This window comes from Oribacterium sinus (assembly GCF_963553175.1).
Classification (GTDB): domain Bacteria; phylum Bacillota; class Clostridia; order Lachnospirales; family Lachnospiraceae; genus Oribacterium; species Oribacterium sinus_B.
Window position 1 is genome coordinate 57,672 of record NZ_CAUVME010000004.1, and the last position, 51,736, is coordinate 109,407.

Sequence of the window (51,736 nt, forward strand, 5' to 3'; positions counted from 1 at the left end):
CTGATGAGAGGGGCGGATATTATCATCTTGGATGAGCCTACTGCTGTTTTGACTCCTCAAGAAACCAAAAAGCTTTTTGAGATATTAAATAATTTAAAGAAAGAGCAAAAATCTCTGGTGTTCATTTCTCATAAGCTAAACGAAGTTATGGAAATTTCGGACCGTATTTCTGTTATGCGACAGGGGTTGCATATGGGAATTGTGTCTAAAGAAGAAACTTCTCCTCTGGATTTAACCAAGAAAATGATTGGCCGAGAAGTGTTCCTACATATTGATAAGACATATGAAAAAGCAGGAAAGAGAATTTTGGATGTACAAGATGTCTGGATTCCCAGTCAAAAGGAAAGTTCCAAAATTCGAGGCCTGTCTTTACATGTGAATGAGGGAGAAATTGTGGGCATTGCCGGCATAGATGGAAACGGCCAGTCAGAGCTGATTGAGGCAATCACCGGTCTACGTCCTGTGGAGAAGGGGCATATCTTCCTGGACGGAAAGGAAATCACCAACCTATCTCCGAAAAAAGTACGAGAAGTGGGATTGGCACATATTCCGGAGGATAGAAATACCCGGGGACTGAATAGAACCATGAGTATTGAAGAAAATCTAGTTGCGGTGGAAGTGGACAAAGCACCCTTCAGCAGGGGGATGGTCATGAATACAGCTGCTATGGACCGGCATTCTGAAGAAATGGTGAAGCGCTTTGATATTCGCCCCACAGACTATAAGCTACCCACATCCTCTCTTTCCGGAGGAAATGCACAGAAGGTAGTAGTAGCAAGAGAAGTTTCCATGAATAAGAAGCTACTGGTGGCGGCTCAGCCTACCAGAGGAGTGGATATCGGTGCCATAGAGTCTATTCAAAAGACTTTGGAGGAGGCGAAGAAGAACGGTGCAGGAGTATTGCTGGTTTCTACGGAGTTGGAAGAAATCACATCCCTTTCCGATCGCATCATTGTTATTCACGAAGGAACGATTACCGGAGAGCTTAGTGCCGGAGAAGCCAATGAAAACAACCTGGGACTTCTGATGATGGGAGGTACGGTGGACCATCAGGTAAAAGAAGATATGACAAAGCAACAGCCTAAAGTTGATGTAGAAGACCATCAGGCAAAAGAAGGCGTGACGGAACATCAGTTACAGGAAGGAGGAAAGGGAGATGAATAAGTCTTTGAACAGCTTTTTGAAAATATTGTTTACCTTTTTCCTGGCGATTTTGGTGGGCGCCATTTTTATTCTTGCCATTGGGGAAAATCCTATTGATGCTTATCTGGCATTGTTAAAAGGCGCCTTGGGAACAAAACTGGGAAGAGGAAATGTTATTGCAGGATTTACTCCTTTACTGCTGACGGCAACAGCATTTGCAGTGGCAGCTAAGGCCGGAGCATTTAACGTCGGAGTAGAGGGAGAAGTAATTTTAGGAGGCATTACTGCTGCTTATATCGGTATCAATTGGGGATTTTTATCTGTACCTCTTTTATATCTTGCCTGCTTTACCGGGGCCATTGTGGTAGCCATGCTATGGGGCTTGATTCCGGCGATTTTGAAGGCTTATTTTAATGTATCGGAAGTCTGTGTAACGATTTTGATGAATACGGTAGCGCTGTATATTGGTTCATATCTGGTTAGTGGACCCATGAGCGCAGGCGTGGCTACTCCTCAGTCCAAGCCTGTGCTGGTAACGATTCCGAAAATCATGAAGCCTTCTTCGGCAAATATGGGGGTTTTTATTGCTATCCTTGTGGTATTGGCAGTCATTTGGATGACTTATAAGACAAAGTGGGGATATAAGATTAGAACGGTGGGAACCAACCCTGCCCATGCGGATTATGCCGGTATTAATTCTAAAAAAGTCTTTATCGGTGCGATGTTACTTTCTGCAGCCCTTGGTGGAGTTGCAGGATGCATAGAAGTTCTTGGTGTACATGGATACTATCTGGACGGTTTTGCAAGGGATTTAGGAACGAATGGTATGTTGGCGGCATTAATTGTGAAGTCAAACATGCTCTTTACTCCGTTTGTGGCTTTTTTCTTGGCGGTATTAAAGGCAGGGGCTATGGCTATGCAGCAGGCTACCAGCGTACCGAAATCTATTGTAGATACTATCTCTGCAGTATTTATTATTATAGCAACAATGGATTTTGTCATTAGTCTTCAGCGGCGGAGAAAGCTGGAAAAGGAATTAAAAACAGAGATAGCTTCGAATCAGAAAGAGAAAGGAGGGGATAAATAATGTCAGAGAATTTAGGAAAAATCTTTAATCTATCACTGATTTATGCAACCTTCCGTGCATCTACTCCCATTATCTATGCAGCTTTATGTGCAGCGATAACGCAGCAGGCAAATATTTTAAATATCGGTACTGAGGGAATTATGCTGGTGGGAGCCTTTACAGCGGTGGCTGTGAGCTATTTTACCGGTAGCTGGATGTTGGGAATTCTGGCGGCTATGCTTGGTGGAGCTCTCATTGCCATGATTATGGCTGTCAGTCATATTAAGTACAATTCTGAAATTTGTGCCATCGGTATGGGCATAAATCTTTTGGCTATTGCATTAACCAAGTTTATGCTTCAGGTGTTTTTCCATACCAGCGGAAGCTTTTCCAATCCCTCAATCGTTCCTATTCCAAAATTACATATGACATTTTTGGAAAATGTTCCGGTCTTAAACAGCTTGTTTAATGACTGGCGCTTTACGGAATGGTTTGTAATTATTTTTATTATTCTTTTGCAGTTTATCTTCTATAAGACGGTATGGGGATTACGCCTTCGTGCTGTAGGACAATTTCCTATGGCTGCTGAAACTGCGGGAATTCAAGCGAATGCAGTTAAGTATCAAGCTATGCTGATTTCCGGTTTAATTGGTGGATTGGCGGGAGCCCATTTATCTTTGGGTTATAGTACACAGTTTGTGGAAAATATGACCAACAGCCGTGGTTTTATGGGAGTTGCGGCAATGTACTTCGGCGGTGCGAATCCGGTGCTGACAGCGATGGGGTGCTTGCTTTTCGGATTTTCCGATTCTGTTGGAGCCAGATTACAGGCCTACGGTATTCCTGCTCAGTTTATTTTGATGATGCCCTATATTGTGACCATTGTAGTACTGGCTATTTCCATGGCGGTAAAGATTCAGGCTAACAAGAAAAAGCAGTCTTCATTAATTACGAATTAGAGAATGTTATTTGAAATTGAGTTTAGGATTAAGAAAATGGAAGGAATGTTAAAAGAATGAATAAAAGAAAAATTATATTAGATTGTGATCCGGGACATGATGATGCGGTGGCGATAATTCTTGCGGCAAAGAATCCTAATTTGGAACTTTTGGGGATTACTGTTGTTGCAGGAAATCAGACTTTGGAAAATACTCAGAGAAATGCTTTACATTTAGTACAGCATTTAGACCTGAATCTTCCGGTTTATGCAGGTTGCGGTCAACCTATGGTGAGAGATAAGGTGATTGCCGGAGACATCCACGGGGAAACCGGTTTAGATGGTCCTGTATTCGAGAAATTAAATCGGGAAATTGAGGCAGATCATGCTGTTAACTATATCATTAAGACTTTGATGAATTCTCCGGAAAAAATCACTATGGTTACCACCGGCCCTATGACGAATTTGGGTATGGCTCTTCGTATGGAGCCGAAAATTGTGAATAAGATTCAAGAAATTGTTTTTATGGGTGGTTCCTACGCCAATGGAAATGTAACGCCTGCTGCGGAGTTTAATATATTGGCGGATGCGGAAGCGGCTCATGTGTGTATCTCCTCCGGACTTCCTATCACCATGGTGGGGCTGGATGTAACCAGAAAGGCTCTTTGTTATCCGGAAATTGTGGAGCGGATGCGTAAGGTTGGCAACAAGGCTTCGGACTTATTTACGGATCTAATGGCATTTTTCTGTAAAACGCAAAAAGAGGTTTATGGTTGGGAGGGCGGTCCCTTACATGATCCGATTACCATAGCTTACCTGATTGACCCGACAGTTTTAACAACCAAGGCAATGAATGTAACAATTGACACGTCCAGCTCCCAGTCCTACGGCAGAACGAACTGTGACTATTTCGGCTATATGAAGAAGGAACCAAATGTCAATGTAGGTATTGATATTGATGTGGAAAAGTTTTGGGACATTGTAGAAGATGGCTTAAAACTATACGACTAATGTGGAAAAGATAGTCGGCAATGCGTATCTCCGGGAGGAATACAGTGGAAGCTTTAAAAAAGGTTTTAGAAAAAAACAAACAGAAATATATTGATCGCCTATCTGAGCTCGTGGCGATAGATACTCATGATTTGGGGCATGGGATTGATGGCGGCCTGGAAAAACAAGGACAGGATTATATGGCGGAGCTCTTTAGAAAGATGGGGGCAGAAGTCACTTTGGATTCCATGAAGGAAGAGGATATTGAAAAATGCTTCTCCCTTTATCAAGAGGGAAACCTGGGGCACCAGCAGACAGACCGATATAATGTTTACGCTCAATTTAACGGAGAAAAGCCCGGTAAAACCCTGATGTTTAACGGTCATATAGACGTAATGCCTGCGGATGAAGTGGAGGAATGGACCACGCCTCCCTTTAGCCCTACGATAAGGGACGGAAAGCTTTACGGAAGAGGTACTGCAGATATGAAGGGGGGGCTGATGGCTGCAACTATGGCGGTAAAGCTTTTGCAGGATGCAGGAATTCCCTTCTTCGGTTCTGTGAAAATCACTTCAGTCTGTGATGAAGAAGGCGGCGGAAACGGCTCCATGCAGGCGATTATGAGTGGACAGAGGGCGGATGGTGTTGTGGTCTGTGAGGGTACCAGTGATGAGTTAATTTTGGCGCATATGGGTTTTGTCTTTTTCAGGGTGAAATTTTCCGGGAAAGCATGTCATTCCGGTGCCAAGAAGAATGGTGTCAGCGCCATAGAAAAAGCAATCAAAGTTATTCAGGCTTTAAATGAGAAGGAGCATGAGTGGCTTTTACACTACAAACATCCTCTATTACCGGCTCCAAACTTAAACGTAGGCCTTATCCATGGAGGAACTGCCGGTTCCACTGTGGCGGAGGATTGTATGTTTGAGGTTTGCGTACATTATCTTCCTAATCAGATGAGTCATAATCAGGTAGTAAAAGAATTCCAAGAAGTAGTGGAAAGAGTGGCTAAATCGGATGCCTGGTTGGAAGAGCATTTACCGGAAGTACAGATTACTCAATTTGGCGGCGGTTTTGAGATGGAGGAGCATTCTTTCTTTGTGGATAGCTTTAAACGAGCTTATTCCGAGGCTAGAGGAAAGGCTGTTAAGGTTGTAGGATCTCCTGCAGGCTGTGATTCTCGCTTATGGAGAAATATTGCCGACTGTCCTACGATACAGTTTGGACCGGGAAATCTAGCCCAGTGTCATGCTGTGGATGAATGGCTGGATTTAGAGGCTTACTTGCAGTCTATCTTGATTTATGCGGAGCTTATTTTGGACTTTTGTCAGGCTTAATACAGTGCTTAATATCTATTAAACAGTGCTATTAAAAGGAATGTGAAAGTTTTAAGAACAAATAGTGAATGAAAAGGAGAGTAAGAACATGGCAAAAAAAGTTTTATTGGCAGGTGAATCATGGATGAGTTATACCACTCATGTGAAAGGCTTTGACAGCTTTTATACTTCCGTTTACGAGACAGGAGAGAAGTATATTAAGAGAGCTTTTGAAGAGGGGGGATATGAGTTTACATTTCTTCCAAATCATTTGGCAACAGAAGAATTTCCTTTCAGCTTGGAAGAATTAAAGCAGTATGATTTGATTATTTTATCGGATATCGGAGCCAATACCCTGCTTTTGCCCGGGGCAACCTTTACCCGCAGTGAGATTATGCCTAACCGTTGTAATTTACTTCGGGATTATGTCTTGGATGGAGGCGCTCTCTTGATGGTAGGAGGATATTTGACCTTCTCCGGCGTGGATGCTAAGGGAAAGTGGCAGGACACTGCTGTACAGGAGGTTTTACCGGTACAGGTACTTGCTACAGATGATCGTATGGAGCATTGTGAAGGAGTTCGACCTGTTTCCGTGAAGGAGCATGCTATCTTTGAAGGATTAGAAAAGACCTGGCCAAGAGTTTTAGGTTACAACAAGACTATCTTAAAACCCGAGGCAGAACTTTTAGCAACAGTATGTGATGATCCATTTATCGCTTTGGGAGAATACGGTAAGGGAAGATCCGCCGTGTTTACCACGGACTGTGCTCCCCACTGGGCACCACCTGAATTCTGTGAGTGGAAGGATTACAACCGCTTGTTCCAAAATCTTGCACGTTGGCTGACAAAGGAAGCATAACGGGAGAAGCTATGAAGGTTTTAAATTTTGGTTCTTTAAACATAGACTATGTTTACAGTCTGGACCATTTTGTTCAAAAAGGAGAAACGATTTCCTCTGATGCCTTAAACATTTTCCCGGGAGGTAAAGGCTTAAATCAGTCTCTGGCTTTGGGAAGAGCCGGTGTTGCTACTATTCATGCCGGAGCTGTAGGAAAGGATGGAGAATTTCTCCTAAAACTGCTTCAGGAATCAGGAGTGAATATAGACTATGTGCAGTCCTTGGATGCGGTACAGACAGGAACGGCGATTATTCAAAAGGATAAAGAGGGTGATAATTGTATTATTCTCTATAGCGGTGCAAATCATAAAATCACTAAGGAGCAGGTGGAGGATACTATTCGTCATTTTTCTACAGGAGATTTCTTGCTGTTGCAAAATGAAATTAACGAGTTGAAGAGCATTATGAAGCTGGCCCATGAAAAAGGCTTAAAGATTGTGCTGAATCCTTCTCCCATGAATGAAGCAATCTTAGCTTTACCTTTGGAATTTGTAGATTATTTCCTTTTAAATGAGGTGGAAGCGGAACAGATTTTAGGCTTGCAGAGTAGCACGAAGGATAGTGAAGAGGTAATTCGGGCCTTACATCGGCAATATCCTACTGCAAAAATTATTTTAACCCTTGGAGGAGAAGGCTCTCTGTACTTTGATGGGGAATATATGCACCGTCAAAGAGCTTATAAGTCGGAGGTTGTAGATACTACCGCGGCGGGAGATACATTTTCCGGATATTTTATCGCAGGCATCTTAAATGGAGAAACGGTTCCGAAAGCCATGGATTTAGCAGCCAGAGCTGCAGGAATAGCAATTTCCAGATTTGGTGCTGCGCCATCTATTCCCCTGAAGGAAGAAGTGCTTTCTTTTTCCTTTAGTGAATAGAAAAATAGTGACCATAAAAAACCGTACGCAAGTGCGGTTTTTTTGTGTGATAGGAGGTTTTGGAGGAGATTTTATTTGGCTTTGTTTTGTGGATAAAAGCTTCTGGTTTGTTTTGTGAAGAAAGTCCTGTGGATGAAGGGAATTTTCTCCAAAACCCTTAGTTTATTTTGATGTAAATCTACGAATTTGTTCATATGTATATAGATTTTATTGACAGTAATGCACAGAATGTTTATATTTCTATAAAACAAACATAAAAGAACATATATTAACATGCATTAGCATATATTAACATACATTAATGTATATCAGCTATGGAAGATTTATACGAATACCTATGTGCATTTATCCGGATGAAGTAACACATAGGAACAGTCATTAAGTGCTATTAACAAACGGAGGAGAAGAATGCCAAAGTGTATTGTCATCGCAGATGATTTAACCGGGGCAAATGCCACAGGAGTTTTACTGAAAAAGATGAATTACAGTGCCTATACGGTTTTGAATGCGGAGCGTTTGGAGCTGTCTATGCTGGAGCAGTGCGACTGCGTTTTGTATCCTACGGACAGCAGAGGAATTGATCAGGATCTGGCTTACAGGAGAGTTCACAATGTTTGCAATTTACTGAAGAACGAAGATACCAAGGTTTACGGTAAGCGTATCGACAGCACTCTTAGAGGAAATCTGGGGGCGGAAGTGGATGCCATGCTGGAATCCCTTGGAGAAGACTATGTGGCTATTGTGGTGGCTTGCTTCCCCACATCCTCTCGTATTGTTCTCGGAGGCTATATGCTGGTAGAGGGACTTCCGCTTCATAAGACGGACATTGCCATTGACCCGAAAACGCCGGTAAATAATCCGGAGGTGGCAGAGCTGTTCCGAAAGCAGAGCAAATATCCCATTGCCTCCATTTTGATGAAGGATTTACTGCACGGAAAGCATTATCTGGCGAATTGCATGAAGAAACTGGCGGATGAGGGCAATCGTATTATTGTGGTGGACTGTGTAAGCCAAGAAGACATTGATTTGATTGCAGATGCGGTGGAAACCTCCAAACTAAAGGTCTTGGCAGTGGATCCCGGTGTATTTACCGCAAGCCTTGTGAGAAAGAGAATTCCTCCTACAGAGAAGAAGGAGAAAAACAAGGTTTTGGCTGTGGTAGGCAGTGTAAATCCCCATACACGACTTCAGCTGGAAGAGCTGTGGCTTTCTCAAAGATGCAAGAATGTTTTTGTGGAAAGCAAGGCACTTTTGGAAGGGGAGGAGCAGTGGGAACAGGAGGTTCAAAGAGTGGTGGATGCCATTCTACAGGATGTGGATAAGGATAGAGTTTTCACGGTGACGGGAGACGGTATCTATCCGGAAAATCGTGTGGATCTTGGAAAGCTTGCGGAAAGCAGAGCCTGCCAAATCGAAGAAATCAGCAATAAGATGAATCTGGCTTTTGCGGAGATTGCCCATCGAATCTGTGAGCGGGAAAAGAGCTTTAAGGGAATATACAGTAGCGGTGGAGATGTGACAGTTTCTATTTGCAAACGCTTCCAAACCGCCGGCCTTAGCTTAGAGGAAGAAGTTTTACCCTTGGCGGCTCACGGGGAAATGCTTCTGGGAGATTTCCCGGGAATGCATATGGTTACAAAGGGTGGCAGCCAGGGAGGAAGAGACGCCATTATTCGTTGCATTTCCTTCCTGAAGGAAAAGCTCTTTGTATAAGCTGGTAAATCTAATAGATTTTACGAAACAAAATTTGCCGGTTTCAAAAGTGAAAATAATGAAAAAGAAGGAGGATAAAATGAAGAAAGCAGTAATTGCAGTACCTATGGGGGATCCTGCGGGAATCGGTCCGGAGATTGTGGTGAAGGCTGTATCTAAAAAGGAAATCCAGGACATTGCAAAGGTAGTGGTTATCGGAGACGGAAAGATTTTGGAAAAGGCGGTGGAAATCTGTAAAGTTCCCATTCGTTTGCAGAAAATTGAAAAAATAGAGGAATTGGGAGAGGAGAAGGACAGCCTTTACTATATGCAGGAGGGCGAAATTTCTATGGCGGACTTTGCCTATGGAAAGGTAAGCGCAATGTGCGGTAAGGCTGCATTTTCCTACATTAAGAAATCTATCGAGCTGGCCAATGAAAGACTGGTGGATGCGGTGGCTACCACCCCCATTAACAAGGAATCCTTAAAGGCCGCAGAGGTGCCATTTATCGGGCACACGGAGATTTTCGGATCCTTAACCAATACGGAAGATCCTTTGACCATGTTTGAGTGTAACGGCATGAGAGTGTTCTTCTTAACCAGACACGTTTCCCTTCGGAAAATGCTGGATATGATTACCAAGGAGCGCATCAAGGATTATGTGAAGCGCTGTCTGGAAGCTTTGAAAAAGCTGGGGGTTACAGATGGAAAAATGGCCATTGCCGGCCTGAATCCTCACTGTGGAGAGCATGGATTGTTCGGAGATGAGGAAGTAAGAGAGATTATGCCGGCGGTGGAAGAGCTGCAGAAGGAAGGCTATCCTGTAGTTGGACCTATCGGAGCGGACTCCGTTTTCCATCAGGCAGCACAGGGAAGATACAACTCCGTACTGTCTCTCTACCATGACCAGGGGCATATCGCTACCAAGACCTTGGATTTTGATAGAACTATCGCTATTACCAACGGTATGCCGATTTTAAGAACTTCTGTGGATCATGGAACTGCATTTGACATTGCCGGAACCGGTATCGCAGACAGTATCAGTATGGAAGAAGCGATTCGTCTTGCGGCTAAGTATGCGGAGGCTTTTAAGCATTAAGAAGAACTGTGCAAAAGTACTTAGTTCTATAAAAAGATAAAAAAAGGAAATGCATAAGAAAGTTAAACCACATAAAATAGTGAATCACATAAATGAGTTGAAACACATAAAAAACCGGCTTATGCAAATGAGCAATTGACAACGAAGGGGAAAAATAAAGTATTTTTCTGAAGAGGAGGAAAGTATGGTTAATGGTTTACATGGAGAGCAAATGCTCCTGGGCTTGGCAATCGGTATTGTGTTACTGATTTTCATGGTATTAAAGACAAAGATTCAGGCCTTTTTGGCTCTGATTATCACTACCGTAGTGATTGGTGTAATTGGCGGAATGCCTTTGAATACCATCACCTTGGAAAATGGAACGAAGTTCGGTATTTTGCAGTCTATTACCAGCGGATTTGGAAATACCTTATCCAGTATCGGTATCATTATTGGTTTCGGCGTTATGCTGGGAGCAATCTTTGAGGAAACAGGAGCAGCAAAGCGAATGGCTCTTTGCTTCTTAAAGGTATTTGGAAAGAATAAGGAAGAGGAGGCTTTGGCTTTTACCGGTTTCCTGGTTTCTATTCCTATCTTCTGTGATTCCGGCTTCATTATCCTGTCCCCTATCGCAAAGGCGATTTCCAAGGTTACAAAGAAATCTCTGATTTCTTTGGGGGTAGCTCTTGCGGCGGGTCTTGTAATTACCCATACCATGGTTCCTCCTACACCGGGACCCTTGGGGGTTTGCGGAATTTTCGGCGTGGATGTGGGACAGTTTATTTTATTGGCACTGGTACTTTCTATCCCCATGACCATTGTGGCGATTCTTTATGCTAGAAAGTATATTGCTAAGAAGTTAAACTGGATTGTTAATGAAAATGATGAGCTTGTGGAGGCACAGGCCGGTAGTGCAGAGCTTGGAAAAGAAATCAATTTAGGTTCAGAAAATCTTCCCTCTACATTTTCTTCCTTCCTTCCCATTGTTTTACCTGTCATCTTGATTTTAATGAATACCGTATTTACGGCAATGAAGCTTATGGACGGATTTTTCCATATTCTGATTTTCCTGGGACAGCCTATTGTTGCTGTAGGAATCGGCTTATTGACTGCTATTTTCATTCTTGGGAAAAATATGAGTCGTAAGGAAATTCTGGCTTCCATGGAAAAGGGAATGATGTCTGCAGGAATCATTATGCTGGTAACCGGTGGCGGTGGAGCTTTAGGACAAATCATTAAGGATTCCGGACTGGGAACCTATATGGCGGAGGGAATTACCGCTATGAACGTACCTATTATCCTGCTTCCTATCGTTATTTCCACTGTAATGCGTTTTATCCAGGGATCCGGAACTGTAGCCATGACTACAGCGGCAAGTATTTCCGCACCGATTATCCTGGCTACCGGAGCTAATCCTGTGGTTTCCGCTTTGGCTTGTTGCGTAGGCTCCTGCTTCTTCAGTTATTTCAATGATAGCTACTTCTGGGTAGTAAACAGAACTCTTGGCGTAAGTGAGGCAAAGGATCAGATTCGTGTTTGGTCCATTACCACAACCATTATCTGGGCAGTAGGATGTTTGGAAGTAATTATCCTTAGCTTTATTATGCACTAATTTTCCGAGGATAAATGTTTGAGGATAAATGGCTTGGTTTCTTTCGGGAAGCTAAGCCATTTTTTTATAAAATATGCTAAGATGTTTTCGGAGAAAAGGACCGGAATGAGCTAGGGGAGAAATCATGAAAAAAGAAAAGGTGTTATCAGGAGAACGGCAGCAAAGCATTTTATCCATTTTGGAGAAGGATGGTTCCGTTTCCGTAGATGAACTGGCTAAGCAATTTTCTGTCAGCGGAATGACCATTCGGAGAGATTTAAAATATCTGGAAGAAAAGAACCGGATAGAGCGTTTTCATGGGGGAGCCATTCTGCGGGATGAGGTGCTGTATCAGGAGAAGGAAGTGCAGAATATTGAGGCAAAAAAGCGTATTGCCCAAAAGGCTTTGGAATTCATCAAAGATGCCAAAGTGATTTTCTTGGATGCAGGAACAACCAACAGGGAGCTGGCTCTATTGTTAAAGGATAGAGAGGGATTGTCTGTGGTCACCACGGACTTGATGGTTGCCGGCGTTTTACAAAGCGGAAAGGGACGCCTCTTTTTCTGTGGAGGAGAAATCCAGAAAAGTACCGGCTCTGCTTTGGGAAGCTATACAGTGAATCAATTGAAGGACTATTCTTTTGATATCGCCTTCTTAGGGGCTTCTTCCATTAATGAAAAGCTGGAGCTGAGTACTCCCACATTGGAAAAAGTGGCTTTGAAAAAGGCTATTTTGCAGCAGGCAAAGCAGTCTGTTTTGTTGGCTGATGCCAGTAAATTTGAAAAGCAGGCGATGATGAAGATATGCTCCATTCAGGAATTTGATATGCTGGTAACGGATAAGACATTTTCTGAGAAAGAAAAAAAGGAAGTGGAAAAGCTGGGCGTAAGAGTGGAAGGAGTAAATTAATTTTTTTTAAAGCAAAAGAATAGTTATTATTCAAGAATATTTTCTATCATGATTTCCATAAAAATATTTACCGAAATTAACCTATCTTTTTTGTGTAGCTTATATAAACTTGATATTCGTTATCTTTTCCGTGTTGACAATGTATGATTTGGCATGTATTCTGTCCTCAGAAAATGAAAAGGTTTCCACAAACCGGCAAGATTCAATTTTTATAATATGAATTAGCCCCTGTCTTTTCAGAAGGAAGTTGATTGTAGAATAAGTAATCCATATAAGTTTACTTCTACCGGATATGATAGCTATTTATAGCACGGGAAAGAATATATAATACACGTGTTCGGTAAGTAAGGCATAGAATGGATGATTTTTATCCTGGATGATATTTTTTTGAAAAGATATGTAAAGGTTTTCACATTTATGGATAATAAGGAGGAAGCAATGAAAAAAAGAAGTTTAGTTTCAAGTGTGTTAGCAATCACTTTACTGGCCGCAAGTATTTCTGCCTGTGGTTCGTCCGGGAACACTGCAAAAACCGATGCAGCAAAAGAAGGTGAATCTGCATCCGGAAAACAGGAGGAAGGTAGTGAGGCACAGGCTACAGGCCAAGGTGATGCTTCCACTGCTGCAGTGGTAATTTGGAGCCCTGCGGACGAGAAGGGAATTGAAGATTGGTGGGCAGAAAAAATCGCTGCATGGAATAAAGAACATCCTGATAAGCAGATTGCCAGACAGGCCATCGACCGTGCGGATTCCTACGCCTATGAGAATAAGATTACTACTGCAACTACCTCCGGAGATCTTCCTGATATTTTGTTTGTAGACGGACCGACAATTTCTTATTATGCAGCCAATGGCACTATAGTTCCTATTGATGATGTATATACAGAGGAAGATAAGAAGGACTTCATGCCATCTTCTATTCAACAGAATACTTATGATGGGAAGTTATATGGTATTGGACCAACAGAGTCTTCTGTGGCATTGTATTACAATAAAGACTACTTAGATGCAGCAGGTATTGAATATCCTTCAGACACAGATATTTCTAAGGCATGGACTTGGGATACTTTCTATGAGAATGCTAAGAAATTGACAACAAAAGATTATGTAGGAACAAATATCATCATGGATAAAGGCGAAGGATTAATTTATGCTTTAGAGCCATTTTTCTATGAGAATAAAGCTGATTTCATCAACGAGGATGGTAGCAAGGCAGAAGGATATGTAAATAGCAAGCAGTCTATAGAGACCATGGAGTATTTAAATAAATTCATTCAAGAGGGAATTGCTAATATTGATCCGGTAAAAGATGAATTTTTAAATGGTAAAGCGGCTACTCTTATTGGAGGTTCTTGGAACATTGCAGATTTAGAGAAGTCAAATCTGAACTGGGGAGTTTCTTATTACCCCGTTGCAAATGATGGTACTGCTGTTTCTCCAACAGGAGACTGGACTGCAGCAATTACCAAAGATAGTAAGAATCCTGAAGCAGCAAAGGAAGTATTGCAGTATCTTATGAGTTCTGAGAATGTGGCAGAGTATGCAAGTGCTATTGCGAAGCCTGCTTCTCGTACATCTTCTTATGATAAGATGAGCGGATGGGATGAAGGAGCTAGAAAGCTTTTCAAATGGCAGCTTGAAAATACTGGTAAGGCACGTCCCAGCACACCTTCTTATTCCGTATTATCTCAGGGATTTGCTACAGCTGCTTTAAATGTTTTCGCAGGTTCTGACGCTAAGACAGAGTTGGATACAGTGGCAAAAGATTTCCAAGAGGATTATGACACATACTATGCTAAATAATAGAGTGGTATGAGAAAGCAACGTAGAAACCGTCGGGAACCGAATTTTCGGTTCCCGTTCCTTCTATATAGGAGATAGCTATGACCAAAAAGAGCTTTTCTACACAACAGTTGAGTGGATATTTAATGACCGGGCCGGCAGTAATCTTATTGATGGCATTTTTGATTATTCCCATTATTCTAACCATTTATTTTTCTTTTTTTACCTACCAAGTTATGCGACCGGATAATATTATTTTTTCCGGGTTAAAGAATTACAGTAAACTTTTTAAAGATAAGAACTTTTGGCAGGGTTTGCAGAATACGGTGTATTTTACTTTACTGGTTGTACCTTTCCAAACAAGCTTGGCTCTTGCTTTAGCTGTTCTGGTTAGCGCGAGAAAAAAGGGAGTTTCCGTTTTTCGTACTATGTATTTCAGCCCTCAGGTGACTTCCATGGTAGTTATCGCTATCTTGTGGATTATTCTTTACAACTCCAATCCCAGTAGCGGCCTTATCAATGCGTTACTGGTGAAGCTTGGTATGAAGCCGATTAATTTCTTAAATGATCCAAAGACAGCCATGAATGCCATTATTTTTATGTCGGCATGGCAGGGCGCAGGATACCAAATGATGATTTTTCTGGCCGGACTCAATGGAATTCCCTCCGATCAATATGAGGCTGCTTCGGTGGATGGTGCAAATAAAGTACAACAGTTTTTATTCATCACCCTTCCCGGACTGGCAAATACAATAAAATATGTTTTGATGATCACATTGATTCAGGCTATGAAACTTTTCACGCAGCCATATATTATGACTCATGGAGGACCACAAAATAGAACCAAAACCCTCGTGTATTATATCTATGAACAGGGCTTCCAGAAGGGGAATTTTGGATATGCTTGTGCGGTTGCAGCTATATTTTTCTTCATCGTCGTTGGATTATCAATGGTGGTGAAGAAGCTGACCAAAACCAATTAAGGAGGGAAAGATGGGAAATAAACGAAGCAATTCAATCCTTTGGAATATTTTGTTTTACGGAGGAAATGCAGTAATTGGTTTAATATTTGTCTCTCCTTTGCTTTGGATGATTGCTGCATCTTTTAAACCGGAAATAGAAATTTTTTCAAATATTAATTCCTTACAAACATTTATTCCGGTACATTTTACAATCGATAATTATATTGAAGTTTTTCAACGATTAAATGTTCCGCAAATTTTAGGAAACACTTTTACGTATATTGGAGTAGTGTTATTGGGAGATTTAGCATTTGGATCCATGGCCGGATATGCTTTAGCGAAGATGAAATTTAGAGGAAGGGGATTGATTCTGACTCTGGTCATCGCATTAATGTCTATGCCAGTAGAGGCAATTTTACTTCCTTTATACATTGAAATGGCAAAATTAGGCTGGGTAAATACCATGGCCGGATTAGCAATTCCTTTCATGATGAACTGCTTTTCCATCTACATGTTTTATAGCTACTTTTTAGATATCCCGGATTCTTTGTTGGAAGCTGCAGCTATTGACGGATGCGGTCCAATCAGAACATTCTTTCAAATTGTGCTTCCACTTGCAAAGACGGTATTTGCGACAGTTTTTATTTTAGACTTCGTAGCAAGATGGAATGATTTTATGTGGCCATTTTTAATTACTACCGGAACAGAAAAAAGAACAGTACAGCTTGCGGTACAAACCTTTTTCGGAACACAACCTATTCACTATGGTGCGATTATGGCTGCTTTAACATTGGCTTCACTTCCTATGTTGATTATGTATATCTTTATGCAAAAGTATTATGTAGAAGGCATTGCATCTACAGGAATTAAAGGATAAAGGGAAATAATAAGAAGAGAATTTTTTTCTGATATAATACCTTTCGTTAGAGAGAAAATAATAGGTATAAGTTGTCATTAGGAGAAGGTTATGGCGGGCATTCAGGATGTTGCAAAAAAAGCGGGGGTAAGCATAGGTACAGTATCCAGAGTATTAAATCAAAGTGGCTATGCCTCTGAAAAGGCTAGAAAGAAAGTGGAACAGGCTGTCCGTGAATTACAATATAAGCCTAATGAACTGGCGAGGAATTTATTAAAAAAGCAATCCAATATTGTTGCCATAATTGTTCCGGATATATCCAGTGCCTTTTTTGCGGAGTTGGTGTCAGTCTGTGAACTGGAGCTTAGAGAAGCGGGTTATAAAACCATGATTTGTAATACTAATGGGGATCGTTCTCAGGAAAAAGAGTATTTAGAGATGCTGAATCGAAATCTCGTGGATGGCATTTTGACTTGTACTCATTCTTTGCAGACAGAAGGATATAAAGAGGCAAATGGACCGGTTGTTTCCTTTGATACGGTATATGTACCTGGGCAGATACCTAGAATCACCGTGAATCATAAAGAAGGAGGCAGTTTAGCGGCAAAAGAATTTTTACGAGTCGGTTGCAAAAAAGTTCTACAATTCCGAGACCAAGAAGCTAAAGAGCATTTTCCTTTTATGGAACGTCATGAGATATTTGAAGAAACAATGCAAGAGGCCGGGATAGAGTGCGAAAATATCTATGTAAAATGGAATGAATTTGCTGATCGTTATTTTCAAGACTTGGTTCGTGATGTTTATTCACAGTATCCGGATGTGGATGGTGTTTTTGGGACAGATGCCTTAATCATACATTTTATGCGTTATGTTCAAAGAAAAGGGAAAAGAATTCCGGAAGATATCCGCTTTGTGGCTTACGATGGAACAAGTCTTCGGGATATGATTTTCCCTACATTAACCTGTATAAGGCAACCAATTAAAGCACTGGCAAAAAAAGGTGTGGAGATATTATTAAACAAAATACAAGGCAACATAGTGGAAGAAAAAGAAATAGTTCTACCCGTTGAATTAATTCAGGGGATGAGTACTATGACGGTGAAAGAAAAGGAAAGATATTTAATGGGGAAATAATCTTTCTTCAAGAATGAATAAGAGGAGAAATATGAATAAAATTTCAAAGAAACTATCCCTTGCCCGATCTTTTGAAAAGGCACATTTTTCGGAAATTCAAAGACAGGAGCGCCCGGGCTTTCATTTAAGTCCTGCAATAGGCTGGCTCAATGATCCAAATGGTTTCTCTTTCTACAAAGGGGAGTATCATCTTTTTTATCAATATAATCCCTATAGCACCAGATGGGATGCGATGCATTGGGGGCATTGGACTTCCAAGGATTTACTCCACTGGGACTATCAAGAGGCAAGTCTTGCGCCGGATGAAGATTATGAAACCGGTGTTTTTTCCGGTACCGCTATAGCGGATAAGGATGGCTCTCATCTTATTATGTATACGGCGGATTATACCAAGGCTCCGGATTATTCTACGGATTTATCAGGGAAAAATGGGATTCGAAGAGAAACTCAGTGTATTGCCAGGGGGGATGGGAGAGAGTATCAAAAGTTCGAGGGAAATCCGGTGCTTTCAGAAAAGGACTTGCCGGAAGAATTCACGATTGAAGATTTCCGAGATCCCAAGCTTTGGATTGGAAAAGACGGAAAATACTATGCGGTAACAGTGGCCAGAAAGAAGAGAGACAATCTTGGAGCGGCTTTGCTTTTTTCTTCGGAAAATGCTGTGGAATGGCAGTATTTGGACACGATTAGGGAAAATGACGGAAGCTTCGGCGGGATGTGGGAGTGTCCGGATTTCTTTTTCCTGGAAGGTCGTCCTGTGCTTTCCCTTTCGGTCATGAATATGAAAAATACAAGTCCCTTGTTTAGGAATGGAAATTGCACCGTGGCTTTTGTGGGGGAGGAGGCCGAAATAGAGCTGGAGCAGGAAAGCATGGTAGATTTGATAGAGAATTCTATGAAAACGGCAAAGCCCCAGGCTTTGGATTTAGGCTTTGATTTTTATGCGCCACAGACCATGGAAAGGGATGGACGAACAATCATGGTAGGCTGGATGCAGGCTCCTGAAGCCGGTGGAAATGCTCCGGAGAATGCTAAGTGGTATGGGCAAATGTCATTTCCTAGAGAACTGTTTTTCCGAGGGGATAGACTGTGCCAGCGTCCCATTCCGGAAATTCAGAAGCTTTATAAAGATAGGGTAGAGCTGGCAATTATCTGCGAGAAAGAAGAGAAAAGCTTTGCAGAATTAGAGGGGAAGTTACTGGATCTTAGTCTAAAGATTTACGCACCGAAGCCCAGCTTTGAGCGTAAGGATATCTTCCAAATGAAATTTGCAAAGCAGGGAGAAATTTATGTCCTTTGTACTTATGATTTTGTAACGGGAATCTTGACTGTGGACAGAAGTCATGCAGGAAGGTCTGCCAGTATTTGTGAAGTAAGAAGGATTTACGTGGGAAGTTCGGAAGAGCTTTCGCTTAGACTTTTGCTGGATCGTTTTTCCTTTGAGCTCTTTATAAATGATGGAGAGCAGGCTCTCTCCGGTACTCTTTATGAACTTCCGGCGGAGGCTAAGGGAATCAGCTTCCAAGGAGAAGGGATTCATCTAAAGGTAGAAAAACATAGCTTAAGAGAGATTGAGCTTGGGGCGCTGTAATGAATTGAAAAAGCAGTGGATGCCTTTTCCACTGCTTTTTTCTATCTTTTAGCTTGTATCAGAACCGGTATGAGTGGTCATTAGCCAAGATTAGCCAACATATAGCATTCCCCTAAAGAGTTCATTTTCGTCTTTTCCATTAATATATAAAGTCCAATTCTGCGTATCTCTTTCAATTGGTACTCGGTAGCAAGTTCCGTTATATTGGAATTGACTAAAATCATTTAAGTTAAAAATGCTGAAGTCCTCATTTCCTACATTGTCTATATATTTTTCATCAATAATTCGCATATCCATGTAAGAGGAATTATCCGTATACATCAGTAGGAGATAGGAACCGGTGGGGATAGTTCCCTCTTTTAGCACATTTCCATTTACATCTACTTCCTGAACCGGAACATCTTGAATAGCCTGGATAACATGATTGCTGCTTATTTTGTATCGGTTTCCATCCGGTTTCGGATAAGCTTCCGCATCAATCAACCAGTCTATTTCTACAGTATTGGTACTGAGAAAGCCGTTGTCTTCTGCTCCGCAAAACCCTTTAGCATCCGTAAAATTTTCCTTGAGAAGATGCGTGTATTCGATATTGCCTACATTTTTAAAGTAGTATTCTCTAGCAGATAGGTCGACAGACCAGTTTTCCTCCGGTTTTAATTCCATAGTGGAGAGGTCAATTCTATAGAGTAAAGTTATCCCGTCTTCTTCATATTTAAAGAGGTAAATGTAGTATTTTCCGGACTTTTTGAGAAGATAAGGAGTTCCGTCAATGCCTTCCACAGCTCCACTTTCTCTACTGCCGGAAACGACGGAAATATCCAAATAAAACATTCCCTCTTCTTCCTGTTTTTTCAGATAAACGGGCTCCCGTTTTCCGCTTCCGTCCACATCTACATCCAGATACATATTGTCAAAAAGTGGGATTACATAGTCCCCTTCCGTTTTAGTATATTCTTCGACGAATAGATTCTCCCCTTCATCAAAATATACGGTAAGAACCTTGGGGGACTTAAGAGACCGGCCGGTAAGATCAATATCGGAATATATAGAAACGCCCTCCGCATTTACCGTCCAAGTAAGTGCATCTCCCTTTTCTTTTATATTCTGTAAAAGTGCAGGAGGAAATTCCACAGCTGTACCCGCGGATTCCTGCGCTCTTTTTTCAGCCAAAGCAAAGAAGCTGTCCTTGTCTTTTACTACATCGGAAAAAGCCAGTCGTTTTCCGCTTTTACTATCAAAATTCACAGAATAGTGCTGATACTCGCTTCCGCTTCCCGTGTAATCTATGGATTTGGAATTTAAAATGCTGACGATGCTCTTGTCTGCTCGAATAACATCACTATTGGTCTTTACTTCAGGAGTATTTCCCAAGTAGTTCGCCACATTCCTTTTGGCCTCTTCTGAAGTATTAGCGATATTTATCAGCTCCGCAAAATCCTTTTGAGAGAGATCTTCTACTTCCTTGTTATAGTCTTCAAAGGCCTTTCTCAGGGCATTAAATTCCTCACCCTCTTCCTTCAGGTGTAACTTAGTGCTTTCTATACTATAAAGATAATGATAGTTTGCATCCGTGTGCCTTTCTCCGATTTCTTCTAAAAGGATATGGGGCATTCCCATCACTATGCTTTCAGCTTGTGCTTCTTTTTCTTCCCTGCTGTCCTTCTGCTCCTCCTGTGAATTACCGGATTCTCCCCCTGCTTTGTCCGTCCCGCCAGCTTCTTTTTTTGCCTTTGTACAAGACAGGAAAATAAAGCTAAGAAGAAGGAATAATACTAAAAGTAGTTGTTTTTTTGCTTTCATTTCGTCCTCCTTGCCTTTTCTCTTTAAGAGATTTTACTTATCCTCTCTGTTTTTGTTCCGTACTATTCAAACATTAATTTTTACTATTTTATCATACTTTGTTTTCGTTGCAATATGATTTGAAGAGTAGATGGATCGTCAGAGCGTATAGGAACTGGAGGGAACTTAGTTGCGCCGGCAACTAAGGCAAGGAAGATGGTTTTTTATATATATTTTTTCAGTTCCCCATACCCCTCTTTTTCCATTTCCTCATAGGGAATAAAGCGGACAGAAGAGGAGTTAATGCAGTAGCGGAGGCCGCCCAGTTCTTTTGGACCGTCATGAAAGACATGACCCAGATGGTAGTCTCCACCCTGAGAACGGACTTCTATTCTACGCATTCCCAGACTGTTGTCTTCCAGGTAGCGGATTACTTCTCCGGCAATGGGCTTTGCAAAGCTGGGCCATCCGCAAGAGGAGTGAAATTTGTCTTTGGAGGAAAATAACGGTTCTCCGGTGGCTCTATCCACATAAAGCCCTTTAGCATTTGTATCCCAATAAACATTTTCAAAGGGACGATCTGTGGCGCTATGCACCAGAACATTGTATTCCTCTTTTGTCAGCTTTTCCTGTAGTTCTTTTTCGGAAAGAGGCTGATATTGCTCTGAATCAATCAATGGCTCATCCGCCAGGGCAAGGGAGATGTGGCAGTAGCCTCCCGGATTTTTATTCAGATAATCCTGATGATATTCTTCCGCCGAGTCAAAGGCTGCCAAGGGAAGTACTTCCACCACCAAAGGAGAGCTGTACTGCTCCTGCTCTTTTTTTAGAGCTTCCTGAATAATATCTTTGTCCTTTTCTTCTACATAATAGATACCGGTGCGGTATTGGGTGCCCACATCATTTCCCTGCTTATTTAAGCTGGTAGGATCAATAATCCGAAAATAATAGCGCAAAAGATTTTTTAAAGGCAGGCGCTCCGGGTCATAGTCGATTTTTACGGTTTCCGCATGGCCGGTATTGTTGTGACAAACCTCTTTATAGCTGGGATTTCTGCTGTTTCCGTTGGCGTAACCGCAAGAGGTAGAGAGCACTCCCGGAATTCTTTGAAAATAGGCTTCTACTCCCCAAAAGCAACCGCCTGCAAGATATATGGTTTTCTGCATAGTAACTCCTTTCCGATGAAATTGATTTATAATGAAACGGTTCTGTAGCATTGTAGTTTATAGCTATAACATTTGCTGAAAAAATCCTTAGTTTGATAACTGATAGCTTTACTTTAGCACAAATGAGAAGGCAATCTACAAGAATCCCCGGGATTTCCAGCTTTTTTTAGATTTGTATTCCGAAAAGGAAAACAATGCTATAGTATAGAAAATATATAGAGCATGATACTTTGATAAATGCAGCAGCCGGATGTGTATGGACCAGAGATACAGAGGCCGGCGCTACAGAAGCAGCGATATAGAAACTATGGATACAGAAACCATGGATACAGAAACCATGGATACAGAAACCATGGATACAGAAACCGGATTTGTTGGAAGCAGAGATGGAAAATATAGGAATGGAGAATAGAGGAATGGAAAAAGAGCTGAAAATATCGTCCTTTTCCGTAGAGGGAAAGAAAGCGACACTGTATCAACCTCTTGAAAGTGTGGTGGAGAATAAATTAAATCATGCGAATAAAAATACCAGTCTGAACACAAATGGCCAGACTATGGAAGCAAAAGCTTTGGGAGGGAAATTATCAGAAGTCCAATTATCAGCAGTCAAATTATCCCCTCCTCTACTGATTCTTCATTGTTTTTCCGAAGAGAAAGAGGCGGTGGTAAAGCTTTTACAAAGGCAGGAGTACTTTAGCTTTCCACTTCTTTGTATCAATAACTTAAACTGGCAGAAGGATATGTGCCCCTGGGATAGTCCTGCTCTTATTAAAAATGAGAAGGATTTTATTGGCGGAGCGGATGAATATTTGTTCCTTTTAGAAAAGGAAATTATTCCGAGGGCAGTAGAAATTCTTGGAGAAGAGCCTACATATTATGCGTTGGCCGGATATTCCTTGGCCGGTCTTTTTGCCCTATATGCCGGCTACCGAAGCTCTTTATTTTCTCGGATTGCTTCTGTCTCCGGCTCCCTTTGGTATCCGGACTTCGTTTCCTTTGCCAAGGAGAAGAAAATGCTGAGCAAAGCGGAGAGGCTGTATCTTTCTTTGGGAACAGAAGAAGCGAAGACCAAGCATTCCGTCCTGTCCACCATAGAAAGCAAAACCCGGGAACTGGTAGAGCACTACCAATCCTCGGGCTATTGTGTGAATTTTGAGCAAAATCCCGGAAACCATTTTTGTGAAGTGGAGCAAAGAATCGAAAAGGGGATTCGGTGGATTATGGAAGAGTGATTATCTTTTTATCCGATAATTTCTGAAAGCTTTACCTTTCTGTCTTCCATTCTGGACTTCGTGCATGCATCCGCTGTGGCAATAGCGGCTCTTGCGGCTTCTCCGGTGAGAAGGGGCTTATATTCGTCACTTACTTCCTCGCCGTGCATTATACCATTGAGGAAGGCCATTTCCTTCTTCATAATGCCCTGTAGCCATAGTGGCGGCTTTCTGCCTGGCTTACCGTATTGAATAGCACCATCCATTTCCGTACCGTGATAAATGCGGGTTCTGTCCTCGTCTTCTTCTTTACTTTCGTGAAGAAGGAAATGGCTTTCTTTTCCGTCTACTTTCAGAGTGCCGCCGGCATCAAACATATCCAGCTTGATGGCTCCCTCTGTACCCTGAATCAAAAGGTAATGCTCCGGCCAACGGAAGGCGGAACCCCATTCCATCACAGCATAACGGCCATCCTTAAATCGGGCGGTTATGAAAATCATATCATCCTCATCACCAAAGGCCTCGCCTTGGTGAGCCACATTTCCGGCTTCCATAGTAACTTCTTCCGGCATCCCTCCCATGAGGAACTGAACACAATCCAATTCGTGGATATGGTGATAAAGATGTCCTCCGGACTTTTCCCGAATCTTCTTCCAGGATACGGACTCCTGCACATCTTCCCAGCCGTTTCTGGCAGAGTGGCAGTAGAGAACTTTTCCGATTTTTCCTTCGTTAATCAGTTCCTTTGCATGGTGTACACCATTAAAGAAGTTCATGATGTGTCCTGCCATGAAAATCACGTGATTTTCTTCGCAGGCCTTTACCATTTCATCACAGTCTGCGTAGGAGAGGGCGATAGGCTTTTCACAAAAAACATTTTTTCCGTGTTTTGCAGCCAAAATTACCGGCTCTTTGTGCAAATAATTTGGGGATGCCACAATCACGCAATTTACATCCGGTCTGGAAACAAGGGATTCCAAGCTTGCTTCTGCATCGCAGGACAATTCTTTCGCAATAGTCTCTCCATTTTCCGGATCATAAACAGCAACGACTTGTGCATCTTCTTGTTCTTTCATGATGCGGGCTAATTCTGCACCGAAATAGCCCACACCCACTACGGCATAATTTATCATGTTTAACTCCTAACTTTTCACGATTTAGGGCTAAATATTCATTTCTTTACTTCTTTTAGTCCCAATCCTCGTTTTTTATTTTCGTTTTTTAAAAGTTGATATAGCTTCTACACTAATTTACTTTACAGCTCCTTCGGAAAGTCCTCCTGCAATCTTATTCTGAATCAGGCAGAAGAAGATAATGGAAGGAACTACTACCAATGTGGAGGCTGCCATCATATCGCCCCAGTCCAATATTTCTGAACCGTTTAGAGAGCGAAGGGCAACAGCCACAGTCATCTTGGAAGTATCATTAATCAGGATTAAAGAGTATAAAAACTCATTCCAAACATTGATAAAGGTATAAATGGCGGTGGCTACGATTCCCGGTGCCACCAGAGGAATCACTACCTGCATAAACACCTGAATTTTATTGGCTCCATCTATCTTTGCGGCTTCTTCTATTCCTATGGGAACTGTTTTGAAAAATCCCACCAAAAGCCAAACCGCATAGGGAATACTGAAGGAAAGATAGACCAGTACCAATCCGATTCTGGTATTGGTCAGTCCCAGCTTTGCCATTACGATGGAATAAGGAATGGCTAAAAGGATGGGAGGGAAAATGTAGGTGGTAACCAAAACCTTCGATAGTACCGTTCCGATTTTAGGGAAGAATCGAACAATGCCATAGGCTGCCAAGGCAGAAATTGTAATAGCTATTCCTGTTGTGGCTAAGGAAATAATGACACTGTTTCGGATATTTACAATGAAACCCAAATCAAAAATCACATGGCGATAATATTCCAAAGTTACTACTTTCGGAAGAAAGGCTGTGGGATTTCCGGTTAATTCGCCCTTTCCTTTAATGGAGGAAATAATAATCCATAGCAAGGGGAAAATGGCGAAGAAACAGAGGAGCAAGAGGTAGATGTGGCTGATTAAGCTCGCAAAATATTTCTTTCTCATTTATTTTCCTCCCTTTCCCAGCAATTCATAATGGTGAAGTAGATAATGCAAACACTCATTAGGAAAATAAACAGCAGTACTGTTACAGCAGAGGATTTTCCCAGCAGCTTGGTTCCCCATCCCATTTCATAGGCATAAAGGGGAACGGTTTGTGTGCTTCCGGCAGGCCCTCCACCGGTAATCAGATAGATTAAGTCGAAGTTATTGAAAATCCAAACCGTTCTTAGAACCACCAAAAGTCCCATAACCAGTTTGATGTGGGGAATGGTGATGTGTTGAAAAGACTGCAAGGCACTGGCACCATCAATTTTTGCGGCTTCATACTGGTCCTGTGGTACAGTTTGTAAAGCAGATAAGACATTGACCATAATCATCGGTGCTCCGAACCAAATGTTGATGAGTACCAGTACGATAAAAGCCAGATTCTTTTCTGTGAGAAACTGTGGAGCGGTTTCGTAAATTTTCCATTTCACCAAAAGATTCGGAAAAATGCCATAGACTCCATTTAATATCCAAGTCCAAGAGAAGGCGATAACGATGGAAGGGAAGGCCCAGGGGATAATCAGTAGAGTTTTATACATCCCTTTAAAGAGCTTTACCCGATTTAAGGCCAGAGCAGCAGTGAAGCCCACCAATATCTGTCCCAACAAGGAAAATACAGTCCATTTTAAAGAGTTCAAAAAGGCTGCCCAAAATTTGGGATCACTTAGAATATCTTTATAGTTTTTCAGTCCCAGAAAATTGTATCTTGGTCGAATAAGATTCTTACTGGTCATACTGAAAAAGAGACTGGAAAAAATGGGATAGATAAAAAGGGCGGCTACGACAATGACGGCAGGAAGTACAAACAACCATTTCGTATAAGATCTTGTCTTCATTTTCTGACCTACCTTTCTAGTTTGGAGAGGCTGCAAGAAGAAATCTTCTTGCAGCCTCTTCCGAGAAGAAAAAGATTATTGTGTAGCAGCTTCCATTAAGCTGTTTAACTTATCTTCAGCTGCTTTAGCGGCTGTCTTTACATCTGTTCCGTTGGTAATTATATCTTGGAACATTTCTTCAATTACGTGCTGGTTGGTAAGGATACCTGCCTGTACGCTTGGTCCATGTTCAAATCCGATAGCAGTTCCGCCGGGAATCTGAGAAGAAATCACTTCTTCCGCATGGGCAAATTTCTGAATAGTGGGGTCATCTTTATACGCTTCGGAATCCTCGATGCCCTTAATTGCCGGAAGCATTCCGACAGGAACGGAATGGAGGAATTTCACATAGTTGTCTTCTTCATATAAGGTTTTGATAAAGGCTTCACAAATTTCAGGGTGTTTGGAATTCTTCCAAATGACCAACGGCTGGTTAGAAGTGGTAATGCCCTTCTGCTCTGTACCCTTAATGGTGGGGATGGGATAGCAGTCTACATAATCCAGTAAATCCGGAGAGTTTGCCGCTACACCGGAGATTTGGAATCCGGAGTTAAAGTCAAAGGCTGTTTTTCCCTGATAGTAGAGTGTAGCCTGATCCAGTACATTGTAGTTAATGGAATCCTTTGGTGAGCAGTCCTTATATACCTTCAACCAGTAGTTAATTCCTTCTATAGCTAAATCGCTGGTAAGATTCGCTTTTAAGTCATCCGTTAGCAAGCTTCCTCCGGCACCCTTTACGTAAAAATTCAGGAAATTGGTGGCTTGGAAGTCCGTAGAGCCACAAGGAAAAGAGAGACCGTAAATACCGTCTTTGGTTAGCGCTTTGGCTTCTTCATAAAGCTCATCCCATGTCTTTGGCACCTCTAAGTTGTTTTTTTCCAGTAAATCCTTGCGAACCCACATCACCATGGCGTGAGAATAGAGAGGAACAGCATAGTTGTTACCGTCTACGGAAAGCTCATTTAATGCGTTTTCATAGAACTTATCCCGTCCGATATCATCAATTAATCCATTCAGCGGAATGATAGCGTCGGAATTAATCATTTCGGAAACCTGCCCTACCAGAGCGGTACTCATATCCGGCACATTCCCAGAAGCAAGCCCTGTTGTCCACTTGGTGTAAAAGTCATTCCAGGAAAAGGTTTCAATTTTGATAGTAACCTTTGGGTGCTCCTCCATGAACTTATCCGCAGCCTCCTGAATGGTTTCCAATCTTGGTCCCTGGGTAAAGGAATGCCAGAAAGTAATATCTCCCTCCAATTCAGCTGCTTCCGCCTTTTCCTCACTGCCCTTTACTTCGCTACTCTTTTGCTCCGGAGCTTTACTTTCCTCCTTTGCGGCACTGCTACCGCATCCGCTCAGAGCTGTACAAAGCATTGTCAGACTCAGCATAGCGCTTAAAATCTTTTTTCTCATAAATCGTCCTCCTTAGTAGTATGCAAGTGCTATAGGGGAATCCTAGGGCATCTTGTTCGCAAGTTCCTTTTTGGGAATTTGCAATTTTTCTTTGTGTATAATAACTGATTAATTTGTATAATATAGGAAAAAATTAGACGATTCCATAGAAAATAGACCTAATAATAGCATTTTACGCTTGAAAAACAAAGTTTTTACTGTCAATAAGATTTATCTTCTTTGTTAAATTATAAATAAGAAATATTTTTTATTCTTTGGCAATATGACGGTACTGGTTCGGCGTACATCCGAATGCTCGTTTAAATTCACGAATAAAGTAATTGGTATCTTCATAGCCCAGTTCATAGGCAATATCGTTGATGTGAAGGTTGGAAACCAGTAATTTTCTGGCAGCAGTGGTAAGCTTCAGCTCTTTGACATAGACCATGGGAGACTTTCCCAGCTGGGAACTGAATAAAGAAGTAAATCTTTGCTTGCTTAATTCCGCCATTTCCGCTAAACGGCTTGGAGAATATTTTTCATTGGGATGCAAGAGAATATAATCCACTACCCCTTGGATACGAGAATCCATTCCGGTACCGGATTTTTTGATTTGATTTCTGATTTTTTCTAAGTCCTGTTCTTCTGTGGCTTCCTTATTTGAACATGAAGAAGGCTGACTTTGAGAAGATAAATTAGCTGAGTTTTTAGCTTGTTCTTCTATATCGTTTTTAGTATTCAAAGAAATAGAAGGAAACTCTTCTTGATCTCTTTCCGGATTGACCTTGGCAATGAGAGAGGCAATCAATAGCTCTAAATACCCCCTGACAAAGAACATCTTTGCAGGGCTCTCTTTTTTTACCCATTGATAGATTTCATCAAAATAAAAGCTTTCTCCCTTGCCTTCCATGATCTTCGGCAAATGATAATAATCCCCCAGTAAGTCTCCTCCTTCAAAAAAAACAGAGCTGGTAAATCGAATACTGGTGAAGGAAAAATGACTGCTGGTGGCAAAGCAGGAGAGCTGACTTCCTTTGGGAATATAGATGATTTGGTCTTTTTTGACAGAATACTCCTGAGAATCTATGAAGAAACTGGCGGTTCCGGATTCAATGTAACGGAGCATATTGTAGGGAATACTGCTTTCCGGAAAGATCCAATTCCGACCAAAGGAATAGCGATCAATATATAAAAAATGAAAATGAATATTATCAATAGCGCTGTACATAGGATGCCGCCAAACTTTCTGTATATTTTCTATAGGAATAGAAGCTGCCTTGTTTAAGTGTTTTCAGTATAAAGGCTTTATAGGAGAAAAGAAATAGAGAGTTTATAGGGGGGATTAAAATGAGTTTATAGGGGGAGATTAAAATGAGGATAAGGGGGAATTGTAGATGCACTAGACTGGCTGTTTTATTTCATCTTCGTTATAATAAGACAGTATATTTAGTTTAGAAAGAAGAGTAGTGTAAATGAAGGAAGAAATCAGAGTAGAAAAAGACCGTAAAATAAAGGGAATCATTTCCATAATCCTTTCAGCAGCAGGCTTTGCAGGAATGGCTTTTTTTGTGAAGCTTTCCGGAGATATACCTACCATGCAGAAGGCAATGTTTCGAAATTGTGTGGCGGCTTTGATTGCCTTTGTGATGATGCGGCAACAGGGAATACGTTATTATGTACCCAAGGAACTTAGAATTCCTTTATTGCTTCGTTGCTGTTTTGGAACCTTGGGAATTCTTTGTAACTTCTGGGCAATTACGTATCTGAAGCTGGGGGATGCCAGTATTTTACAGAAAATGGCGCCTTTCTTTGCTATTGTAATGTCTATTTTTATCTTGGGAGAAAAGCCCAACAAGATGGCGATTGTTTCCGTGCTTTTAGCTTTGCTGGGAGCAGCCTTTGTGGTGAAGCCCGGGCAGGGAATCGTGGGACTTCCCGCACTGGTGGCACTTTTTGGCGGATTTTCGGCGGGAACAGCCTATACCTATGTGCGAAAGGTAGGATTGGGCGGAGTGAAAGGACCGGTAGTGGTTTTTTCTTTTTCGATGTTTTCCGTTTTGATATTGCTTCCCTTTTTTCTTTTGCAATACAAGCCAATGTCTATACAGCAAACAGTATATTTGATTTTAGCGGGCTGCAGTGCGGCGGTGGGACAGATTTTTGTGACCAAGGCTTATGCCTATGCCCCGGCCAAGGAAATTTCCGTCTTTGACTATTCCCAGGTGCTCTTTGCGGCTTTATTGGGCTTTGTGGTCTTTGGGGAAATTCCGGACGTTTATAGCTTTGTGGGCTATGCCCTCATTTTCGGAACGGCTCTTTGGAAATGGAAGCAGAGTTAGTTGATAAAGAGTTAGTATTTCCTTAAAAGAATAGTGAATAAATTATCTTGATTAGTGAATCAATTTTTAAAGATTAGTATGGTGATTTACTTTATAATGCAAATTACCAAATTAACAATAATTATATATACATTGCATTGAAAATATAATACAATGTATATATACTATATAGAATATGATTCTAAAATTCAATACAGATAAGGAGGCTTTCTTATGGCACAGACGAGTATTAGTGTTCGTATGGATGAAGATTTAAAGAAACAGTTTGATGAGTTTTGTTCTGATGTGGGGATGAATATGACTACAGCATTTTGCATTTTTGCTAAAACGGTAGTTCGTGAAAGAAGAATTCCATTTGAAATTACAACAGAGAGAGACACATTTTATAGCAGTGAACATTTAGCTACTTTGGAAAGACGAGTTGCGGAGATGAAGGCCGGATATAAGATACATGAGCATGAGCTTATTGAGGCCGAATAATGAGAAAAATATGGCATGATGAAGCGTGGGAGGAATATTTATACTGGCAGGAACAAGATAAGAAAACACTAAGAAGAATAAATAAAATTTTGAAAGACATAGATAGAAATGGATATAATTGTATTGGAAAACCGGAAAAATTATCAGATAATTTGTCCGGCTTTTGGAGTGCAAGAATCGATGAAAAGAATCGGATTGTTTTTCGTATTGTGGGAGATATGCTGGAAATTGCAGAATGTGGTTCTCATTATGGCGATAAATAATGTATCTAATTGTAGAAAGCACCTGTATGAGATATATCGGTAAAAATTCTTTTTTTCTTTTGTTAGATTCATTTGTTGCATTTGCAACAAATGAATCGCATATATTGTATACAATAGACTTTGTAAGAAGGATTTAAAGATGTAAGCCTCTTATAAAGCTAAAGTTTAAATTGTTTAAAGGGCGAATTTTTTAGAGCTTAAAGAGACTTCAAGAGCAATGTTTTTAAAGCCTGAAGCATTTTCAAAATCAAAGTCCTTCGGCAAAGAAAGGAGGCTTATGAAAGAAAAAGTCGGAGAAGTGTTTTCCATAGCAAGAGACAATCCGCCGGTACGGAGCTGTACAGTATCCAAGCAGATTCATCCGGGAGAAAACGCTGTCATTTATTTTTCCATGGCGGAGAGGACGGATATCAGTGCAGAGCTTTACTCCTATCATAAGCTGCTTTTCGTAGCGGAGGGGGAGATAGAAGTTTACGGAGAAGGAGAGGGGAAGTTCCTTTCCAAGGGGCAAGCCATTCTCACCCCGGTGGAGAAACCGGTGGGAATCCGTAGTGAAAAAGGTGCAGTATACACAGAAATTTCCATAAGGAGGGAAGATTTTATGAATGAAGCAGTAAAAGCAGGTGAGGTTTTTCGTTTGGCAGACTTACTCCCCTATCAGGAGGGCAAGATTGTAAACATGGACTTGATGCACAATGAGAAAATGAAGTTTGTGCTGATGTCCTTTGCCGAGGGCACCGGTCTTTCCGAGCACGCAGCTCCGGGAGAGGCTATGGTATTTGCGCTGGAAGGGGAAGCAGTAATTCAGTATGAGGGCGTGGACCATGTGATTCATGCCGGAGAAGAGTTCCATTTTGCCAAGGCAGGACGGCATGCAGTAACAGCCAAGGGGAATTTCAAAATGGCTTTGTTAATCAGTTTGGCATAAGAGAACGTTTAAAGTACATAAGAGAATTCTTTGGGAGAATAAGATGAGAAAAGCAGTAAAGGGAAATGTCAGTTGGATAGGCTATATCGACTGGGAATTACAGCATTTTCATGGGGATGATTATTCCATCATCAACGGTTCCAGCCAAAATGCCTATCTCATCGAGGAAGAAAAGACGGTTTTGATGGATACGGTTTGGACACCCCATCGTTTTGACTTTGTGGAGAATCTGAAAAAAGAAATTGATTTGAAAAAGATTGATTTCATCGTGGCAAATCATGGGGAGTGCGACCATTCCGGCTCTCTGACTACCATTTTGGAGGAGATTCCGGATGTGCCTATTTATTGTACGGCAAATGCGGTGAAAAGCATTGAGGGGCAGTATGGCAAGAGGGGCTGGAATTTCCATGTGGTTAAGACCGGGGATTCCTTGGATATCGGAAACGGAAAGAAACTCATTTTCCTGGAAATGCGGATGCTCCACTGGCCGGATTCCATGGCAACTTTCTTAACCGGGGACAATATCCTCTTCTCCATGGATGCCTTTGGACAGCATTATGCGGTGGAGGAGCTTTTTAACGATAAGGCAAATCAATGCGTTCTCATGAAGGAAGCCATGAAGTACTATGCCAATATTGTGGCCCCCTTTGCTCCGATTTTACGGAAAAAGCTGGAGGAGATTACGGCTTTAAATCTTCCGATAGAGATTATTGCTCCTTCCCATGGTGCCATTTGGCGGGAAAATCCCATGCAGATTGTGGAAAAATATGCGGAATGGGCTCAGGATTATCAGGAAGATCAGGTGACGATTGCCTTTGATACCATGTGGGAGGGCACTACAAAGATTGCCTACAGCATTGCGGAGGAGATTCATCGGCAAAGTCCGGATACGGTAGTGAAGGTTTTTAACATTTCCAAGTCGGATAAAAATGAAGTGATGACGGAGATCTTTAAGTCCAAGGCCATTGCGGTAGGATCCCCCACCGTGGGAAATTCTGTCTTATCTTCTGTGGCAGGCTGGTTGGAGTTTTTAAAGCAGCTGAAGTTTAAGAAGAAAAAGGCAGCAGCTTTCGGCTGTTATGGCTGGAGCGGAGAGTCTGTGAAGGTTTTACAGGAGTCCTTAAAGGAAGCAGGCTATAATGTCATTCCTGAAAATATTCGGGCGGAATGGACGGCAAAGGAAGAGGATTTTGCGGCGATTCCGGCATTGGTAAGCGCATTGTTAAAGGCAGAATAGGAGAGGGAGAGGAAGTGACATCCTCTCCCTTGCTTTTTGCAAAAAACTTTCTATACTAGGAAGGGTGTTTTCTTCTACTGAAAATAGAGAAGAAGTCGGCGTAAAGCTTGGTAACAAAAGCTTGGTAAGATATTTCGTAATAGCTATAAATGCTAAAGGAAACGAAAGGAATAAATTCTAAAAAGAAAGGCTAATTAGAAGAAAAGCATGACAGACGCAATCCTACATCGTAAATCACATCGTATTTTCACTCCTGCCCCTCTGTCCGAGGAGGAAATGGAGGCGATTCAAAATAAAATTTCTGCAATCAATCTGGAAACAGGACTTACGATAGAATTTGAAGAAGACGGCAGTAGAGCATTTCAGGATTTTCGGAAAAGCTACGGACTTTTCAAAAATGTACGCAGTTTGATTCTCTTAAAGGGAAATGCCGGGCTTGCCCATTTTCGGGAGAAAATCGGTTTCTATGGGGAAGAGCTGGTACTGTTTGTGGAAGAGCTGGGAATAGGGAGCTGCTGGGTTGGAGGAACCTTTGACCGGGAAAGCTTCTGCTATCCGGAGGATGAGCATATTCAGGCGGTAATTGCGCTTGGACACAGCGGAGAAGAGGGAATCGGTAGAAAGCTGATCGGTAGCTTATTCCCTATGAAGAAAAAGCCTTGGCATGAACGAATTTCCGGACAGGATTCCTACCCTCATTGGATTCAGGAGGGGATGGAGGCGGTAGCCTTAGCCCCCAGTGCTTTAAATAAGCAAAAGCCGAAGTTCTTTTATGAGCATGGGGAACTTCGGGCTTCCGTGCCGGATAACTACGATATGGACATGGTGGATTTAGGTATTGCCAAGTATCATTTTCTGAAAGGGGTAGGAGAGGGAACTTTCCCCTTTGGAAATGGTGCAAAGTATCAAAAAGAAGAGAATTCTTGACATTCTTAATAGCTTAGGGCAAAATAGCATAACAAAGGAAAAACAGCTCCTGCTTTGCGGGAGTTTTTTCTTTGCCTAGTAGTATTAGGGTAAGAAAGTGAGATGAATCTGCATAAAGCGATCATAGAGCGACCATAAAACGACTACAAAACAGTAGTATAGGAAACAAAGTAGTAAGAGTGGATATTGTAGAGTAAAGGAGCAGTAGGGATGCCATTACAAAGTATTGCATTGATTTTGTTTATTCTCATGTATGTGGTGATGATTGTAAAACAGGAATGGAGGCTATATGCCATCTGGGCGGTGGCCCTCCTTTTTGTGGGATTAGGTATATTACAGAGAAATCCCCTTTATCTCCTGTCCGTCATTAACTGGAATGTGATTATGATGATCGGCGGAACCATGGTCATCGTGTATTACTTTATTGAATCTAAGATGCCCAACCGTCTGGCGGAGATTATATTGGATAAATGTTCCAATGTGATGTGGGTTATCATTTTGATGTCCTTATTTGCAGGATCAGTATCCGCCTTTATCGACAATGTGGCTACGGTTTTGATGATTGCCCCGGTGGGACTTGCCATTTGTAAGAAAATCAAAATCAGCCCGGTTCCCATGCTTTTATCTATTGCGGTATCCTCCAACCTACAAGGGGCGGCGACCCTGGTAGGGGATACTACTTCCATTATGTTGGGGGGCTATGCCAAGATGAACTTCATGGAGTTTTTCTTTATGAAGGGAAAACCGGGAATGTTCTTTTCCGTAGAGCTGGGAGCTATGGCGACCGTGCCGATTATGATGCTTTTGTTTAGAAAATTCCGTCAGCCGGTGGAGGCTACGGAAAAAACCGAGGTAGAGGGATATTTTCCCAGTATTGCTTTAATTGGGGTGGTGGTTTCTCTGATTGTGGCCTCCTTCATTCCCAACACTCCCGGTATTATTAACGGCTTGATTTGTTGCGTTATCGCTGTCATCTGTATGGCAGTGGATTTCCATGTGAAGAAAATGCCGGAGAATCTTAAGAAGTCTTTGCTTTCTGTGGATAGAGAGACTCTTTTGATTTTAATGGGGCTTTTCCTTGTGATTCAGGGCATTACCGATGTGGGCTTAATAGACCTTGCGGCGGAAGGAATCGTAAAGCTGGGAGGAAACAATCTTTTCCTTTTGTACAGTATTATTGTTTGGGGTTCCGTAATCTTTTCTGCCTTTATTGATAACATTCCCTATGTGGCAACCATGCTTCCCATCATTACCGGTATTTGCCAGCTTTTACAGATTGAACCCTATCTTCTGTATTTTGGACTTTTAACCGGCGCAACTCTGGGAGGAAATATCACCCCCATCGGAGCCAGTGCAAATATCACTGCGGTAGGAATGCTTAAGCAGGAGGGCTACAAGGTAGGCTTCGGCGAATTTATGAAAATCGGAATCCCCTTTACCCTGGCCGCGGCAGGAACCGGCTATCTTTTCGTTTGGTTTATTTGGAGATAAAAAGCAGGGATTATAAATAACAAAATAGATAGTTTTTAATGCAGTATAGGTCTAAAAAGGGGGCAATCTGAGCCCGATACTTGCGAAATCCGGCAAAGTGAAGAACTATAAAAATCAATAAGTGAAGCGAATAATGCAGTATGGGTCTATAATTGGGGCAATCTGAGCCCGTCAGTACTTACTGAAAGCGAGCAAAGCGAAGCTTGAAGTTAGTACTGTAAGGACAGACTTTTCATTAGAAAAGTCGTCCTGATACAGACCAACTTCCGAAGGAAGTTGCTTTGCAAAGCAAAGTGAGCAGTGGTTAACATAAACCACTGCTCAGTCAAGGCGAGGTTAGCGGGAGCGTGCCCCAATTTTAGACCTATACTGCATTATTTTTTCTATTCTGAAGAATTCCTGCTTTTTATCTCAAATATTTCTTCACTTCTTCCTTCATCTCCGTCCATTTCTTTTCCATATCTTTTACCAGGGCAATCTGTGTTCTGGCACGATCCAGGTTATGTCCCGGTCTTTTTACATGGAAATAGCTGTCTCCCTGCAAATAATCGGTGAGGAAGCGCATTCCGCATTCCAAAGTCATAATCTTTGCGCCTTCCGGTAGGGAAAGAATCTCTTTCTCCCAAAGGGAGCCTTCGCAGGCCTCTAAAAAGCCTTTGGTATAGAGGGAAAAGAGGGGAAGAGACAGAGAGATTTTGCTTAAATCCTCTTCGTCCTCCGCCCCGGTGTTGGCACCAAAACGGACAGCATCTCCAAAATCAAAGATGGAAAGCCCGGGCATGACGGTATCCAAGTCAATGATGCAAAGAGCCTTTTCCGTATTGGCATCAAAGAGCACATTGTTTAACTTGGTATCGTTGTGGCTTACCCGTAGCGGCAATTCTCCCTTTTTCAAAAGCTCCAAAGCATAGGACAAGTCTTTCTCATGGGATAGGAAAAACTGAATTTCCTCTTCACAATCTTTTTTTCTATCGAATTTATCCTCTTCTACAGCCTTCAGAAAATGCTGAAAACGCTGTGGGCTGTCATGGAAGTGGGGGATGGTCTCATGTAATTTTTCTGCGGGAAAGTCTGAAAGCAGCTTTTGAAAATGCCCAAAGGCATAGGCGCTTTCATAAAAGTGCTCCGGTTTTTCCACAAGGTCAAAGGCCTTACAGTCGGTAATATAGAGATACATTCGGAAAAAATTCTTCTTCTCATCTTCGTAATAAAGATTTCCGTCCTTAGTTTTGATAATCTGCAAGCTTTCCCGTTCCGGATTTCCGCCCTGTTTCTTGATTTCTTTCGTCATAAAGCGGCAGACCAGGTCTACATTTTCCATCAGTTCCCTAGGCTTAGTGAAGATTTCGCTGTTGATTCGTTGCAGAATATAGTTTCTGCCGGCTTCCACCAAAAAGGTATCATTGATATGCCCCGAACCATAGGGAGTACAGGATTTTATCTCTCCCTCCAAAGCAAATCGGGAAAGGGCATTTTGCAATTCTTCGTTCGTTAATTTGTTTTTCATAGGGCTTCCTTTTCAAAAAATAGCATGAGGAAAAAACTGCAGCTTTGCACTGCAAGGATTTACGCTTTTTATCCCTTTACACCGCCTCCGGTTACTCCGGCAATGATTCGCTCGGAAAGGAAGAGGTAGAGTACAAAGGTAGGTAAGAAGACAATGATGACAGAGGCAAACATCCCTGCCCAGTCTCCGGTATATTTCATGGAGTTAATCATGGAGTAGAGTCCAACCGCCACAGAACGCACCTGGTCGGAGTTTCCGAAAATCAGGGAGATAAAGTACTCGTTCCAGACATTGATAAAGTTAAAAATGCTGACAGTGATAATGCCCGGTTGCGCCATAGGCAGCATAATCTGCCAAAAGCATTTTCCGGGAGGGCAACCGTCAATGGCAGCAGCCTCTTCAAAGGCTCTGGAAATATTGGCAAAAAATCCCATCAGGAAAATCGTGGTGTAAGGTACATTGATGCCTACATAGAGAAAAATCAGGGTAAGCTTGTTGGGAATCACATGATTTAAAATATCCAGTCCTGCCACCATGGCAAAGAGGGGCAGAACAATCATGACCACCGGTACACCCATGGAGGCCACAAAGGCATTTTGCATGAGCTGATTTCCCCTAAAGGAAAAGCGGGAGAGGGCATAGGCTGCCGGTGCACAGACCAAAACCAAAAGGAAAACGGAGCTCAGAGAATAAAAGAGGGAGTTAAAAAAGATGGTGGATACATCGGAATTGACCCAGGCCTTTTCATAATTCTCCCAGTGAAAACCGGAGGCAAGCAATTTATTGGCAAAGATTTCCTTGGTGGTGGAAAAGCTGGCCAAAACCACCCAGCCCAGCAAAATCACGGTGAAGAAAATCCAAATCAAAAGCAGCAGATAAGCAGGGGCTAAACGCAGCTCTTTCTGCCAGCGTATGGGTTCTCTATAAGTTTTTTCTTTGGAAAAGAATGACATACTGTTTCTCCTTCTTGTTTACGTTCCTATTCTATCTTTTATACAGACAAGCTTTACGGACTTTTGAAAAAATGATTTGGACATCCTGGATTTAGGAATAAGATTTTTTATAACGGAAAATACTTTAGAATCTTAGCGATAGTATTTTCAGCAAATCTAGAACTCCAAATCCTTGTCCCGGAAAAGGCGGTTACAAAGCTGGAAGATTAGGACTACGCAAAGGCTTAAGCAAACCCCTACTGCGGCTCCGATTCCCGCATTTCGCTCCGTAACACTGTTTCCCGCTCCGAAAATCTGCATATACATATAGACCATAGGAGTAATGGTCTGGGTGTCCGCCGTTACCGTGGAGAAAAGCTGGGACCAGACGAAGAAGCCTACGCTGCTGACAGACCACATGGTGATATTGGTATGGAACATTCCCTTTAAAAGAGGAAGGGTAATGTGTCGGAATTGCTGGAGTCTATTGGCGCCGTCTAAGGTGGCAGCTTCAAAGTAGTCTCCGCTGATTCTCTCGATACCGCTGGCAAAAATCAGCATATGATAGCCCACCATACCGAAGCAATAGGCAATCAAAAGAGCCATAAACTTATGGTCATTGCTGAGCCACTGGATTTTGGCCAGTTTATCCAGATGAAGCATGGTGAAAAAGCTCTTCAGTAAGCCGAATTTTGGACTGTAAACATACTGGAGCCACATGGTGGCTAAGGCTACCGCAGAAACAATATTGGGAAGATAAATCATGGCACGGAAAAAGCTTTTGCCACGAATGCCGGAGGTTATAATTACAGCAAAAAGAAGGGAAAGGCTGAGCACCAGGATTCCCCCCAAAGCCCAAATCCGGAAGAGATTTCCCATAGAAATCCGGAAAAGGGTGGTGCTTAATAGCTTTTGATAGTTTTCCAATCCCACAAATTGCCATTTTGAAAAGGTATCCGTTACCCCGTCGATCTTAAAGAAACTCATACACAAGGTTCTCAGGATGGGATAAAGAAACACCAAAAGAAAGAGAATTGCCGCAGGACTGACAAAGGCAAATAGTATAGCAGAATTCTTTTTCACTGTAGCCTCCTAAAAAATTGGCTGTGAAAAAAGAAGTTTTAGGGCATTTCCCTCCCCGGATTAGAGGAGGGCCCTGATTTCCTTTTTTCACAGCGTCAAATGTCGTTTTACTATTTCATTACTTCTGTAAATTCTTTACAAACTCTTCAGCAGTGATGCTGCCACCGCAAAGCTTTGTGAAGTTCTCCTTTAAGATCGGAGTCATATCCGCATTATCTTCTGCGGAAGCTGCCCATGGATAACGAGTCTTTAAGCTCTCCATAACAGGCTTTACAGAGGATAAAATCTCAGGCCATTCCTTATTGTCGCTGTCTGCAGGAATTCCCAAAGACATCTCGGAAAGCTTCTGGTCGTACTTACCCTTGGTGAAGTAGGTGATTAACTTGAATGCATCTTCAGCATGCTTGGAATTCTTGTTGATTGCCAATACCTGTGCTCCGAAGTTTGCCGCTTCAACGCCATCTACTCCATTTTCTACTGCAGGATAGCTAAAGCATCCCCACTGGAAGTTGTCGCCGGCAATGTCTTTCACTTCGTTTGGAAGCCAAGAACCGTTTAAGTAGATTGCGGCAGTTCCTGCAGCCAATTCCTGGTTCTGCCCTGCCGGCCAAACATTGGAAGCAATGCTCTCGGAGAAATAGCCCTTCTTAGCAAAGTCTTCATAAGCCTTAGCTACTGCAAGAACGGAAGGATCATCCCATTTTCCGTCCTTCACAATCTGAGAGGCCTTCTCATAGCCGTTGATTCTGGACAGGTGGTATCCGAAGCTGCTTAAGATATAAGCGTCATCACTGGTGATAGGCGCATAGCCCTTCTCCTTGATTAAAGCACAAGCCTTATCCAGCTCTTCCCAGGTCTTTGGTACTTCCTTAATGCCTGCTTCATCGAAGATTGCCTTATTGTAGAAGAAAGCAAATACATTTGGCTGGTAAGGAATAGACTTTAAAGTTCCTCCGCCGACTTCTCTACAAGCCGCGATAAGGCCGGCATTTGCGGTTTTCTCGTAGTCATTTGCCTTTGCCAATTCTTCTAAATCTAAAAGATAAGCAGACCAGGTCTTGTTTACACGGTCGATATCCTCATCGAAAAGGTCAATGTTGGTTCCGGCATCAAGTGCGGGCTGTAATCCCTCACGGATTCCGGTTCTTCCCTTAAACTGCACATCTACGGCAATGCCGGTATCCTTGGTGAAAGCGTCAATCGCTTCCTTTAAAGCCTGTCCCTGTGGCTCTGTAGCTTCCCACATGGACCAGTATACTAATCCGTCTCCACTCTGTGCGGAAGCATCAGCCTTTGCAGCTTCACTACCTGCATCAGCCTTGCTTTCGCCCTTTTCATCTTTTGCACTTTCCTTTGCTTGGCTGCCGCCGCATGCTGTAAGCGCAAGGGCTAAGGATGCCATTACGGCGATGGGATACAATAATTTTCTTTTCATTTTTTCCTCCGTTTTCCGGAAAAATCCCTTGCTTACTATAGGGGATTTCCTCTTTTTGTTCTGCTTCTTCTTATTTTTTATGAATTATATAGAAGAAACAAAAACATCTGTTATTTTCTTCTAAGTATAGGGAGAATTTCCTAAATAATCTTTATACGATTGTGTAAAGCATTTGTCCTTTTGACTGCGTGCTGTCCCGGCTTATCATGTTATGTACTTTTCTGCTTTATTTTTTGTTATTCTTTTACGTATATAGTTTACAGTTTTTCTGCCCTATGCCACTGCATTTCCCCGGCTTCCAAATGGATTTCCTGTAGCCTTCCCTTTCCGTCATAATAGCCGGTATCTTGAGGCTCTTGACTATTGTTTAAAACTGCAAGCAGTCCCTTTTCCGGATAGGCATGAACTTCACAGCTCGGGTTTGTGGCCTGGTAGAGAGCGTATTCATTTTCCTTACCGCAGCTATATAAAAGAGCCCGTAAAAGAAGTCTGGTATTTTTCGGAGAGTAGGGAAGTCCTGCCATATAGATGCCTCGTCCCTTTCCGAAAGTATGGGCAGAAAGGTGTACAGAACCGTCGCTATATTCCAAAATCTCTGTATCCTTGTCCGTTGCGTAAATGTTTTTCTTACTTTCCCCAAAGGAAAGCTCTTCCTTGGAGAAGTCTTCCAATAGGAAGTGAGCGGTTTTTTCGGTTTTAAAATACTTGTCTGTAGATAAGCTGAAGCCCAGTTCCTTCTCTACACCGAGGACATCGGAAAGCTGGAAGAAGCTGCCTTGATACTGCGTAGCACAGGGTTCTCCCACACCGATAAAGCCGCAACCCTCATAGACGAATTGCCGAATCATGGTGCAAAGCCTTTCATTTTGCCAGATTTCTCCACCGGACCAGGAGGTACCTGCATCGCCTGCGTTCAGGATGACATCAATGTCTTTTGGGATACCATTTTCCAAAAGATCGGTAAAGGAGAGGAATTCCACCTCCACCGCCATACCGGACAGGGCTTCCAATATACCGAAATAGCTGTAAATCTGCTGATAATACAGGGCGTGCGCCACCATATAAGCCTGCCAGGAGCGAATTTTTCCCCAGGCATTCAGGATGGCCACCTTACATTTGTTGTAGGCCTTCTGCCCCTTTACTTCCTGATGAATTTCTCTAAATTCCTCCGCCACCTTTTCCATGCTGTCCAAAAAGGCGGGGAATTTGTAGGCCAGGCTTAAATATCCGCCGTAACCGATGCGGTCAATGGGACTTCTGAAAATGGCTCTTCTTGCGCTGATCCAGTTTTCTATTGCTTCCTTTTCAGGATGCATACCGGGGGAGAAGCTGTCCGGGAAGAAGTAGGGAAGGAAGCGCCCTTCGGTATAACGGACTCCGGGAATGTCGGAAATCAGACGAAGCGTAGCACCTCCTCCCACACTTCCCACCACACTGTCTAAGCCGATGGAGGAAAAATATTTTCCATAGGGCTCTGTACCGATCCAGTTATCTCCCAGGAACATCATGGCTTCTCTACCTTCCTTATGGCAAAGCTCCACCAGCTCCTTGGCTTCCTTTGCCACAAAGCGTTGAATAAAATCCATGTAATCCAGATAAGCCTTGGTAGGAATGCGGAAGGTACTGTTGAAATATCCCTCATCCACCAAATCCTCCGGCCGAAGAGCATAGCCGTACTCCTTTTCAAAGGCCTCTAAAGCATCTGTGGAAACGGTGTTTCCATAGCCAAACCAGTCCACATATTTTTCCTTTTCTTCATGATTGAAGAGAAGGGTAAAATGGTAGAAAAATGTGGTGAAGCGTACCACATCCGTATCCGGATGCTCTGCCAGCCACTGACTGAGACAGGATTTTGCGAAGGCCTTACTGTGGGGCTTCCGGATGTCAAAAGGGATGTCTCCGGGCTTATCCCCCCATTGGTTGGTAATGTGGTTATAAAGCTCTGTGGGGTCCCAAAGGGCATAGGCCAAAAAGCTCAGGGTATAACGATGGAAGGGGTTAGCGTTTTCCAGAATCAGGAGATAATGGTTTCCCTCCTCCTTCTTTTCCGTTTTTAGGCTCCAAAGGGAGGGCTCTACCACTTCCCCTGTACTACGGTCTATAAGCTCCCACCATTTTTTCGGATCATGGTCAAAGTCCGGACTTACCTGCTTTGGAAAGAAGCCTTCCATATAGGGGATTTCCAAGTGGGAGGAATAGGCGGTTAGAGGCTTTGACATCAGGTAAAATTGCTGACACTCCTCCGGATGCTTTTCGGCAAATTCATTGTGCCCTCTGGCTACAAAATAGGTGCTGTAAATTTTTACCGGCAGGGTTTTGCTCTTTGGATCCAAATGGGTGCCGTCACTGTCTCTGATGGCATCCGCTCCTAAACGCTCCACCAGTTCCTTGGTTTCTTCAAAAAAATTCTCTTCTCCGGGGAGGGTTAATTGTCCTATTCTTTTTCCCATAATGCTGCTCCTCTGTATAATTTCTAAATCTACTCCGTATTTTAGTGCAAAAAGCATAAAAAATGGGAATATATATTTGCATGATTAGCGATTTAATTGGTATAATCGAATAGTACAGACGATAGGAAGGTGCAGTACTAGGAGGACTTATGGATTATGAAAGCGTGTATTTGCAGGATTCTATAGAGATTTCGGAACTGGTATCTCTTCATTATTTTCAATACCATAAAGATTTTGCTTTTCCCGGAGAGGCTCATCCCTTTTGGGAATTTGTTTGTGTGGATTCCGGAGAAATCACGGCCATTGCGGGAGAGAAGGCGATTCCCCTGAAAAAGGGAGAAATACTCTTCCATGAACCCAATGAGTTTCATAATGTCTTAACCAACGGAAAGAGTGCACCCAGCCTTGTGGTCATCAGCTTTTACTGTCACAGTCCTGCCCTTTGGCATTTTCGCAGAAAATGCCTTTCCGTTACGGAGCAGGAAAAGCGTATTTTATCAAAAATCATTCAGGAGGGCAGCAATGTTTTCAGCGGAAGAATGGATCAACCATATCAGAAGAAGCTGCTTTTTTCTTCGGAGCAAAACTTCGGCGGACAGCAGCTTATTCGGCAGTATTTGTCGGAGTTTTTGATTTCCCTGTACAGAAGATATTTTTCTTTGCCCTTGCCGGGGAGAAGTACGGAGTATTTTGTGGAAAAGGGAAATCGAAAACGGGAGCTTTATAACAGTGTGGTGGAGTATTTGGAAAGAAGACTGCAGGATAAGCTGACGATTGAAGAGATTTGCAGAGATATGCTTTTGGGACGCTCCCATTTGCAAAAGCTCTTTCAGGAGGTGGGAAGCATGGGCGTGATGGAGCTCTTCCATAAGATGAAGGTGGATACCGCAAAACGGATGATTCGAGAGGGACAGCTAAACTTCACCCAGATTGCGGACCAGCTGGGCTATTCCTCCATTCATTATTTTTCCCGGCAGTTTAAAAAGGAATGTGATATGTCTCCTTCGGAGTATGCCCAGTCTATCCGGTCTTTGGCGGAGGAAGCATAAGAGGCAGACAGATAAAGGTATACAGAAGAGAGATATCAGCTTCAGGAGAGCCGATAGGCTCTCTTTTTCAATGAGGGAAATCATACAAATACATATTTAAATTTCCTATAATTATGGCGAATTATAAGTTTTCAGAATTTGTCATGCTATACATTTTCGTTTATCCTATGAAAAGAAAAATTTTCTTTTTGACACGAATTTTAAGGCTTGTATAGAGGAAAGTGGATAGCGCAATGTTTGATGTTTCTTATTTTTTTTCTGTAATTCCGAAGATTTTCATGAAGGTTCCCGTAACCCTGGAAATCGCTTTAATCGCAACATTTTTCTCCCTGATTTTAGGCATTTTGATTGCCGTTATTTCTTATTATCAGGTTCCGATTTTAAATCCCTTATGTAAATTTTTGGTTTCCTTTATGCGGGGAACCCCCATTGTTGCCCAGCTGTATTTCTTTTACTTCGGCTTGGCGGTTTACAGTGTCTTGGTAAGAGATATGACACCGATTTCCGCTGTGGCCTTCGTGCTGAGTGTCAATGTTGGAGCATTTATGTCAGAAAGCATCCGAGGAGCCCTGATGTCTGTAGAAGAAGGACAGAAAGAAGCGGCTCTGTCTTTAGGGATGACTCACTTTCAGGTGGTATACCGCATTGTCTTGCCCCAGGCAATTCGTGTGGCTATACCACCCCTCTTTAATGACTTTATCAATCTGATCAAATCCAGTTCCCTGGCCTTTATGCTGGGGGTTCCAGATATTATGGGAGCAGCCAGAACGGAAGGTTCCCAAAGCTACCGATACTTTGAAGTCTACGGGGCGGTAATGCTGGTGTACTGGGTTGTAATCAGTTTCTTTGATTTTTTCCGGAAAATAGTGGAGAAGCGACTGAAGGAAGCTTACTAAAGGAAAGAAATGCTGTAGGCGTATTTGGCTTATCGACAGCGCTTTGGGATAAAGCTTTCCTGGTGAAAGAGCTTTTATACGGAAATTCAAAGAAAACTTGGCTACTGCTTGGAAAAGCGAAACTTTTGTATAGGGAGGAAGAAAAATGAAGAAAAAGAATTTATGGATTGCTTTGGCCTTGGCTGCATTGGCATTAAATGCCTGTGGAGGAGCCAAGAGTGCAACAACTGCGGCAGGAAGCGAAAATGCCAGTGAGAAGGCTACTGAGGCGGCTTCTGAGAAAGCCGAGGAGAAGGCGGGAGAAAGTGAGAAAGCTACAGAGAAGGCAGGCAGTGATAGTGCCAAGGTGGAAATCACAAAAGGAAGAACCGTCCATGTGGCGACCAGCGGTGGGGGAGAGCCATACAGCTTGATTGATGACAAGGGCAACTGGACCGGTATTGATGCGGAAATCTGGAAGGAAATAGGAAACAGAACCGGTTGGACCATTGATGTGATGCAGGCCACCGGCTCCGGAGCAACCTTCGGACAGGTGAATGCGAAAAGAGCGGATGTGGCGGCAAACTGTTATGCGGTAAATGCTGACAGAGTGCAGAAGTATTTGGTTTCCGTACCTTACTATGGAGATGCACAGTGCGTAGTGGTAAAGGAAGACAGTGCCATTAAGACCTTCGATGATTTAAAGGATAAGAAGGTTGGAGTATTAAACGGACAGGCTGCCCAGCAGACCATTGAAAGAATGGGGCAGGAAAAGGGCTTTACTGTAACCCTGTATGAGGGAGAGAACGGTTCCGCAGGATATCAGGATGTTCTCTTGGGAAGACTGGATGCCTTTGCTTCCACAGACTCCGCAGTCTATAAGTGGGAAAATGCCAGCAACAATAAGCTTCGTTTCTTGGATGAGCGACTTTATGCCAACGACGTTGCTTACTACTTTGCAAAAACTGATGAGGGTAAGGCTTTAAGAAATGAGGTAAATGTGGTTCTTTCCGAAATGCTGGAGGACGGAACTGTAGCAAAGATTGTAGAGAAATATATGTATTCCGATATGACCAAGAACATTATTCCTTACAGTGAGCTTGGTTTTACCGTGGAATAAGAAATAATCGGAAGAGTATAAGAAGAGTATTCATACAGCAGTACATATTGAAGTATGCAAAGAATTATGTAAAGAAGCATACAAAGAAGTATGTAAAGAAGCATACAAAGAAGTATACAAAGAAGTATGTAAAGGATTATGCATAGAAGTAGGGAGGACAGTCCGTGGAGAAAGAAGTACTCATAGAAATCGAACATTTGTCCAAAAGCTTTCCGGGGGGCACAGAGGTTTTAAAGGATATTTCCTTAGAGATTCGTAAAGGGGATATTGTAGCCATCATTGGCCCCTCCGGAACGGGAAAGTCCACCCTGCTTCGCTGCTTAAATTATCTTACGGTACCAAGCGAAGGAAAGATTCGCATCGGGGAATGTAGGGTGGATGCAAAGTCCCATACAAAGGAAGAGGTATACGCTTTACGGCGGAAATCTTCCATGGTTTTTCAGCAGTTCAACCTTTTCAAGAATAAAACTGCCTTGGAAAATGTTATGGAAGCCTTAACGAAGGTGCAAAAGATGCCCAAAGCTGAGGCGGAAGAAATTTCCAAGCGACTTTTAGAGCAAGTAGGGATGGGGGATAGAATGGACTTCTATCCGTCCAAGCTGTCCGGGGGACAGCAGCAAAGAGTAGGAATTGCCAGGGCATTGGCGGTGAATCCGGAGGTGATTTTATTTGACGAACCCACCTCCGCCTTGGATCCGGAGTGGGTAAAAGAAGTTTTAGCCACAATACAGGAAGTAGCGAAGGAAGGGCGTACCATGATTATCGTCACCCACGAAATTTCCTTTGCCAGACAGGTGGCCAACCGGATTTTATTTATGGAAGAAGGAAAGATTCAGGTGGATGCCCCGCCGGAGGAGTTTTTTTCCGATACCAAACAGGAAAGGTTACAACAGTTTCTCTCCTTTGTCAGGAGGGAAGAGGAGCTGTAGCACAATATATTTTACTTGCGTCTATTTGGAAAGGAGCTAAACATGCAACTTGTACAGGAATTACCGGAGATTTTTGAGAGCTTTGCGGAGCAGAGAAAGAAGTCCTTCTTAATGGTGAAGGAATGGAAGGATCAGGGGAAGCCCATTGTAGGATCCTATTGTACTTATTTTCCGAAGGAAATTGCCATGGCGGCAGGAGCAGCCAGCGTTTCTCTTTGTTCCACTTCCGATGAAACCATTGCAGAGGCGGAGAAGGATCTTCCCAAGAATCTTTGTCCTTTGATTAAGTCCAGTTATGGCTTTGCAAAAACCGATAAGTGTCCCTTCTTCTATTTTTCCGATGTGGTTGTGGGAGAAAGTACCTGTGACGGAAAGAAGAAAATGTATGAACTGATGAGTGAGTTCAAGGATGTTTTCTTCCTTCGCCTGCCCCATGAGCAGACAGAGGCGGCGGTTCAGCTTTATCGTAACGAGATTATCCGCTTAAAGGATTATCTTTCCGAGAAGTTCCAGGTGGAAATTACCGATGAGATGGTAAGAGAAGCTACCAGAGTCAATAACCGGGCAAATCAGGCATTAAAGGATTTCTACGGCTTAATGAAGTATGACCCCACACCGATTTCCGGCTATGATGTATTCAAGGTGCTTTACGGCTCCACCTTTAAGTTTGACAGAGCGGCATTGGCTGAGGAAGTGATTGCCCTGAAGCAGAAGACCGAAGAGGAATATAAGGCAGGAAAGCATTTTGAGAAGCGCCCACGTATCTTAATTACCGGCTGTCCTATTGGAGGAGCAACAGAGAAGGTGATTCGTGCCGTTGAGGAAAATGGCGGTGTGGTTGTAGGCTATGAGAATTGCACAGGAGAAAAAGCTATCGGCATTCAGGTGGATGAAAATGCTGAAGATATCTATGAGGCAATTTCCAGAAGATACTTGGCAATCGGCTGTTCTGTTATGACACCAAACCACAATCGTTTTAAGAGCCTGGATGAGATGATTACGGAATATCATGCTGACGGCGTTTTGGATATGACCTTGCAGGCTTGCCACACCTATGCTATTGAGACCAATAAGATTCGTCGTTTTGTGAATGAAGAAAAGGGTATTCCTTACCTTAACGTGGAGACGGACTACTCTCAGTCTGATGTGGGACAGTTAAATACCCGTGTGGCAGCATTTATTGAGATGCTGTAATTCCTTTTTGGATTTAGTATAGGAAAGGGAAGATGGAAAGAAAATATTTAGGAATTGATATAGGCTCCACAGCAGGAAAGGCGGTGGTTTTAGACGGAAAAGGCGAGATTCTTCAAGCCTTTTCCGTGCCTACCGGCTGGAGTAGCTTTGAAGCCTTAAAGTCCATTGGAGAACGATTGGAAGAGCCAATGGATGAAGAGCACTATGCCTGTATTGCCACAGGCTACGGCAGAAATGCAGTGGCTTTTGCGGGAAAAACCATGACGGAAATCACTTGCCATGCCAAAGGAGCCATGGCTCTTTTTGGTAATGAGGCCATGAACGTGATTGATGTGGGCGGTCAGGATACCAAGGTGATTACCTGTAAGGGGAGAACCGTGGAAGAGTTTTTTATGAATGACAAATGCTCTGCAGGAACAGGGAAGTTTTTGGAGGTTATGGCAAACCGTTTAAACATTTCCATGGAGGAATTGAATTCTCTTGCCAAGGAGCATACCGAAGAAGTAAAAATCAGCTCCATGTGTACGGTTTTTGCGGAATCAGAGGTGATTTCCTTAGTGGGACAGGGAATTGAACGAGCCAACATTGCTTACGGCATTCTGCAATCCGTTGCCGGAAAGGTCGTGCAAATGTTGGGAAGACTTAGAGACCAAAGCCCGGAGGTCTATCTTACCGGAGGGCTTTGTGAAGCGGCCTATTTTCAGGAAATTTTATCGGAGAAAATCGGCAAGCCCATTCATTCCCATAAAAATGCCCGCTATGCCGGAGCCCTTGGGGCTGCGGTTTTAGCCAAGGAACAGGTGGAAAAGGGCAGAATGTAAGTTCGGATAATTTGCCGAATTAGCAATACAAGAAGTGCAGTATGAAATTGCTTGGGATATTGGCATTCAAGCCTACGGCAGAAAAATGGATCAAAGAGGCAAATCATGTACAATTTTGATGAAATCATTGACAGACGACACACCAACGCCCTGAATACGGACGGCTTTCGCCAGTATATTTTCCATGATGACGGAAGTATGAGCTTTCCCTATAAGGATGAGGAATTTATCCGTATGTGGGTGGCGGATATGGAATTTGCTACGCCGGATGTGGTTATCGAAGGAATAGAAGAACGGCTGAAAAGACGGATTTTCGGCTATACCAGAGTTTTTGAACCGGACTATTATGAAGCCTTCCTTTCCTGGTGTCAAAGAAGATACGGATTCAGTTTTCCAAGGGAAGAGCTGGTGATGTCCAACGGCATTATTCCGGCTTTATATGAGCTGGTAGAGCACATTTGTAAAGAGGGAGAGAAGGTACTCTTTTTTACCCCCTCCTATGCTTTTTTTCAATATGCGGCAAAGGCAAGCGGAAGAGAAGTGCTTTGTTCGGATTTAATCAATGAAAATGGAATTTACCGCATAGATTATGATGACTTTGCAAAGAAAGCCAAGGAGGCGAAGCTTTTTATTTTCTGTAATCCTCATAACCCTACAGGTCGGGTATGGAGAGAAGAGGAATTGGAGAAGCTGGCTGAAATCATTCAAGAAAATGATTTGTATGTGATTTCCGATGAGATTCACTGCGATTTACTTCGGAAAAATCAAAAGCATATCCCCTTGGGAAAGATAATGCCGGAATATAAGAAATTGGTAACATGCATGGCGCCCAGCAAGACTTTTAATATGGCAGGACTCATGATTTCCAATATTTTGATTCGGGAAGAAAGACTGAGGATGCTTTGGAACAATAAGCATTATAATTTTGACAATCCTCTGAGTATTGCCGCGGCCCAGGCAGCCTATGAAAAGGGAGAGCCCTGGCTAAGAGAATTACAGGAATACCTGGATGACAACTTTGCCTTTACAAAGTCCTATCTGGAAGAGCATTTAGAGAAGGCGAAAATGCAGATTTCAGAAGCGACTTATTTGGCTTGGGTAGACCTAAGCGCCTACTTTTCGAAGGAGGAAGAGCTTCCCCGCTTCTTTGCGTATGAAGCCGGCGTTCTTTTAGAAGGAGGCAATATGTTTGTACAACATTCCGATGGATTTATCCGCCTGAATTTAGCCTGCCCCAGAAGCATTGTGGAGGAAGGTCTAAAGAGGATTTGCGAAGCGGTAAAGAAGAAAAAGGGCTAAAAAATCATAATAATAAATAGATTTCGGCAATATAGGTCTAAATGAGGAGTAGTCTGAGCCCGATACTTGCGAAAGACCGGCGAAGTGAAGGTCTGTAAAATCAATAATTGAAGCGAATGATACAGTGTGGGGCTATAATAAGGGCAATCTGAGCCCGCCGGTTCTTACTGAAAGCGAGCTAAAGCGAAGCTTGAAGTTAGTACCGCTGCGAAGGCGAAGTTAGCGGGAGCGTGCCCTAATTATAGCCCCACACTGTGTCAGAGCGTCTTCTTATAGCGAGTGCAGTCCTTCACCGCGCAGGGCGAGGCTAGTGAGAGCGTGTCCCACTTCAGACCTATATTGCATAACGAAGCTATTTGATTTTTTAGCCCTTTTCAAGTTAAGCTTCTAAAGCCGCGATAGCCTCATCCATATCCAAGAACTTTCTTCCATCCGGAAGAATCATGCAGGGGATGCCCAGTCTGCCATTTTCAGGATAATCAGACTGAAGAGCCTGCTTCCGAATCTCTGCGTAGCAGTCCTCCTGCTCCCGTAACATCAGATAATATTTCAGAGAGGGGAAGTCCTCCAGAATATTAACAAAATCCACCTCTACATTTCTTTTCTTCATTTCCTCCAGAATTTCTCTGCATCCCGGACAAAGATGACTGCCAACGATTTGAACCTTCATAGTTTCCTCCTTTTTAACGATTTTCTTTTTCCTTATCACTATACGAAAATGTAGCATAGAGTCAAGGGGAAATCCCATTTGACAGGGGGAGGCTTTTTGCTTTATAGTTCCCTTTGCGAGTGCATATTCTAAGGAGGGAAAATCCTTTAGAAGTGTATGCTATTTAAAGAATCCCATTTTTAGAAAATTCCATTACAAGGAGTAAAGGATGTTTGAAAATTTAGAAGAAGTAAAAAAGCATTACGAAGAAATTATGCATAATCTGACGATTCCGGAGGTGGTTTCCGACATTAGTCAGTATAAAAAGTTGATTTTAGAGCAGACCAGTCTGGAGCCGATTTACAAGGCTTATTTGGCTTTCCGAAAGGCGGAGCAAAGTGAAGAGGAGGCTCTTTCCCTTTTGGACAATGAAAAGGATAAGGAAATTCTGGAGATGGCCAAGGAAGAGTTGCAACAGGCCAAGGAAGACCAGGAGAGACTTACCAAGGAGATTCAGCTTCTCCTCTTACCTAAGGATGAAAATGACGACAAGAACATCGTAATGGAAATCCGCGGGGGAGCGGGAGGAGAGGAAGCTGCTTTATTTGCCGCCTCTCTTTATAGAATGTACACCAGCTATGCGGAAAAAAGAGGCTGGAAGACGGAGCTGGTTTCCTTTAATGAAACGGGCCTTGGGGGCTTAAAGGAAGTGGTCTTTATCGTAGACGGTCACGGCGCTTACTCCCGGCTGAAGTATGAGTCCGGGGTACACAGAGTACAGCGTGTACCGGAGACGGAAAGTGGGGGAAGAATCCATACCTCCACCGCAACGGTGGCGGTTATGCCGGAAGTAGAGGATGTGCAGGTGGAGATTAACCCTGCAGATGTGCGCATGGAAGTTTTCCGTTCCTCCGGAGCCGGTGGACAGCATATCAATAAGACTTCTTCTGCGGTTCGACTGATTCATGAGCCTACCGGCCTTGTGGCAGAGTGTCAGGAGGAGCGTTCTCAGGTACAAAACAGAGAGAAGGCTATGCGACTTCTGAGAGCAAGACTTTATGAAATCGAGTTGGAAAAGCAGCAGTCGGAAAATGCGGCGGAGAAGCGTTCTCAGTTGGGAACGGGAGACCGCTCCGAGAAGATTCGTACCTACAACTTCCCCCAGGGAAGAGTAACAGATCATAGAATCAAGCTTACTCTTTACAATATTGATGCGGTGCTTTCCGGGGATCTGGATCTCTTAATTGACCCGTTGATTACCGAGGATCAGGCAGAGAAACTGGCACGATTGGAAGAGAAGAATTAAGGAAAATGCCTCCTTTTCTTAATGGGGAAAAGGGGGGATTTTTGTATAATAAAAT

The 51,736-nt window shown here is 42.7% G+C and carries 46 protein-coding genes (1 of these 46 running past the window's edge); 33 read left to right on the forward strand and 13 right to left on the reverse strand.

Annotated elements, in window-relative coordinates; translation table 11 throughout:
* The 16 genes from RYO92_RS01835 to RYO92_RS01910 all read left to right on the forward strand — a co-directional run.
* Positions 1 to 1,164, forward strand: the 3' portion of a protein-coding gene (locus tag RYO92_RS01835; RefSeq protein ID WP_315369298.1) for an ABC transporter ATP-binding protein. 465 nt of this gene lie to the left of the window's left edge; only the last 1,164 of its 1,629 coding nucleotides appear in the window; its start codon lies off the left edge, out of view; its stop codon occupies positions 1,162 to 1,164.
* Positions 1,157 to 2,230 carry an ABC transporter permease gene (locus RYO92_RS01840; protein ID WP_314327935.1) on the forward strand — a complete coding sequence of 358 codons (1,074 nt, stop codon included), beginning with the start codon at positions 1,157 to 1,159 and terminating at the stop codon, positions 2,228 to 2,230. The genes RYO92_RS01835 and RYO92_RS01840 overlap by 8 nt, the downstream gene beginning before the upstream one ends.
* Positions 2,230 to 3,168, forward strand: coding sequence for an ABC transporter permease (locus RYO92_RS01845; RefSeq protein WP_315369299.1), 939 nt, complete (start codon positions 2,230 to 2,232; stop codon positions 3,166 to 3,168). The genes RYO92_RS01840 and RYO92_RS01845 overlap by 1 nt, the downstream gene beginning before the upstream one ends.
* Positions 3,169 to 3,224: 56 nt before the next feature.
* A complete protein-coding gene (locus tag RYO92_RS01850; RefSeq protein WP_007157122.1) occupies positions 3,225 to 4,157 on the forward strand; it encodes a nucleoside hydrolase in 933 nt (310 codons plus the stop codon).
* A gap of 20 nt (positions 4,158 to 4,177) precedes the next feature.
* Entirely contained in the window at positions 4,178 to 5,470 is a 1,293-nt protein-coding gene (locus RYO92_RS01855; protein WP_315369300.1) for a M20 family metallopeptidase, read from the forward strand.
* A gap of 88 nt (positions 5,471 to 5,558) precedes the next feature.
* Positions 5,559 to 6,308 carry a glutamine amidotransferase gene (locus tag RYO92_RS01860; RefSeq protein ID WP_040648785.1) on the forward strand — a complete coding sequence of 250 codons (750 nt, stop codon included), beginning with the start codon at positions 5,559 to 5,561 and terminating at the stop codon, positions 6,306 to 6,308.
* An 11-nt stretch (positions 6,309 to 6,319) separates the two neighbouring features.
* Positions 6,320 to 7,225, forward strand: coding sequence for a ribokinase (locus RYO92_RS01865; protein WP_315369301.1), 906 nt, complete (start codon positions 6,320 to 6,322; stop codon positions 7,223 to 7,225).
* Between the two features lie 408 nt (positions 7,226 to 7,633).
* Complete coding sequence (locus RYO92_RS01870) at positions 7,634 to 8,938, forward strand: four-carbon acid sugar kinase family protein (RefSeq protein WP_315369302.1); 1,305 nt, start codon at positions 7,634 to 7,636, stop codon at positions 8,936 to 8,938.
* Positions 8,939 to 9,017: 79 nt separating this feature from the next.
* Entirely contained in the window at positions 9,018 to 10,016 is a 999-nt protein-coding gene (gene pdxA, locus RYO92_RS01875) for a 4-hydroxythreonine-4-phosphate dehydrogenase PdxA (RefSeq protein WP_315369303.1), read from the forward strand.
* A 184-nt stretch (positions 10,017 to 10,200) separates the two neighbouring features.
* The gene (locus tag RYO92_RS01880; protein ID WP_314346494.1) at positions 10,201 to 11,607 is read left to right on the forward strand and encodes a GntP family permease; all 1,407 of its coding nucleotides are present in this window, start codon (positions 10,201 to 10,203) and stop codon (positions 11,605 to 11,607) included.
* 124 nt (positions 11,608 to 11,731) lie between these two features.
* The gene (locus RYO92_RS01885) at positions 11,732 to 12,496 is read left to right on the forward strand and encodes a DeoR/GlpR family DNA-binding transcription regulator (RefSeq protein WP_315369304.1); all 765 of its coding nucleotides are present in this window, start codon (positions 11,732 to 11,734) and stop codon (positions 12,494 to 12,496) included.
* Between the two features lie 438 nt (positions 12,497 to 12,934).
* Positions 12,935 to 14,299 carry an ABC transporter substrate-binding protein gene (locus RYO92_RS01890; protein WP_315369305.1) on the forward strand — a complete coding sequence of 455 codons (1,365 nt, stop codon included), beginning with the start codon at positions 12,935 to 12,937 and terminating at the stop codon, positions 14,297 to 14,299.
* Between the two features lie 80 nt (positions 14,300 to 14,379).
* Positions 14,380 to 15,261 (forward strand): carbohydrate ABC transporter permease, encoded by an 882-nt coding sequence (locus RYO92_RS01895; protein WP_315369306.1) that lies wholly within the window; start codon positions 14,380 to 14,382, stop codon positions 15,259 to 15,261.
* A gap of 10 nt (positions 15,262 to 15,271) precedes the next feature.
* Complete coding sequence (locus tag RYO92_RS01900; RefSeq protein WP_007157112.1) at positions 15,272 to 16,117, forward strand: carbohydrate ABC transporter permease; 846 nt, start codon at positions 15,272 to 15,274, stop codon at positions 16,115 to 16,117.
* A gap of 90 nt (positions 16,118 to 16,207) precedes the next feature.
* Positions 16,208 to 17,230: a LacI family DNA-binding transcriptional regulator gene (locus tag RYO92_RS01905; RefSeq protein ID WP_314832876.1), complete on the forward strand. Its 1,023-nt coding sequence runs from the start codon at positions 16,208 to 16,210 to the stop codon at positions 17,228 to 17,230.
* Between the two features lie 31 nt (positions 17,231 to 17,261).
* Positions 17,262 to 18,821 carry a glycoside hydrolase family 32 protein gene (locus RYO92_RS01910; RefSeq protein WP_315369307.1) on the forward strand — a complete coding sequence of 520 codons (1,560 nt, stop codon included), beginning with the start codon at positions 17,262 to 17,264 and terminating at the stop codon, positions 18,819 to 18,821.
* A gap of 90 nt (positions 18,822 to 18,911) precedes the next feature.
* On the opposite strand, the gene RYO92_RS01915 is transcribed toward RYO92_RS01910, so the two are convergent.
* Both RYO92_RS01915 and msrA read right to left on the reverse strand, forming a co-directional pair.
* Positions 18,912 to 20,621, reverse strand: coding sequence for a hypothetical protein (locus RYO92_RS01915; protein WP_315369308.1), 1,710 nt, complete (start codon positions 20,619 to 20,621; stop codon positions 18,912 to 18,914).
* A gap of 203 nt (positions 20,622 to 20,824) precedes the next feature.
* Positions 20,825 to 21,766 carry a peptide-methionine (S)-S-oxide reductase MsrA gene (gene msrA / locus RYO92_RS01920; protein WP_315369309.1) on the reverse strand — a complete coding sequence of 314 codons (942 nt, stop codon included), beginning with the start codon at positions 21,764 to 21,766 and terminating at the stop codon, positions 20,825 to 20,827.
* Positions 21,767 to 22,022: 256 nt separating this feature from the next.
* On the opposite strand from msrA, the gene RYO92_RS01925 reads away from it, so the two are divergent.
* Both RYO92_RS01925 and RYO92_RS01930 read left to right on the forward strand, forming a co-directional pair.
* The gene (locus RYO92_RS01925) at positions 22,023 to 22,178 is read left to right on the forward strand and encodes a hypothetical protein (protein WP_315369310.1); all 156 of its coding nucleotides are present in this window, start codon (positions 22,023 to 22,025) and stop codon (positions 22,176 to 22,178) included.
* Positions 22,153 to 22,998, forward strand: coding sequence for an alpha/beta hydrolase (locus RYO92_RS01930; RefSeq protein ID WP_315369311.1), 846 nt, complete (start codon positions 22,153 to 22,155; stop codon positions 22,996 to 22,998). Before RYO92_RS01925 ends, RYO92_RS01930 begins: the two co-directional genes overlap by 26 nt.
* Before the next feature lie 8 nt (positions 22,999 to 23,006).
* On the opposite strand, the gene RYO92_RS01935 is transcribed toward RYO92_RS01930, so the two are convergent.
* The 5 genes from RYO92_RS01935 to RYO92_RS01955 all read right to left on the reverse strand — a co-directional run bounded on the left by RYO92_RS01935 (position 23,007) and on the right by RYO92_RS01955 (position 28,595).
* On the reverse strand, positions 23,007 to 24,110 hold the full coding sequence (locus RYO92_RS01935; RefSeq protein ID WP_315369312.1) for a Gfo/Idh/MocA family protein: 1,104 nt from the start codon (positions 24,108 to 24,110) through the stop codon (positions 23,007 to 23,009).
* A 117-nt stretch (positions 24,111 to 24,227) separates the two neighbouring features.
* Positions 24,228 to 25,055: a carbohydrate ABC transporter permease gene (locus tag RYO92_RS01940; protein WP_315369313.1), complete on the reverse strand. Its 828-nt coding sequence runs from the start codon at positions 25,053 to 25,055 to the stop codon at positions 24,228 to 24,230.
* A complete protein-coding gene (locus tag RYO92_RS01945; RefSeq protein WP_315369314.1) occupies positions 25,052 to 25,933 on the reverse strand; it encodes a carbohydrate ABC transporter permease in 882 nt (293 codons plus the stop codon). The genes RYO92_RS01940 and RYO92_RS01945 overlap by 4 nt, the downstream gene beginning before the upstream one ends.
* Before the next feature lie 75 nt (positions 25,934 to 26,008).
* Positions 26,009 to 27,388 (reverse strand): ABC transporter substrate-binding protein, encoded by a 1,380-nt coding sequence (locus RYO92_RS01950; protein WP_315369315.1) that lies wholly within the window; start codon positions 27,386 to 27,388, stop codon positions 26,009 to 26,011.
* 247 nt (positions 27,389 to 27,635) lie between these two features.
* Entirely contained in the window at positions 27,636 to 28,595 is a 960-nt protein-coding gene (locus tag RYO92_RS01955) for a helix-turn-helix domain-containing protein (RefSeq protein ID WP_315369316.1), read from the reverse strand.
* Between the two features lie 244 nt (positions 28,596 to 28,839).
* Here RYO92_RS01955 and RYO92_RS01960 point away from each other — a divergent pair, with 244 nt between their 5' ends.
* The 7 genes from RYO92_RS01960 (at position 28,840) to RYO92_RS01990 (ending at position 35,032) form a co-directional block, all read left to right on the forward strand.
* The gene (locus RYO92_RS01960; protein WP_315369317.1) at positions 28,840 to 29,706 is read left to right on the forward strand and encodes a DMT family transporter; all 867 of its coding nucleotides are present in this window, start codon (positions 28,840 to 28,842) and stop codon (positions 29,704 to 29,706) included.
* Between the two features lie 213 nt (positions 29,707 to 29,919).
* Positions 29,920 to 30,186, forward strand: coding sequence for a type II toxin-antitoxin system RelB/DinJ family antitoxin (locus RYO92_RS01965; RefSeq protein WP_304072831.1), 267 nt, complete (start codon positions 29,920 to 29,922; stop codon positions 30,184 to 30,186).
* A complete protein-coding gene (locus RYO92_RS01970; protein ID WP_308578650.1) occupies positions 30,186 to 30,449 on the forward strand; it encodes a Txe/YoeB family addiction module toxin in 264 nt (87 codons plus the stop codon). The genes RYO92_RS01965 and RYO92_RS01970 overlap by 1 nt, the downstream gene beginning before the upstream one ends.
* Before the next feature lie 277 nt (positions 30,450 to 30,726).
* Positions 30,727 to 31,377, forward strand: coding sequence for a cupin domain-containing protein (locus RYO92_RS01975; protein WP_308578653.1), 651 nt, complete (start codon positions 30,727 to 30,729; stop codon positions 31,375 to 31,377).
* A gap of 43 nt (positions 31,378 to 31,420) precedes the next feature.
* Positions 31,421 to 32,614, forward strand: a complete 1,194-nt coding sequence (locus tag RYO92_RS01980) for a flavodoxin domain-containing protein (protein ID WP_308578655.1) — start codon at positions 31,421 to 31,423, stop codon at positions 32,612 to 32,614.
* Between the two features lie 207 nt (positions 32,615 to 32,821).
* Entirely contained in the window at positions 32,822 to 33,541 is a 720-nt protein-coding gene (locus RYO92_RS01985; RefSeq protein WP_314667238.1) for a nitroreductase family protein, read from the forward strand.
* Positions 33,542 to 33,751: 210 nt separating this feature from the next.
* Complete coding sequence (locus RYO92_RS01990; RefSeq protein ID WP_315365689.1) at positions 33,752 to 35,032, forward strand: SLC13 family permease; 1,281 nt, start codon at positions 33,752 to 33,754, stop codon at positions 35,030 to 35,032.
* Positions 35,033 to 35,438: 406 nt separating this feature from the next.
* Here RYO92_RS01990 and RYO92_RS01995 read toward each other — a convergent pair whose 3' ends face one another.
* The 5 genes from RYO92_RS01995 to gnpA form a co-directional block, all read right to left on the reverse strand.
* A complete protein-coding gene (locus RYO92_RS01995; protein WP_315369318.1) occupies positions 35,439 to 36,539 on the reverse strand; it encodes a phosphotransferase enzyme family protein in 1,101 nt (366 codons plus the stop codon).
* A gap of 68 nt (positions 36,540 to 36,607) precedes the next feature.
* Positions 36,608 to 37,492 carry a carbohydrate ABC transporter permease gene (locus RYO92_RS02000; RefSeq protein ID WP_315369319.1) on the reverse strand — a complete coding sequence of 295 codons (885 nt, stop codon included), beginning with the start codon at positions 37,490 to 37,492 and terminating at the stop codon, positions 36,608 to 36,610.
* A gap of 156 nt (positions 37,493 to 37,648) precedes the next feature.
* Positions 37,649 to 38,554 (reverse strand): carbohydrate ABC transporter permease, encoded by a 906-nt coding sequence (locus tag RYO92_RS02005; RefSeq protein WP_314832895.1) that lies wholly within the window; start codon positions 38,552 to 38,554, stop codon positions 37,649 to 37,651.
* 118 nt (positions 38,555 to 38,672) lie between these two features.
* Positions 38,673 to 39,989, reverse strand: coding sequence for an ABC transporter substrate-binding protein (locus RYO92_RS02010; RefSeq protein WP_315369320.1), 1,317 nt, complete (start codon positions 39,987 to 39,989; stop codon positions 38,673 to 38,675).
* Positions 39,990 to 40,246: 257 nt separating this feature from the next.
* Positions 40,247 to 42,439, reverse strand: a complete 2,193-nt coding sequence (gene gnpA / locus RYO92_RS02015) for a 1,3-beta-galactosyl-N-acetylhexosamine phosphorylase (protein WP_315369321.1) — start codon at positions 42,437 to 42,439, stop codon at positions 40,247 to 40,249.
* Positions 42,440 to 42,588: 149 nt separating this feature from the next.
* Here gnpA and RYO92_RS02020 point away from each other — a divergent pair, with 149 nt between their 5' ends.
* The 7 genes from RYO92_RS02020 (at position 42,589) to RYO92_RS02050 (ending at position 49,726) form a co-directional block, all read left to right on the forward strand.
* On the forward strand, positions 42,589 to 43,488 hold the full coding sequence (locus RYO92_RS02020; protein ID WP_315369322.1) for an AraC family transcriptional regulator: 900 nt from the start codon (positions 42,589 to 42,591) through the stop codon (positions 43,486 to 43,488).
* 221 nt (positions 43,489 to 43,709) lie between these two features.
* Complete coding sequence (locus RYO92_RS02025; RefSeq protein WP_331612379.1) at positions 43,710 to 44,384, forward strand: amino acid ABC transporter permease; 675 nt, start codon at positions 43,710 to 43,712, stop codon at positions 44,382 to 44,384.
* A 145-nt stretch (positions 44,385 to 44,529) separates the two neighbouring features.
* Complete coding sequence (locus tag RYO92_RS02030; protein WP_315369323.1) at positions 44,530 to 45,483, forward strand: transporter substrate-binding domain-containing protein; 954 nt, start codon at positions 44,530 to 44,532, stop codon at positions 45,481 to 45,483.
* A gap of 164 nt (positions 45,484 to 45,647) precedes the next feature.
* Entirely contained in the window at positions 45,648 to 46,412 is a 765-nt protein-coding gene (locus tag RYO92_RS02035; RefSeq protein ID WP_315369324.1) for an amino acid ABC transporter ATP-binding protein, read from the forward strand.
* A gap of 42 nt (positions 46,413 to 46,454) precedes the next feature.
* On the forward strand, positions 46,455 to 47,606 hold the full coding sequence (locus tag RYO92_RS02040; protein ID WP_315000360.1) for a double-cubane-cluster-containing anaerobic reductase: 1,152 nt from the start codon (positions 46,455 to 46,457) through the stop codon (positions 47,604 to 47,606).
* Between the two features lie 32 nt (positions 47,607 to 47,638).
* The gene (locus tag RYO92_RS02045; protein WP_314832900.1) at positions 47,639 to 48,427 is read left to right on the forward strand and encodes an acyl-CoA dehydratase activase; all 789 of its coding nucleotides are present in this window, start codon (positions 47,639 to 47,641) and stop codon (positions 48,425 to 48,427) included.
* Between the two features lie 105 nt (positions 48,428 to 48,532).
* Positions 48,533 to 49,726 carry a MalY/PatB family protein gene (locus RYO92_RS02050; protein ID WP_315369325.1) on the forward strand — a complete coding sequence of 398 codons (1,194 nt, stop codon included), beginning with the start codon at positions 48,533 to 48,535 and terminating at the stop codon, positions 49,724 to 49,726.
* 379 nt (positions 49,727 to 50,105) lie between these two features.
* Here the strand turns inward: RYO92_RS02050 and RYO92_RS02055 are convergent, their stop codons facing one another.
* On the reverse strand, positions 50,106 to 50,396 hold the full coding sequence (locus RYO92_RS02055; RefSeq protein WP_314667215.1) for a glutaredoxin: 291 nt from the start codon (positions 50,394 to 50,396) through the stop codon (positions 50,106 to 50,108).
* Positions 50,397 to 50,604: 208 nt separating this feature from the next.
* Between RYO92_RS02055 and prfA the strand changes: the two genes are divergently transcribed.
* Positions 50,605 to 51,681: a peptide chain release factor 1 gene (gene prfA, locus RYO92_RS02060; protein ID WP_315369326.1), complete on the forward strand. Its 1,077-nt coding sequence runs from the start codon at positions 50,605 to 50,607 to the stop codon at positions 51,679 to 51,681.
* Positions 51,682 to 51,736 lie beyond the last annotated feature (55 nt).

What these genes read in the sequence shown, in the direction of transcription:
- RYO92_RS01940 (WP_315369313.1), bottom strand. Translation starts at nt 25,055, where the DNA reads ATGAGAAAGAAATATTTTGCGAGCTTAATCAGCCACATCTACCTCTTG.
- RYO92_RS01935 (WP_315369312.1), bottom strand. Translation starts at nt 24,110, where the DNA reads ATGATAAATTATGCCGTAGTGGGTGTGGGCTATTTCGGTGCAGAATTA.
- prfA (WP_315369326.1), top strand. Translation starts at nt 50,605, where the DNA reads ATGTTTGAAAATTTAGAAGAAGTAAAAAAGCATTACGAAGAAATTATG.
- RYO92_RS01960 (WP_315369317.1), top strand. Translation starts at nt 28,840, where the DNA reads ATGAAGGAAGAAATCAGAGTAGAAAAAGACCGTAAAATAAAGGGAATC.
- pdxA (WP_315369303.1), top strand. Translation starts at nt 9,018, where the DNA reads ATGAAGAAAGCAGTAATTGCAGTACCTATGGGGGATCCTGCGGGAATC.
- RYO92_RS01880 (WP_314346494.1), top strand. Translation starts at nt 10,201, where the DNA reads ATGGTTAATGGTTTACATGGAGAGCAAATGCTCCTGGGCTTGGCAATC.
- RYO92_RS02050 (WP_315369325.1), top strand. Translation starts at nt 48,533, where the DNA reads ATGTACAATTTTGATGAAATCATTGACAGACGACACACCAACGCCCTG.
- RYO92_RS01955 (WP_315369316.1), bottom strand. Translation starts at nt 28,595, where the DNA reads ATGTACAGCGCTATTGATAATATTCATTTTCATTTTTTATATATTGAT.
- RYO92_RS01970 (WP_308578650.1), top strand. Translation starts at nt 30,186, where the DNA reads ATGAGAAAAATATGGCATGATGAAGCGTGGGAGGAATATTTATACTGG.
- RYO92_RS01865 (WP_315369301.1), top strand. Translation starts at nt 6,320, where the DNA reads ATGAAGGTTTTAAATTTTGGTTCTTTAAACATAGACTATGTTTACAGT.
- RYO92_RS02000 (WP_315369319.1), bottom strand. Translation starts at nt 37,492, where the DNA reads ATGTCATTCTTTTCCAAAGAAAAAACTTATAGAGAACCCATACGCTGG.
- RYO92_RS01900 (WP_007157112.1), top strand. Translation starts at nt 15,272, where the DNA reads ATGGGAAATAAACGAAGCAATTCAATCCTTTGGAATATTTTGTTTTAC.
- gnpA (WP_315369321.1), bottom strand. Translation starts at nt 42,439, where the DNA reads ATGGGAAAAAGAATAGGACAATTAACCCTCCCCGGAGAAGAGAATTTT.
- RYO92_RS02020 (WP_315369322.1), top strand. Translation starts at nt 42,589, where the DNA reads ATGGATTATGAAAGCGTGTATTTGCAGGATTCTATAGAGATTTCGGAA.
- RYO92_RS01890 (WP_315369305.1), top strand. Translation starts at nt 12,935, where the DNA reads ATGAAAAAAAGAAGTTTAGTTTCAAGTGTGTTAGCAATCACTTTACTG.
- RYO92_RS02030 (WP_315369323.1), top strand. Translation starts at nt 44,530, where the DNA reads ATGAAGAAAAAGAATTTATGGATTGCTTTGGCCTTGGCTGCATTGGCA.
- RYO92_RS01980 (WP_308578655.1), top strand. Translation starts at nt 31,421, where the DNA reads ATGAGAAAAGCAGTAAAGGGAAATGTCAGTTGGATAGGCTATATCGAC.
- RYO92_RS01985 (WP_314667238.1), top strand. Translation starts at nt 32,822, where the DNA reads ATGACAGACGCAATCCTACATCGTAAATCACATCGTATTTTCACTCCT.
- RYO92_RS01965 (WP_304072831.1), top strand. Translation starts at nt 29,920, where the DNA reads ATGGCACAGACGAGTATTAGTGTTCGTATGGATGAAGATTTAAAGAAA.
- RYO92_RS01975 (WP_308578653.1), top strand. Translation starts at nt 30,727, where the DNA reads ATGAAAGAAAAAGTCGGAGAAGTGTTTTCCATAGCAAGAGACAATCCG.
- msrA (WP_315369309.1), bottom strand. Translation starts at nt 21,766, where the DNA reads ATGCAGAAAACCATATATCTTGCAGGCGGTTGCTTTTGGGGAGTAGAA.
- RYO92_RS01885 (WP_315369304.1), top strand. Translation starts at nt 11,732, where the DNA reads ATGAAAAAAGAAAAGGTGTTATCAGGAGAACGGCAGCAAAGCATTTTA.
- RYO92_RS01855 (WP_315369300.1), top strand. Translation starts at nt 4,178, where the DNA reads ATGCGTATCTCCGGGAGGAATACAGTGGAAGCTTTAAAAAAGGTTTTA.
- RYO92_RS02045 (WP_314832900.1), top strand. Translation starts at nt 47,639, where the DNA reads ATGGAAAGAAAATATTTAGGAATTGATATAGGCTCCACAGCAGGAAAG.
- RYO92_RS01850 (WP_007157122.1), top strand. Translation starts at nt 3,225, where the DNA reads ATGAATAAAAGAAAAATTATATTAGATTGTGATCCGGGACATGATGAT.
- RYO92_RS02040 (WP_315000360.1), top strand. Translation starts at nt 46,455, where the DNA reads ATGCAACTTGTACAGGAATTACCGGAGATTTTTGAGAGCTTTGCGGAG.
- RYO92_RS01840 (WP_314327935.1), top strand. Translation starts at nt 1,157, where the DNA reads ATGAATAAGTCTTTGAACAGCTTTTTGAAAATATTGTTTACCTTTTTC.
- RYO92_RS01930 (WP_315369311.1), top strand. Translation starts at nt 22,153, where the DNA reads ATGGAAAATATAGGAATGGAGAATAGAGGAATGGAAAAAGAGCTGAAA.
- RYO92_RS01905 (WP_314832876.1), top strand. Translation starts at nt 16,208, where the DNA reads ATGGCGGGCATTCAGGATGTTGCAAAAAAAGCGGGGGTAAGCATAGGT.
- RYO92_RS02055 (WP_314667215.1), bottom strand. Translation starts at nt 50,396, where the DNA reads ATGAAGGTTCAAATCGTTGGCAGTCATCTTTGTCCGGGATGCAGAGAA.
- RYO92_RS01915 (WP_315369308.1), bottom strand. Translation starts at nt 20,621, where the DNA reads ATGAAAGCAAAAAAACAACTACTTTTAGTATTATTCCTTCTTCTTAGC.
- RYO92_RS01910 (WP_315369307.1), top strand. Translation starts at nt 17,262, where the DNA reads ATGAATAAAATTTCAAAGAAACTATCCCTTGCCCGATCTTTTGAAAAG.
- RYO92_RS01925 (WP_315369310.1), top strand. Translation starts at nt 22,023, where the DNA reads ATGGACCAGAGATACAGAGGCCGGCGCTACAGAAGCAGCGATATAGAA.
- RYO92_RS01870 (WP_315369302.1), top strand. Translation starts at nt 7,634, where the DNA reads ATGCCAAAGTGTATTGTCATCGCAGATGATTTAACCGGGGCAAATGCC.
- RYO92_RS01845 (WP_315369299.1), top strand. Translation starts at nt 2,230, where the DNA reads ATGTCAGAGAATTTAGGAAAAATCTTTAATCTATCACTGATTTATGCA.
- RYO92_RS01945 (WP_315369314.1), bottom strand. Translation starts at nt 25,933, where the DNA reads ATGAAGACAAGATCTTATACGAAATGGTTGTTTGTACTTCCTGCCGTC.
- RYO92_RS01990 (WP_315365689.1), top strand. Translation starts at nt 33,752, where the DNA reads ATGCCATTACAAAGTATTGCATTGATTTTGTTTATTCTCATGTATGTG.
- RYO92_RS01895 (WP_315369306.1), top strand. Translation starts at nt 14,380, where the DNA reads ATGACCAAAAAGAGCTTTTCTACACAACAGTTGAGTGGATATTTAATG.
- RYO92_RS01860 (WP_040648785.1), top strand. Translation starts at nt 5,559, where the DNA reads ATGGCAAAAAAAGTTTTATTGGCAGGTGAATCATGGATGAGTTATACC.
- RYO92_RS01950 (WP_315369315.1), bottom strand. Translation starts at nt 27,388, where the DNA reads ATGAGAAAAAAGATTTTAAGCGCTATGCTGAGTCTGACAATGCTTTGT.
- RYO92_RS02010 (WP_315369320.1), bottom strand. Translation starts at nt 39,989, where the DNA reads ATGAAAAGAAAATTATTGTATCCCATCGCCGTAATGGCATCCTTAGCC.
- RYO92_RS01995 (WP_315369318.1), bottom strand. Translation starts at nt 36,539, where the DNA reads ATGAAAAACAAATTAACGAACGAAGAATTGCAAAATGCCCTTTCCCGA.